Consider the following 48443-nt stretch of genomic DNA (forward strand, 5'->3'; position numbering starts at 1 on the left):
GAATTTCATTTCCGTCTTTATCCTTGTGACTAGTCTTCACTTTTTCGTAGACATGTTCTGTGTCGCCGTTTGGAAGTTTCTTAGTCTCTACGAAGCGGTATCCTGGAATGTCTTTCTTAGGATTTTCACCGTCTTCTGTTGGATATCCTGGAATTTCATTTCCGTCTTTATCCTTGTGACTAGTCTTCACTTTTTCGTAGACATGTTCTGTGTCGCCGTTTGGAAGTTTCTTAGTCTCTACGAAGCGGTATCCTGGAATGTCTTTCTTAGGATTTTCGCCGTCTTCTGTTGGATATCCTGGAATTGCTTTACCTTCTTTATCTACAAACGTAGTAACTGGTGTTACTGTTGGTGTGTATGTTGCAGAAGCTTTTGTTCCGTTCATATCTTCACGAACAACTGTAACAGATGGAGCTGTTCCTGTAAATTCAGGTTCTGGTTTGAAGGTTACTGTTCCGTCTGGTGCTACTGTGTAAGTACCAACACCTGGAATAGTCTTAGTTGTTGAACCATCTTCAAATGTTGCTGGAACATCATCATTCATTGGGACACGGCTATCGCCTTCCTTGAATGTTGGTTTACCAGACTGTTCTTTACCTTTTTGTCCAATAGTTGTAGCTGGTTCTGCTGTTGGTGTTACTGGTGTAACAGTTGGTGTGTACTTAGCTGTTACTGGTGTACCATTCTTATCTACACGTTTAACAGTCACGCCTGTTCCTGTTCCTGTGAATGATTTTTCTGGTACAAATGTAACTGTTCCGTCTGGTGCTACTGTGTATGTTCCTTCACCTGGGATAGTCTTAGTTGTTGAACCATCTTCAAATGTTGCTGGAACATCGTCATCCATTGGTACACTTGGATTACCTTCTGTAAACTTAGGTTTACCTGTTTGTGTCTTACCTTGGATATCTGTTGAAGTTGCTGGTTCTGCTGTTGGAACTACTGGAGTAATCTTAGGTGTGTAAGTTGTTTCTACTGCAGTACCGTTAGCATCTTTAGCTTGAACCTTAACTGGAACAACATCACCTGAGTATGACTTGTCAGTTGGTGTGAATGTTACAACACCTGTTGCTTTATCAACTGTGAAAGTACCGATTTCTTTACCTTCTGGTGATTTAGCAACTACTGATGTAGCTGGTTGACCATTTTCGTCAAGAAGAGTAATCGTATCCTTGTCGATTGGTGCAACTGGGTCACCTTCTGTGAATGTAACAGTACCAGTTTGAACCACACCTTGAGGTGCTACTGATTCAGCTGGAGTAGCTGTTGGTGTTACTGGTGTTACTGTTGGTGTGTACTTAGCTGTAACTGGTGTACCGTTCTTATCTACACGTTTAACAGTCACGCCTGTTCCTGTTCCTGTGAATGATTTTTCTGGTACGAATGTTACTGTTCCATCTGGTGCTACTGTGTATGTTCCTTCACCTGGGATTACCTTAGTTGTTGAACCGTCTTCAAATGTTGCTGGAACATCGTCATCCATTGGTACGTCTGAGTTACCTGGTGTGAATGTTGGTTTACCTGATTGTGTTTGACCTTGTTTATCAGTTGAAGTAGCATCTTCAGCTGTTGGTGTTACCGGAGTTACTGTTGGTGTGTACTTAGCTGTTACCGGTGTACCATTCTTATCTACACGTTTAACAGTTACGCCTGTTCCTGTTCCTGTGAATGATTTTTCTGGTACGAATGTAACTGTTCCGTCTGGTGCTACTGTGTATGTTCCTTCACCTGGGATAGTCTTAGTTGTTGAACCATCTTCAAATGTTGCTGGAACATCGTCATTCATTGGTACACTTGGATCACCTTCTGTAAAGGTTGGTTTTCCTGTTTGTGTCTTACCTTGGATATCTGTTGAAGTTGCTGGTTCTGCTGTTGGAACTACTGGAGTAATCTTAGGTGTGTATGTTGTTTCTACGGCAGTACCGTTAGCATCTTTAGCTTGAACCTTAACTGGAACAACATCACCTGAGTATGACTTGTCAGTTGGTGTGAATGTTACAACACCTGTTGCTTTATCAACTGTGAAAGTACCGATTTCTTTACCTTCTGGTGATTTAGCAACTACTGATGTAGCTGGTTGACCATTTTCGTCAAGAAGAGTAATCGTATCCTTGTCGATTGGTGCAACTGGGTCACCTTCTGTGAATGTAACAGTACCAGTTTGAACCACACCTTGAGGTGCTACTGATTCAGCTGGAGTAGCTGTTGGTGTTACTGGTGTTACTGTTGGTGTGTACTTAGCTGTTACTGGTGTACCGTTCTTATCTACACGTTTAACAGTTACGCCTGTTCCTGTTCCTGTGAATGATTTTTCTGGTACGAATGTAACTGTTCCGTCTGGTGCTACTGTGTATGTTCCTTCACCTGGGATAGTCTTAGTTGTTGAACCATCTTCGAAGGTTGCAGGTGTATCATCATCCATTGGCACGTCTGAGTTACCTGGTGTGAATGTTGGTTTACCTGATTGTGTTTGACCTTGTTTATCAGTTGAAGTAGCATCTTCAGCTGTTGGTGTTACCGGAGTTACTGTTGGTGTGTACTTAGCTGTTACCGGTGTACCATTCTTATCTACACGTTTAACAGTCACGCCTGTTCCTGTTCCTGTGAATGATTTTTCTGGTACAAATGTAACTGTTCCGTCTGGTGCTACTGTGTATGTTCCTTCACCTGGGATAGTCTTAGTTGTTGAACCATCTTCAAATGTTGCTGGAACATCGTCATCCATTGGTACACTTGGATCACCTTCTGTAAACTTAGGCTTACCTGTTTGTGTCTTACCTTGGATATCTGTTGTTTCTGCTGGTGTTGCAGTTGGTTTAACAGGAGTTACTGTTGGGGTGTATGTTGCAGAGGCTTTTGTTCCGTTCTTATCTTCGCGGACAACTGTTACAGCAGGAGCCTTACCAACGAATGATTTTTCTGGAACAAATGTTACTGTTCCATCTGGTGCTACTGTGTATGTACCAACACCTTCTACTGTCTTAGTTGTTGTTCCATCGTCAAATGTTGCTGGAACAGCTTCGTTGATTGGAACAGTTTTTTCTACTCCATCAACAGTCACAGTTCCACCCTTGAATTCAGGTTTACCTGTTTGTGTGGCACCTTGGATGTCTTTTGTTTCAGCTGGTGTTGCTGTTGGTGTTACTGGAACAATCTCAGGAGTGTAAGTTGTATCAACTTTGATTCCGTTTGAGCTTTCAGCTTGAACCTTAACAGGTGTTACTTTACCAGTGTAAGACTTATCAGTTGGTGTGAATGTTACAGTACCAGTTGCTGGGTCGATCGTGAATGTACCGATTGGTGTTGTTCCATCTTCAGCATAAGCTGTTGTAGTTGTAACTTCATTACCATCTTTATCCAAAAGTGTATAGCTGTTATCTTTAATAGTGATTTCTTTGTCTTCACCGTTAACAGAAACAGTTGTACCTGCAAATGTTGGTGTTCCTGTTTGTGTCGCACCTTGGATATCCTTAGATGTAGCTGGTTTCGCTGTTGGAGCAGCTGATTTCACAGTTGGTGTGTAGCTTGCTTCAGCAGTGATTGTTGAAGTTTCACCTTTAGCGTTTGTAATAGTTGCAGTTGCTTGAACCTTAACACCTCTAGCTGTTCCGACAAAGTCTGGTTCTGGAGTGAACGTTACTGCTCCTGTAGTAGGATCGATAGTGTAAGTTCCTTCTTCTGGAACAGTCACAGTAGTTTCATCAGTAGGTTGACCAGTTGCTGGGTCTACCAATTTCTTACTTGTGATTTTCGCAGTCTTGTCGTTGCTCAAGTCAAATGTAGGAGTTTGAGTTTGTGGAACGTTTTGGACGTCCTCAGAAACTTTATCAGTTGGTGTAATCGTAATTGGAGTTACAGTTGGAGTGTACTTAGCTGTAGCTGTCTTAATGTACTCCTCTTGAACCTTACCATCTTTGTTTCGACCAACTGGTGCTGACAATGTAACTTCAATGCCTTTAGCTGTTCCGACAAAACTTGGTTCTGGAGTGAAGGTTACTTCACCTGTTGAAGGGTTGATGGTGTAAGTTCCTTCTCCCGCTACTGTTACAGAAGTCGCATCAGTAACAAGACCGGTTGCTGGGTCAATCAACTTAGCAGGATATTCTGCGCTTGGAGTGACCGCAATCTTGTCACCGTTTGCGTTAGTAGCAGTTGTGTTAAAGGTTGGGGTTCCTTTTTGAGTTGCCCCTTGAACATCAGTCGATGTCTTGTCAACCCCTTCAATTTCAATTGGAGTGACTGTTGGAACGTATTGACCATCCATGGTATTCAACTGACCATTAATGTTTGGTTCTTTGTCTGAGAATTTTGTTGACCAGCCAGTATCATAGCCGTTGCTGTCTACACGACGGATAGAGATACCATCAGCAGTTCCAAGGAAGTTATCTTCTGGGATAAACTCCACATCTACGTCTTTACCATTAGCAGTAATCTTGTACTTCCCTTGACCTGGCACGACATAGTAACCGTCTGCGTCAAGAGTTGCACGATTGCCATCTTTGTCAACGATGTATGGTGCTACAGTTTCGTCGATGACAGCAACAGAGTTGCGTTCATACTTGCGCTCTCCACGTGCTGTAAAGGCTACTGTTGCTGTTTGTTTGGCACCTTGAGGACCACTTGTTTCCTTGAATTCCCCTTTAGGTGGGTGGGTGATTTGAGTCTTGAAGTCTTCTACTTCCCCTGAGAAGGCCATGCCAGTTGGGCTTTCGATCTCGTTCGCTTTCTTAGCGATACGAAGACGAGCACCTAGTTCGTTAACGCTAGGGTCGATATAAGTCTTGCTATTTGCGAAGGTCAACTCAACTGTACCATCTTGGGTCACTTTTGCAAGCTCAGAGCGCTCATCCTCATCAAAGGTACCGTTTTGGTTAAAGTCTACCCAACCGTAGATATAAGCTTCTGAAGCTCCATCTAAATGGGCTTGAACTGACATCTTGTAGTTACCTGGTTTGGTACGGTCCATCTTGATCATCTCATTGGTTGTCCCTTTGAGTTCATCTGGAAGCAATTGGTTAATGCCTTCATCAGCCGTAGTTGCCTTATCATCACCGAACCAGTCGAGAGTTGTATTCTCATCCATATCTGGGCTAACGTTACCAAGATACGGTTGATTTACTTTAGCTCCCGTAACACCATCTACAGTTGCAATAGTATGGACTGCCTTGCCATATGACTCAGGAGCATCTCCTTCATCAAGTGGGAAGAATCCTAGCATAGCAGACTGTTTACCGCTTGAAGCGATGTAAAGTCCCACTTCAGATGCCCCACGCGTCATCACGAGTGGAACTGTATTATTCCCTGCAGAAAGGTTTGGTCCAAACACACCAGTTCCTAGACCACCCGTAACTTGGTCAGGATTTCCAAAGTATTTCCATGCTACTGGTTTCTTTTCTGGTCCAACTTCAGTAGAATTACGAAGTTGATTTAGGTTTATATTATTGTATTTAGGTTTAGCTCCCAAAAGGTTCTCTGTATCTTGTGGAACATAAGGTACAGAGGTGGCTGGTCTATTAGTTTTTTTCCATTCTCCAATGTGCTGCCAACCCTCTCCGTTGGTAGTGAACATAACAAATTCACCAGGGTTAGCAGACTCACCATCCGCCATGACAATGGCAGGTTTTACTACTTTACCACGGAAGGTTGCAGAGATTTCAAACTGAACTCCAATATTTCCACCATTCAAAGCTGAACCCATTGTAGTCTGCTTAGATTTCGTATCAACGCCCTCATGTTTGATTTCAGTCCATTGATTTTGAGCACTAGCGACAACGTCGGCTTCCTCACCATCATTAAAAGCTTTTGCAGCGCCTTTTGAAGTAACACCCTTTACATAACCATTTTTTGCATTTGGATCATATGTTGCTTTTTCAGCTTCTGTAGCCCCTTGCTCTTCCATCCGTTTTTTATAGATTTCAGTCGCTTGGAAAGGCTTCATGGATTTGACTTTTACAGTGACTACATAGCCAGGCATGATTTCCTTGGTATAGGTAGCGCCAACTTGAAGAGCTAATTTTTCTTCTAAATCTTTCTCAGGAAATTGGTCATTTTTAGGAACAATGACTTTTTTTGCTCCTGTCCAGTTGGCTACATCACCAAAGTCCAACCATGTGATTTGGCTAGTCATAGATTTAGCATCAACATCTGTTGTAAAGCCAGGCTTTTCAACTTTTGGAGTTGAAGTTGCGTCTACAACATCTGCCCCTACTCCAGTAGTAGCTGCTGTATCTGCGCGGAAGGCCGTATTTTTGTCAATCTCTTTACCATTACGAGGGTCGTTTTTACCTGTATTCGCAATTGAGTTTGTACCTTCAGCTGGTTTTGTATTTTCTGCAGGTTTTCCAGTTGTTGCTTCTGTCTTATCAGTAGTAACTACTTTTTCTTCAGCTTCAACTTTTTCTTTATTCTTGAGTTTAGCATTGACAGTTGTTACAAGTGATTGATAAGCTGCATCTAGTTCAGCTTGACTTGTAGCAGAAGTAAGTGCATTTTTAGCATTAGCAAGAGCTACTTTAAGAATTTCAACGCTCTCGTCTGTCTTGTTGCTGTATTTATCATTTGCTAAGTTTGCTTCAATTTCAGCAACGTAAGCTGACAACGTTTCAGTCTTAAGCTCAGGTTTTACTTCAGTTGAAACTGCAGGGGCTGCTTCTGCTTGATAAGTTACTTCTTTAGCAGGGGCTGCTTCTGTAGTTACAGGAGCCTCTGCTTTGGCTGCTTCTGTTGTAGCTGAAACTCCATCAACTTGTTTTTCTTCTTTTACTTCATCAGCTCCAACACCTGTAGCCGTTCCGAGCATCACTAACGTTCCGAGTAAGACCGAGCAAACTCCTACATGAAGTTTACGAATCGAAAATCGACTAATTCGGTCGTTAAACAGATCATTTTTCATGATTTTACCTCCAATACCCTTTAGGGAGTGTATATATTGTTATATTTTATGCATTGTTTTTCAAAAACCCTAAACATGCAACGTCTTATTTTAGCACTATTATACTTAAAATCAAAGTATTATGCTCATCATTTTGAGAGATGAAATTAAGTTAACTTAATTTCAATTAATTATTATTTTTTCAGAAAAATTACATATAATTTTCAGGTCCTAAACATGCCAAAAGAGGGGTGAGTCCCTCTTTTAACTATATAAGATTATTCAACAGTTTCGCTAGTCCCTACTAGAGTATCAGCTTGTTCCTCTTCTTGCGAATCTACAAGGAGGGATTCTTCGTTTACTGCTTGTGGCTCAAGGTTACGGTAGCGAGCCATACCAGTACCAGCTGGGATGATCTTACCGATAATAACATTTTCCTTGAGACCAAGGAGATGGTCTTTCTTACCACGGATAGCCGCATCTGTAAGGACACGAGTTGTTTCCTGGAAGGAAGCAGCTGACAAGAAACTGTTTGTTTCAAGTGAGGCTTTAGTGATTCCCATAAGTACTGGACGACCAGTCGCTGGAACACCGCCTGCGATAAGAACATCTTTGTTGGCATCTGTAAAGTCGTTGATATCCATGAGAGTTCCCATGAGAAGGTCTGTATCCCCTGGATCCATGACACGGACTTTACGGATCATTTGACGAACCATTACCTCGATGTGTTTGTCTCCGATTTCTACCCCTTGGCTACGGTATACTTTTTGTACTTCACCAAGTAGGTAGGTTTCAACTGACAAGACATCACGTACAGCAAGGAGACGTTTTGGTTGGATTGAACCTTCTGTCAATGCTGCACCACGAGAGACTTGATCTCCAACTTCTACACGCATACGGGCTGTGAATGGTACCACGTATTCGCCTTCACCAGTTTCACCCTTAACGAAGACTTTCTTAGTACGAGTTGAAGCGTCTTCTTCGATAGCGGTAACTTCTCCTTTGACTTCTGTGATGACCGCTTCCCCTTTTGGATTGCGGGCTTCAAAGATTTCTTGGACACGAGGAAGACCTTGAGTGATATCGGTATTTGAGGCAACCCCACCCGTGTGGAAGGTACGCATTGTAAGCTGTGTACCAGGTTCCCCGATAGATTGGGCAGCAATTGTACCAACTGCTTCACCAACTTCAACCGCATCACCAGTCGCCAAGTTGATACCGTAACAGTGACGGCAGACACCATGACGAGTGTTACATGTAAATACTGAACGGATAGTTACTTCTTCGACACCAGCATTGACAATTTCACGTGCTTTGTCTTCTGTAATCAATTCATTTGGACCGATGATAACTGCACCAGTTTCTGGATGCTTAACAGTTTTCTTAGTGTAACGACCATTGAGACGTTCTTCAAGAGACTCAATCATCTCTTTACCTTCAGTGATAGAACGGATCAAGAGACCACGGTCAGTTCCACAGTCGTCCTCACGGATAATCACGTCTTGGGCAACGTCAACCAAACGACGAGTCAAGTAACCTGAGTCGGCTGTCTTAAGGGCCGTATCGGTCATACCTTTACGAGCACCGTGAGTTGAGAAGAACATTTCGAGTACTGACAAACCTTCGCGGAAGTTTGAAAGGATTGGCAATTCCATGATACGTCCGTTCGGAGCAGCCATCAGACCACGCATACCGGCAAGCTGTGAGAAGTTTGAGATGTTACCACGGGCTCCAGAGTCCATCATCATAACGATTGGGTTCTTAGGATCTTGGTTAGCAACCAAACGTTTCTCCAATTTTTCACGGGCAGCACGCCATTCAGCTGTAACAGCGTTATAGCGCTCGTCATCTGTGATCATACCACGACGGAATTGTTTCGTGATTTGTTCTACACGTTTATGTGATTCTTCGATGATTTCAGCCTTGTCTTCAACGACTGGAATATCGGCAATACCCACTGTCAAACCAGCAAGAGTTGAGTGGTGGTAACCAAGGTTCTTCATACGGTCAAGTAGGGCAGAAGTCTCTGTCGTACGGAAACGTTTGAAGATTTCAGCGATGATATTTCCAAGATTTTTCTTCTTAAATGGAGGGTTGAGTTCAAGTTTGCTAATAGCTTCCTTGATATTCCCACCTAGTGGCAAGAAGTACTTATCTGGAACACCTTCTGTCAAGTTCGCATTTGTTGGCTCTTGCAAGTATGGTAAACCTTCAGGCATGATATCGTTGAAGAGGATTTTACCAACAGTTGTAAGCAAGATTTTGTGTTTTTGCTCTTCTGTCCATGGCTTGTTGAGGCTGTCTGTTGCGATACCAACACGTGAGTGGAGGTGAACATAACCATTGCGGTAAGCCATGACAGCTTCGTCACGGTCTTTGAAGACCATGCCTTCACCTTCACGACCAGCTTCTTCCATGGTCAAGTAGTAGTTACCCAAAACCATGTCCTGAGATGGAGTAACAACTGGTTTACCATCTTTAGGGTTCAAGATGTGCTCAGCAGCAAGCATCAAGATACGAGCTTCTGCTTGGGCTTCTTCTGAAAGTGGTACGTGGATGGCCATTTGGTCACCGTCAAAGTCGGCATTGTAGGCTTCACAGACAAGTGGGTGCAAGCGAAGGGCTTTACCGTCAATCAAGACAGGTTCAAAGGCTTGGATACCCAAACGGTGAAGGGTAGGTGCGCGGTTCAAAAGTACTGGGTGTTCTTTGATAACTTCTTCGAGAATATCCCAGATACGTTCATCTCCACGTTCTACCAAGCGTTTAGCCGCTTTCACGTTTTGCACGATATCGCGCGCAACGATTTCACGCATCACGAATGGTTTAAAGAGCTCGATTGCCATTTCACGTGGCACACCACATTGGTACATCTTAAGAGTTGGACCAACGGCGATAACGGAACGGCCTGAGAAGTCAACACGTTTACCGAGCAAGTTTTGACGGAAGCGTCCTTGTTTACCTTTGAGCATGTGGCTCAATGATTTAAGCGGACGGCTACCTGGTCCTGTAATCGGACGACCACGACGACCATTGTCAATCAAAGCGTCAACCGCTTCTTGAAGCATACGCTTCTCATTTTGAACGATGATACCTGGTGCATTCAACTCAAGCAAACGAGCCAAACGGTTATTACGGTTGATAACACGGCGGTAAAGGTCGTTCAAGTCAGATGAGGCAAAACGGCCACCATCCAACTGCAACATTGGACGAAGATCTGGTGGAATAACTGGAAGGATGTTGAGAATCATCCATTCAGGCTTGTTGCCAGACTTGTGAAAAGCGTCTAAAACATCCAAACGACGGATAGCTTTGACACGTTTTTGTCCAGTAGCTGTTTTTAACTCTTCTTTGAGTTCAGCAATTTCTTTTTCAAGATCTACTTGTTTCAAGAGGTCTTGGATAGCTTCGGCACCCATTTTGGCAACGAATGAACCATGACCAAACTCACGCAAGCGTTCACGGTATTCACGCTCTGTCATGATAGACTTGTGCTCAAGTGGTGTATCTTTTGGATCAATCACCACGTAAGCAGCAAAGTAGATAACTTCCTCGAGGGCACGAGGACTCATATCAAGGGTCAAGCCCATACGGCTTGGAATCCCCTTGAAATACCAGATATGAGATACAGGAGCTTTCAACTCGATGTGTCCCATACGTTCACGACGAACTTTTGTACGCGTTACTTCAACACCACAACGGTCACAAACAATCCCTCTGTAACGAATGCGTTTGTATTTCCCACAAGCACATTCCCAATCTTTTGTAGGACCAAAGATCACTTCGTCAAAGAGTCCTTCACGTTCTGGTTTCAACGTACGGTAATTGATTGTTTCAGGTTTTTTGACTTCTCCATAAGACCATGAACGGACTTTACTTGGAGAAGCTAGTGTGATTTGCATACTTTTAAAACGATTTACATCAACCACTATTTCTTCCCTTTCTATTATAAGTGAACTGCTTATTCTTGTTCAGCAGCTTCTTCTGTTGCTTCCGCTTTTGCATTTTCTTCAGCTTCAAAGGCTGCTTTAGCCTCTTGAGCTGCTCTTTCGCGGGCTTTTTCAAGGTCATCTACGTGGATGACATCTTCGTCCATTCCTTCATCAAGGTCACGAAGTTCCACTTCTTGATCATCTTCGTCAAGGACACGCATGTCAAGACCAAGAGATTGCAATTCTTTTACAAGAACTCGGAATGATTCTGGAACACCTGGTTTTGGAATTGGTTTTCCTTTAGTAATAGCTTCATAAGCTTTCAAACGTCCGTTGATATCGTCAGACTTGTAAGTCAAGATTTCTTGAAGGACATTTGACGCACCATAGGCTTCAAGCGCCCAAACCTCCATCTCACCGAAACGTTGCCCACCAAACTGAGCTTTACCTCCGAGTGGTTGTTGGGTAACAGTTGAGTATGGTCCGACTGAACGAGCGTGCAATTTATCATCAACCATGTGGTGAAGTTTGATCATGTACATGACACCAACTGACACACGGTTATCAAATGGTTCTCCAGTACGTCCATCGTAAAGGATTGTCTTGGCATCGCTGTCCATACCTGCTTCTTTAACAGTGTCCCAAAGGTCTTCAGAACTTGCTCCGTCAAAGACTGGCGTTGCGATGTGGATGCCAAGAGTACGAGCCGCCATACCAAGGTGAAGTTCCATAACCTGACCGATATTCATACGTGATGGCACCCCAAGTGGGTTCAACATGATATCGACTGGAGTTCCGTCTGGAAGGTAAGGCATATCTTCTACAGGAACGATACGAGAGACAACCCCTTTGTTTCCGTGACGTCCGGCCATCTTATCTCCGACCTTGATCTTACGTTTTTGAGCAATGTAGACGCGAACTAGCATGTTAACACCCGATTGCAACTCATCACCATTTGCACGTGTAAAGATTTTAACATCACGAACGACACCATCGGCACCGTGTGGTACACGAAGGGAAGTATCACGAACTTCACGAGATTTGTCACCAAAGATAGCGTGCAAGAGACGTTCTTCAGCAGAAAGGTCTTTTTCACCCTTAGGTGTGACTTTACCTACAAGGATATCCCCTTCTTTAACCTCAGCACCGATACGGATGATACCCATTTCGTCAAGGTCTTTAAGGGCATCTTCACCAACGTTTGGAATTTCACGAGTGATTTCTTCAGGCCCAAGCTTTGTATCGCGAGTTTCTGATTCGTATTCTTCGAGGTGAACAGATGTGTAAACATCGTCTTTGACCAAGCGTTCGCTCATGATAACGGCATCCTCGAAGTTGTAACCTTCCCATGTCATGTAGGCAACGATTGGGTTTTGTCCAAGCGCCATTTCACCTTTCTCCATAGAAGGACCATCGGCGATAAAGTCTCCTTTTTCGATGACATCACCAACTCGAACAAGGGTACGTTGGTTATAAGCAGTACCTGAGTTTGAACGACGGAATTTTTGGATATGGTAAACATCAAGCGAACCATCTTCACGGCGAACTTCTACCTTGTCCGCATCCGCATAAGTAACCTTACCACCATGTTGCGCAATAACCGCAGCTCCTGAGTCATGGGCTGCTTGGTATTCCATACCAGTACCAACGAAAGGCGCTTTAGGATCGATCAAAGGCACAGCCTGACGTTGCATGTTGGCACCCATGAGGGCACGGTTGGAGTCATCGTTTTCCAAGAAAGGAATACATGCTGTCGCAACGGCAACTACCTGTTTCGGAGAAACGTCCATATAGTCAACGCTTGATGCTGGATATTCTTGGTTAACCCCTTGGTGACGTCCCATGACAACTTTTTCAGCAAAAGTGCCGTCTGCGTTCAATTTAGAGTTAGCCTGAGCTACTGTGTATTCATCTTCTTCATCGGCAGTCAACCAAACGATTTCATTGGTAACTTTACCAGTTGCACGGTCAACTTTACGGTATGGTGTTTGAATGAAACCATACTTGTTGAGGTGCCCGTATGAAGACAAGTTGTTGATCAAACCGATGTTTGGTCCTTCAGGTGTTTCGATTGGGCACATACGGCCATAGTGAGTGTAGTGCACGTCACGCACTTCATATCCAGCGCGGTCACGTGTCAAACCACCAGGTCCCAAGGCAGACAAACGACGTTTGTGTGACAACTCAGAAAGTGGGTTGTGTTGGTCCATGAACTGTGACAATTGTGAAGACCCAAAGAATTCTTTGATTGCCGCAGTCACTGGACGGATGTTAATGATTTGTTGAGGCGTTAATACTTCGTTATCTTGAACAGACATACGTTCACGAACGTTACGTTCCATACGTGAAAGTCCAAGACGTACTTGGTTAGCAAGCAATTCACCAACAGCACGGATACGACGGTTTCCGAGGTGGTCGATATCATCGACACGACCGATACCTTCAGCCAAGTTGAGGAAGTAGCTCATCTCAGCGAGGATATCTGCAGGAGTAATCGTGCGAACTTTATCCTCTGGATTTGCATTGCCGATGATTGTTACAACACGGTCTGAATCAGTTGGTGCCACAACCTTGAATTTTTGAAGAACAACTGGTTCTGTCAAAACAGCTGAGTCATTTGGAGTGTAGACAATCTTGTTCAAATCACCATCCAAGTGACTTTCGATACTTTCGATGACATCGCGAGTCATAACAGTACCTTTTTCAACCAAAATTTCACCAGTTTCAGGGTCCACCAATGGTTCAGCGATTGTTTGGTTGAGCAAACGAGTTTTAATATTTAATTTCTTGTTAATCTTGTAACGTCCAACGGCTGCCAAGTCATAACGACGTGGGTCAAAGAAACGAGCCACAAGTAAGGTACGTGAACTCTCAGCAGTTTTTGGTTCACCTGGACGAAGACGCTCATAAATTTCTTTCAAAGCTTCGTCTGTACGAGAGTCCATTGGGTTTTTATGGATATCTTTTTCAACAGTGTTACGAACCAATTCGCTGTCACCAAAGATATCAAAGATCTCATCATCACCTGAGAAACCAAGTGCACGAACCAAGGTAGTAAATGGAATTTTACGAGTACGGTCGATACGAGTGTAGGCGATGTCTTTTGAGTCACTTTCCAGTTCCAACCAAGCTCCACGGTTAGGGATAACAGTTGAACCGTAGCCCACTTTACCGTTTTTGTCTACCTTGTCATTAAAGTAAACACCTGGAGAACGCACCAACTGTGATACGATAATACGTTCACCACCGTTGATGATAAAAGTACCCATCTCAGTCATAATTGGGAAATCACCAAAGAAGACTTCTTGAGTTTTGATTTCGCCTGTTTCTTTGTTGATCAAGCGGAAAGTTACAAAGATTGGTGCTGAGTAACTTGCATCATGGATACGAGCTTCTTCAAGCGTGTATTTTGGTTCTTTGATTTCGTAGCCAACAAACTCTAACTCCATAGTGTCAGTAAAGTTTGAAATTGGCAATACATCTTCAAACACTTCCTTTAGACCATGGTCTAGGAAATCTTTGAATGAATCAGTTTGAATTTCAATCAAATTTGGTAAGTCAAGAACTTCTTTAATTCTTGAAAAACTACGACGGGTACGATGTTTCCCGTATTGAACGTCATGTCCTGCCAAGATGATTCTCCTTTGTAAATAAAGTTCCAAGCTTAGTCACCTAAGCTAATAATTATCGTTAAATGGTTCTAAAACCCCTATCAACTTATCCCCTTTGACTAATTTTCAGAATCTTTAAATCTCTGTTACAGATGCAGAAAATCCCGAAAAAAAGCACAAAAAGAGCAGTTAAATCCGACTTTTTTCAGGAGATTTAACTGCTGTGAGCCTTGTCCGGACAATATTTCAGACAAAACCTACGACAAATGATTACTCATATTATACCCGATTTTCTCTAATTTTTCAAGTCCTTTGAAGGATTTTTCTTGCTTTAGTATAGGTGGTCATCGTTTTCTGAAAAGGTAATTTTCTAGAAAACTAGTTGTTGAATAAATAGGACAGGTTCTATTCATTAACCTACCAACCAACTCTTTAGTTTGTAAGATAGCATCTTGTATACTGAAAAAGAAACAATACTAATCAATTTAACTTGCTTGACAAAAGATTGACTTCATGGTTTAATATACCCCATAAGGGTATATTTGGAGGTGCCTATGTTTCACTTATTTACAAAAATTGACAGTATTTCAACCAGCGAGTTAGAAGCTAAACTCAGAGAACCGATTCAGCTACTGGATGTTCGGACGCCTACGGAATTCCATAGAGGTCATATCAAAAATGCCAAGAATGTCCCTCTATCCGAAATCGGATCTTATGCACCAACGACAAAAGAAACACTCTATGTCATTTGTCATTCTGGTGTGCGCAGCAAACTAGCTGCGAAGAAGTTAAAGAAAAAAGGCTACCATGTCATCAATGTCCGAGGCGGTATGAGCGCTTGGACAGGTGAGGTCATCTAGAAGCATAAAGGAGAAAATCAATGAAAATTATCATTGTCGGGGGAGTCGCAGGCGGTATGTCAGCAGCAACCCGCCTCAGACGTCTCATGGAAGACGCTGAAATCACTATTTTTGAGAAAGGTCCCTTTGTTTCCTTTGCAAACTGCGGACTTCCTTACTATGTTTCAGGAGAAATTGCCAGTCGTGATAGTTTATTAGTTCAAACACCTGAAAGTCTCAAGGCACGGTTTAATCTTGATGTGCGACCATTTCACGAGGTTGTCCAAATTTCTCCAGAAAATCACACTGTCACTGTCCGACATGATGGACAGGAATTCACAGAAGGCTACGATAAGTTGATTCTCTCTCCAGGAGCTAAGCCATTTGTTCCTGCCATTGATGGCTTGGCAGAAGCTAAGAATGCCTACACGCTCCGCAATGTTCCTGATCTCAATGAAATTATGGCCGCCTTGGACAAGCATCCAAAGGAAGCTGTCGTCATCGGTGCAGGTTTTATAGGGCTTGAAATGGCTGAAAACCTGGCAAAACGTGGCTTGCATGTCACCATCGTCGAAAAATCTCCTCATGTCTTGCCACCATTAGATCCAGAAATGGCAGCCTTTGTCCAAGCAGAATTGGTTAAAAACAGCGTTAGTGTTATCACTTCCCTATCTGCGACTCGATTTGAAGAACAAGGAAAAATCATCGTTCTCGAAAATGGTCAAAAAATCACTTCTGACCTTACCATCCTTTCTGTCGGTGTTGAACCTGAAAATAGTCTGGCTAAAGCTGCGGGGATTGAACTGGGACTTCGTGGCGGGATCCTGGTCGATGAACATTACGAAACCAGTCAAAAAGATATTTTTGCAGTTGGAGATGCCATCGTCGTCAAGCAAGTGATTACGGGCCAAGACGCTCTCATCTCACTCGCTTCTCCTGCCAATCGTCAAGGACGCCAAGTGGCGGACGTCATCGCAGGACTTGGTCGTACAAACAAAGGCAGTATCGGCACTGCGATCGTTCGTGCCTTTAATATGACAGCTGCTTCGACTGGTCTTAGCGAGCGTATCCTTACCATGAATCAACTTCCTTACAAGGCACTTCATGTCAGCGGGAAAGATCATGCTGGTTATTATCCAGAAGCTACTGATATTACCTTGAAACTCCTCTTCGACCCAACCAGTGGAAAAATATACGGTGCCCAAGGAGTTGGGAAGAAAGGTGTTGACAAACGAATCGATATCCTAGCAACTGCTATCAAGGGAAATCTCACCGTCTTTGACTTACCAGAGTTAGAGTTTACCTATGCGCCACCATTTGGTTCTGCCAAGGATCCCGTCAATATGCTGGGTTACGCAGCCTTGAACCTTATCGAAGGTCTCAGCGACAACGTTCAATGGTACCAGCTCGAAGACGAACTGGCTAAGGGAAAGAAATTCCTTGATGTACGGACAAGTGGCGAATTCCAAAGTGGTCGACTTAAGGTTGACACCATCCACATCCCCCTAAACGAACTACGGGAACGCTTGGATGAACTAGACAAGAACCAAGCCTACATCGTTAGCTGCCACAGTGGTTTACGCAGCTATATCGCAGAGCGTATCCTCAAGCAAGCAGGATTTACCGTCCAAAACCTTGACGGCGCTTATTCACTATGCAAAATGGCGAATCCAGAAGGAGTAGAATATGCTAACTAATATCAGCATGGCTGACTTTTATGAAAAATATCAACATGAACATCTAGATCTTATCGATGTCCGTGAAGTACATGAATTCCAAGCAGGACATGCACCAGGTGCCAAAAATCTTCCGTTAAGTACCTTGGAGCAAGGCTACAAAGAACTCAAACCTGACCATGAATACCATGTCATCTGTCAAGGAGGTGTACGTTCTGCCTCTGCCTGTCAATTTCTCAGCGCCCAAGGCCTCACCGTTACCAATGTAGAAGGTGGCATGAATGCCTGGCCAGGTGATATTTAATAAATAAAATTCAAAAAGAGCAATTGGTCTAATTTCAAGAAAACCAACTGCTCTTTTAATCATTTGTTCACTATTTAAGAGAAACGTATGTTTTTTATTACTTGCGTTTAATCAAGTATTTAACCGCCTTTTCCAATCTTTCCTTCTGTGCTTGAGGATCCTCTAAAGGGTCGTTAATACAAGATGTTAAATTCTCCGTTATCATCAGTTCAATAATACGATCAACACTGGATCGCACTGCTGTTAATTGAGTAATGATATCGACACAATCACGCTCTTCCTCCATCATCTTTTGAATACCTCGCAATTGACCCTCTGAGCGTTTGAGGCGTGTAATGTATTTTGAATTTGTCATGTCTTTATCCTTAAACGATTTTTCTACATTATATCTCTAATACAGACCTTTGTCAAAAGGAGCACTTATCTTAAAGGTAAAGACTTCTAGTTCCCCACTCTAACTCGCGTAACGATACCGTCTTTGTCAGTCATGCTTAATTCTGAGGATGAAAACCACTGAGTTACCGCTTCGCTACTTTTAGATTGAGCAAATACTTTTAATAATTCCTCTTTGTTCTCAATTTCAGCCACATAGTAGGCTAGGGCTTTGAAGGATTTTTCTTTCGTTAGTATAGGTGTGGTTTGTTTTCAGAAAAGGTGGTTTTCATAATTTCATCTTTTCTTTACTTTTTATTTCAAAAATGCTAACTGATAATACGATGAGTAATTCTTCAAAAAATGTAAGAGATATTTTTTAAAGGCAACTCAAAACTATATAATAATCAGTCACAAGTTAAAGAAATTACTTTTTTATGATAGAATACTAGCTGGAGGACTTTATGAAATGAAACGAATTCTAACAAACTTGATAGAGCAACGAATGTATTACTTATCTTGTTTATTCGGGGCCTATCTTCTGATGATTTTGATCGAATTGTTAACTTCAACACCACACGATGTATTTCTCGCCTTAGCTCCCGTGTCAGCTTTAATAATAGGAACTTTTTTTATAGTTGGGTCCGCTTTGATTCTTTTTGCTAAAAAAATTCCTGCATTAAGTATTTCCAAAATCAATACTTTATTATTAAACATTGTATTATTTATTGCTATCTATAAGAGCATGTCCTTTTTCTTATCCCTAGGTTTGCTATTGCTGACATTAGTACTATATATTGGCAGTTTTCTCAGAAAAGAAAAATTTTCATTTCTGTACCTACTAGTTATTTTATTTACAACACCTCGTCTATTGACATTGCTTAATTCAAACTTCCAAGATACTGCACTTGAGTTTCATGCTTTCAATTTGGCAGACACTCGATTTAACATTATTATTTGGCCTGTAATCTTTGCTGGTTTGCTTTCAGGAACCACCCTTCTTTTAATTCACAACTCCCCGCTTAAGCAATACTTAGAGCGCTACAAAAAATTACTAACCTATGGTGTATTTTCTATCGTTACTCTCTATGTTGTCTATCTCTCGATTGTTTTTATCTATAAAGTAAAAACCTTTGATGGTTCTACCTTTGATATTGGTCTATTCTCACAGATGTTTCATCGCATGAGCACCGACTTGAGCGCTATCACAACACTAGAGCGCGATCGAGTATTATCGCACTTTGCAGTTCACATCTCACCCATTTTCTATCTGATGTTACCTTTCTACAAGCTTTTCCCTCATGTTGAAACATTAGAAGTACTACAAATTTGGGTTGTATTCTCTGCAGTTATTCCTTTAAGATTACTCCTATCAAAATTGAATTTATCGAAATTGGCAAACATTTTGACAGTCCTTTGGTTTGTGCTTTTACCCGTATTAACTACTGCAGGAGGTTATCACCTGCATGAAAATTGTTTCTTGGTTCCTTTGATATTTTGGGTATTCTATTTCATAGTAAATGAGAAGAAGTGGGGTATTCTAATATCCACTATCCTACTACTTTTGGTCAAAGAAGATGCCTTTATCTATGTCTTCAGCATTGGAATATTCTTCTTATCCCAGAAACGATTCAATCTGACGAGCAAAACCAAACAATGGCTGATCCTAACTGAATTTCTCCTACCACTTCTATACTTCACTCTAGCATTGTTAATCCTGAGCACATTCGGAGAAGGCGGAATGGTCTCACGATTCGATGCATTCTTACTAAAAGATGAAAATGGTATTTTAGCCGTATTTAAAAATTTAGTTCTTCACTCAAGTTTCGCCATCAGCCATTTATTCATGGCTAAAAAACTAGGTTATTTATTCCTGATGTTAGCTCCTATGTGTTTTCTACCACTATTGCAACGCAACTGGTCAACTTATTTTTTAGCTCTACCTTTAGTAGTTATTAATTTATTGCCGGATTGGCCTTATCAATACGACATCGGCTTTCAATATAGTTATGGTAGTGGAGCCTTACTCTTCATAATGGCCTTGCTAGCTTTAGAAGATTTAAAATTGCACAAACACATTAACGAAAAAATGGTGATTTCATTTATTTTTGTTGGCATAATTTTTTCTGGTACTATTCTTCATCGCCTTACTCAAAGTTGGTCTTTCAACATTGGCTATTATCAACAAAACAAAGAGAAATTTGAAGCAATCAAATACGGCCTAGAAATTCTACCAGAAAATGCCTCAATCGTTGCAGAAGGAGGCTATACACCTGCACTTAGAAAACATCAGGCCCTATACGATATTTTCTACCACAACCAACGAAAAGCTGACCCATCAATTGATTATGTCGTAATTCCACGTGAACAAAAAGGAAAGAACGATGTCTATGATCCTTTAATTACTAGTTATGAAACACTAGGATATAAAGAAAGTAAGTACGCAACAAAAGAACTTTTCATTCTCGAAAAACCTGAATAAAAAGAGAGCAGTTCAAACTACTTCTAAAGTAGACTGAACCGCTCTTTTCTAATTTCCCACTCTAACTCGCGTCACAATGCCATCGCTATCAGTTATACTAAATTCTGCAGAAGAAAGCCACTGAGTTATCGCCTTGCCAGTTTGAGATTGAGCAAATACTTTTAATAATTCCTCTTTGTTCTCAACTTCAACTACATAGTAGGCTAGGCCTGCCATTCCTTGCTCACGAGGAGCAAAGTTTTTACCTCCCCATTCATTAACTGCTAGATGATGATGGTAATCCCCCGATGCAATCCAACTGGCGTGTGGAATCGTGAATTTATCCTTAAGACCTAGAGAACCTTGGTAAAAGGCAGACGCTTCTCGACTGTTTTTAACGGATAGATGAACATGTCCCATTCTAGTACCACTTGCAATCACAAAGGGATCTAGTTCTTGTCCCAGTTCATAGATATCTTGGGCAGACAGTTCTTCTGTCACACCAATAATACGGCCATCCTCACGAATATCCCAGACTGTTACAGGTTTGTCTCTATAGAGTTCAATGCCATTGCCCTCTAAGTCTTCCAAATAGATAGCCTCACTATAACCATGATCCGCTCCGCCAACTAGCGGAATCTTTAAGTCTAACAAGTGTTTAAAAACATTAGCCAAATCTTCACGAGTCGGCAAAAGAAGGGCCATATGATAAAGACCATAACTTTGCTTAGGATTGCTAATGTCATCTGTCTTAATTAGCCGAACTAGCGGTTTTTCTCCCGCACCTAGAAGAACTTCTTTTTCCGATTGATGTAATATTTCCAAACCAAGTAATTGGTGATAAAAAGCAGTCTGACCTGCTAAATCTCTAACATTTAAAGCCACCTCTGCCAAATGAATGCGACTATTATATTCGTAAACCATAGAAAAACTCCTTTGTTGTAACTTTTTTAGTTACATCTATTATACTCCCTTATCAACTAATGTCAATTCAGATGCTTAGGGATGGAAAAACAAACAATCCTCCCATGTAGGAAGGATTGTTTCGATTTAATGAGCCAACATTTCTTGGGCGATTTCTTGACCAGATAAGCTATCTGGATAGTAGGTTGGCCAATTGTCCATCTCATCAAAGAGGGCTTCCTGGCTAGTGCCTCCAAAGAAAATATGGAAGTGCCCAGTCTTAACTGGTTCGATATTGTGGTCGCTGAATTGAACATACTTAAATTGTCCAGCGTCCGCATCAGTCGCTTCAAAGAGATAACGAACTCCTCGATTCCCTTTCTTATAGGTCAAGATTTTCTTGCCGACATACTTGTATGTATATTTTTTACTTTGGTCACCTTGAATGAATTCCATGGTGTTATCCGTGATATTAATCTTAGATACATCGGTTTGATAGCCTTTTTGATAGTAGGCTTTGTATTCATCCTTAGTCATTTTGCTAGTCAATTTAGCCTTGTAGTCAAAGACTTGATCTAGAGTACCATTTTCGAGGAAAGGAAAAACAGACTGCCAGTTGCCAGCATAGTCACTCAAGGTACGGTCTTTAACATCTGCATCCTCAAAGTAACCATTTTGAACGGTTTTAGTTTCCTCTGCTTTTTCTGGTTCAATTTCTGCCCCTGCCTGGTCAGTTGTTTGCTTGAGAGCTTTGAGATTTTTCTCCATAACAGAGATATAGTTCTCTCCCGCCTTCATATCCTCTTCGGTCAAGCTTTCAAGAGGATTCAGAACGTCTAACTTAACTCCTGTTTCTTTTGAAAGAGTATTGGCTAGAGCTTGAGAGGCATTTTCTTCAAAGTAGATATAAGAAATCTTGTTTTTCTTGATGTACTCGGTCAATTCTGCCAAGCGACTTGCTGACGGTTCAGCATCTGGTGACAGACCTGAGATAGAGACTTGATTAAGTCCGTAGTCCAAGGCTAGATAACGAAAGGCAGCGTGTTGAGTTACAAAACTCTTTTGTTTAGCATCAGAAAGTCCTTCAGTATAGGCCTTGTCTAGAGCTTGTAATTTCTCGATATAGGCAGCTGCATTTTGCTCAAAAGTCGCCTTCTTATCTGGATAGTCAGCTGATAAACTGTCACGGATATGTTCTACAAGCTTAATGGCACGCGCAGGAGACAACCATACATGAGGGTCATACTCGTGATGATGACCCTCTTCGCCGTGGTCATGGTCTTCCTCTTCTTCACTACCTGGAAGAAGCAACATATCTCCAGTAGCCTTAATTGTTTTTACTTTTTTCTCATCTAGTGAATCTAAAAGCTTTGGAACCCATGTTTCCATGTTCTCATTTTCATAAACAAAGGCATCAGCGTCTTGAATTTTAGCGACTGCCTTTGGTGATGGTTCATAATCATGTGGCTCTGTTCCAGCCCCGATTAAGAGTTCGACATTGGCTGTGTCCCCTGCTACTTGCTTGGTAAATTCGTAGACAGGGTAGAAAGTTGTGACAATATTTAATTTTCCGTCTGCCTGTTTTTGATTGGAACAAGCGACTAAGAATAGTGTTACAAGACTTGCCAAAAGTAGGCCTAGTTTTTTCATGTATTTCTCCTATTTGATAAAACGTTTGAGTAAGCTGACTAACAAGAAGACAACTACAAAGATCAGGGTAATGCTTGCACTAGGTGGTGTTTCTGCATAATAAGATATATAAAGCCCTGCCACCATACCTAGAAAACCAATAACACTGGCAAGAATCATCACAGAACTAAAGTTTTTGCCTAAACGCAAAGCGATACTAGCTGGCAAGACCATGATAGTTGATACCAAAAGTGCTCCTGCAGCTGGAATCATGAGCGCAATGGCCACACCCGTTACCATGTTAAAGAGAATGGACATAGTACGCACTGGAAGGCCATCTACAAAAGCTGTATCCTCGTCAAAAGTTAAGATGTACATGGGTCTTAAAAAGAGAAAGGTCAGGATTAAAACAACCGCTGCAATGACAAAGAGTCCAATTACCTGCTCTTGACTGATGGTCACAATAGAACCAAAGAGGTATTGGTCCAAACTCATCGAGCTAGAGCTCTTACCCTTACTCATAACAATGAGTGAAACCGCAAGACCTGTTGACATGAGAATGGCTGTCCCAATCTCCATAAAGCTTTTATAAACCGTACGTAGGTATTCAAGGAAGACCGCCGCAATCAAGACAATCACAATGGTTGAAATGGTCGGAGAAATTCCTAAAACCAAGCCAAAGGCAACCCCTGAAAGCGAGACGTGACTCAGAGTATCACTCATGAGACTTTGACGACGCAAGATAAGGAATGTCCCCAGAACTGGTGAAAAGAGACTCATGGCAATAACAGCCAAAAAGGCCCGCTGCATAAAATCATAAGACAATAGATTAAGCATGCTCCACCTCCTGGTCACTTTCATGGACATTGAAACAACGCCATGGCGAATCTTGGTCTCGGACCAGGTGGATATTGCGATCTGCGTAATCCTTAACTTCTTCCGGATCATGGGTAATCATCAAAACAGCCTTGCCATGATGGTGGGCACTATGGTGCATGAGCTCATAAAATTCATTCTTGGTTCCCGCATCCATCCCTGTCGTTGGCTCATCCAAGATAAAGATATCTGGATCCGAAGCAAACATACGTGCAATAACCGCTCTTTGTTTTTGCCCACCAGAGAGGGAACCAATGCGTTTATCCCTATGTTCCCACATGCCGACAGAGTTTAAACTCGCCTTAATATGTTCCTCATCATGGGCATTCAGACGACGGAACCAACCTTTTCTTGGATAGCGGCCTGATTTGACAAATTCATAAACAGTACTTGGAAAGCCTGCATTAAAACTTGCAATCTGTTGAGGAAGGTAGGCAATTCTTAGTTTTGTCCCACGAGTGTTGGTCTTTGAAATGGTAACTTTGCCAAATCTTGGTTGCAAAATACCCAGACTAGCCTTGATTAGCGTTGTCTTGGCTGCTCCATTTTCTCCAGTTAGGGTGACAAACTCCCCACTATCAACACTGTAATTGATATGTTCAAGCACAGGTTCCTTGTCATAATAGAAGGATAAATCCTCTACTGTGATGTATCTCATTACTTGATTTCTCCTACTAAAGCAGTTAAAAACCGCTGGATAATTTGTTGCTCGTTTGGCGTAAATTGAGTAGCAACCTGCTCATAAGTCGAGAGGGTGTGCTCATGATGATGATGGTGCTCTTCAGCAATTGGTCGAGCCAGGTCTGTCAATTGATAAAAAATCACTCGAGCATCCTTGGGATCCTTAGATGTTTCTAACATCTCCTCTTTAATCAAAGACTTAATAGCCTTGGTGACAGCAGCCTGACTGACATTCAGACGACGTGCTAACTCCGAATTGGTTAACGATTCCTCTGATAAGAGCATGAGAATATGCTCCTGGGTATTTGTCAAAGCAACCTCACTCGTGCAATGACCAATCAAAATTTCGTGTTGGTTTTCAGCTTTGAGGATAACTTCATTTAAAAAATGATCAATATCTTTTGCTAATTGTCTCATGAACTTCTCCTTCCCTAGTTATCTTTTTCGTAAAACAATATAGATCGCTTCAGATTCTTTACTGGTTAATTATATCACAAACCAAAAAAGAATCAAGAAAAAAGATGAAAACAATTTTTTATGTTTTCATTTTCTCGATACTTTTTTCTTACTATTACTCGACTACTATACTAGCCATCAACAAAAAACTCAGCGATTACAAAGAGCCCAAACCAAGGTTCAGACTCTTTTGCTATTTACTGAAAATCTTTAATATTCCCATCGTAATTTGCCCAATCCTGGCTGAAGAATCGATCATTCATTTGGTAATTAGGAGCTGTTGTTGGATTGCTCAAAAAAGGATTGACAACCTTATCAAACGCCAACCAACCTAACCAACCGATATGAATCGTATCCTTGACAAAGTATGGTTCATCACCATCTTTTGAAAAGTCAGCGATGTTGGTGAACCCTTGACTTTCCAATTGGTATCGAATTTTTTCGACAGTGTGTTGATACATTTCTTCACTCAAGCCTGTATAATCCATCCATTTTTTATTGACAGGTTGAAAAACAAAAATCACATTGACCTTAGACTTGGCAAATTGATCAAGTACTAACTGTAAATCATTGTACTCAGGCGATTTTAGAAAGTTAAAATTCTTTTGAGAGCCTTCCCACTTTTTCAAATCCTTCTTTAGCTGAGTATTGTAAAAATGGTTTTCCATACCCAAATCATTATTGGTCGTATTTTCTTCACCCTCTTTTCGAGCGATAGCTTCCAATTCTTCATAAGAGAATTGATCAGGGAGATTGCCCAAATATTTTTCAACGTGATCTTTGTACCTTAATCGCCCACGAATCGAGAATTGGCCAAAAAGAGCAGATTGTTTTTCGTTGAATTCTGCAGAAGCTGTAATTATTGAATGATCGAAGTCTGACAACTGTTCATTCTTAGCCAACTTTTCAACAATCCCTTTCAGAGAGATTCCTGGATTTTGTTTCAAAAGTCTGTTGGCAGCAAACTGAGAGGCCGCGTCTCCAGATTGATTTTCCAAAAAGGCAGTCAGCTGATCATTATTAAAGTAAGTTTGGAAAATAGTCGGGTCATGATCTTCTTTTGTAAACCATTGTGGAGAGATCACAAATACCGCTTGTTTATTTTCAAGTTCAGATGTGATTTGTTGCATTCCAAAATACTGACTAAGAGAAGCCGCTCCTGCCTGCCCCATAAAATAAGGACGATAGGGGCGATTATACTTTTCAGCTAGTACCGCTGGGTGCATATTATCAAAGCGCATCCACTCACTGGACCCAAAGAAAGGGATAAAACGCATATCAGGATCTGTGAGAGCTCTCACTTTTTGACTTCTCTCCTTAAAGCTTTCTGCACTTATTGAGGCCGCAGAGTATTTTTCCTCCATAAGATTGTGACTTTTGCTACTTGGATAGAAAAAGATGAGTAGTAGAACCAATACACCCGCTACAAGGAGTGGTCCAAAAATCAACCACAGTCGTTTAAGCATTCTTTAACTCCGTAATCCCTGCTACGATTTTATTGGCTGTATTCCAGTCATCACGACCAAATTCTGTAACCGGGACACGAATATCAAAGCGATTTTCAATTTCTACAATCAATTCAACGGTTCCCATACTGTCCAAGACACCTGCATCAAAAAGATCTTCATCCATCATGTCAGAAACATTTTCCATGAACAATTCATCGATAATTTCAATAACTTCTGATTTGATATCCATTTTTTAATTCCTTCTATTTTTTAAACCATAAATCATTCAAAAATCCGGAAAAGATTAAGAATGAAACCATTACGACATGGAAGGTTATCACCATGCCAAGTAACTGAACCCAACGGTTCTCAGGCAAGGGAGCTCGCCCTGCTTTCTTACGTTCTTTATTGAGCGTTTTTTTCTTCCGAACCCAGGCATCATTCATCACTAAGCCTATCCCATGAAAGAGTCCGTAAGCGATATAAAACCATGTTATCCCATGCCAGAAGCCCATAAGGAGCATATTCAGGATATAGGCGACACTTGAAGTCACATTTCGATTCTTAAAAAGCTTCTTTCTCGTCATTAACATGACCATGCGCATAAAGACAAAATCACGGAACCAGAAAGATAAACTCATATGCCAACGATTCCAAAACTCCTTCAAATCCCTTGATAAAAAAGGTTTGTTGAAGTTGATCGGACTACGAATTCCCATCAGATTTGAAATCGCCAAAGCAAACATAGAATAGCCCGCAAAATCAAAGAAAAGATCCAAACCAAATGTATACATGACTGCTACTACATAATAGTTAAAGAATCCACCTACCTGAAGAGCTAGATTTTTTAGGGGCGTTAACATAATTTCGCCTAAAATATGAGCCAGGATAAATTTATACAGAAACCCCATCATGATATATCGAACTGACTCAGCTAGCATGTCCATCAACTCATCACGTTCTGGAATCGTCTTATAATTTTCATTAAAACGCTTGAAACGATCAATAGGACCACTTGAAAATGTCGGCATAAAGAGAAGAAAACGTAAATACTCCCACATTTTCAAATCCTTAATAACTCCATCTCTCAGTTCGATAATGATTCCCACCGAACGAAAAGTCAAATAGGAAATACCAATAAATCCTAATAAAGACTGTGTGCCGTTAATAGCCGGTTGAACTTTCACAAAAATGATGGGAAGTAACGATAATAGACTCACCAAGTAGAAAATCCATTTGCCATCTCGGACTTTTCGATACTGCTTGTAAAAAAGTACCAGTAATATTTGCCATATCAGATAAATACCTAAGGCAGCTATCTGATTAGTCTTGCCCCCCGTCAACATAGTTACGATAAAGAACAAACTAACCAATATTTCATACCAGGCAAAACGTTTTTTGAAAAAAAGTCCGATAAAGATTGGCAAGGTAGCAGTAATCACGTACAAAAAGTACTGCGGATTCCCATACGGCTCAATATGAGGCAGCTGTTTCAGGAAATCCATCATCTATTATTCACCTCGTTAATCAATCCTTTGATATCAATCTTGCCATTTGGAGTCAGTGGCAATTCCTCTCTGTAAAGAAACTTAGATGGCATCATGTAAGACATCATAATATCTTCCAAGTCTTCCTTGATAGCTTTCGTGATATCAATTTCGCGCTCAAATTGTTCTTCGACGCCCTCTTTTAAGATAACATAGGCCAAGAGATTTTGGACCTTGTGATCCTTGTTGTAACGAGGAACTGCAACAGCAGATTCAACGTACTTGGATTTGTTCAAGTTTTGAGAGACATCCTCTAGTTCAATACGATAGCCATTAAACTTGATTTGGAAGTCCATCCGACCACCATAGAGAAGAAGGCCTTCATCCGTCATGGTTCCGACATCTCCCGTATGGTAAGCTGGAAGACCTTCAAATTCGAAGAAGGCTTCTGCTGTTTTCTCTGGATTATTCATATAACCTTTTGAAACGGCTGGGCCAGACACGATGATTTCCCCTTGCTCACCATTTGGCAATTTGTTACCTGCCTCATCAATGATGAAGGTTGGAGAATCTTCTTTGGTGTAACCAATTGGCAGACGTTTCAAAGTCGCTAACATCTCATCTGTGATTGCTACAGCCGAAAGAGCTACAGTTGCTTCCGTTGGCCCATAAGCATTGATGATGCGTGCATTTGGGAAACGCTCGCGCAATTTCTGAGCTGTTTTCACGGTCAACTCTTCCCCATCAAAGTAGAAATGGGTGATTCCTGGCATCTTTTCAGCATTGAAATCTTCAGACAACATGGCCATATCTGCAAAAGATGGTGTCGAAGTCCAGATCGCAATCGGAAGAGAAAAGATGGTCGCAAAGAGTTGTTTGAAGTCTTGAGTGATGGCTGATGGAAGAGCAAAAAGCGTTCCTCCAAGAGACAAGGTCGGTGCCCAGTACATGACAGACAAGTCAAAGGAATAGGGCGGTTGTGCCAACATTTGCGGACGCTCTGGCGTTGCAAATTCCTTGTCCGTAATCATCCAGTTGGTAAAGCTGAGCAAGTTATCGTGCGAAATTTGCACCCCTTTTGGTTTCCCAGTTGTTCCTGAGGTAAAGATGATATAGTAGTTATCATCTCCCTTGACCGGATGTTGCAAGTCATAGACATTCTGAGCCGCATAAGCTTCACGTACTTGCTCCAAGGACATGATTGGAGCAGCTGGGTTTCCCAATGGAAATTCATTGATGGCTATGATTAAGCTTGGTTCTGCTACTTCAAGAATGGCAGACACACGCTCCAAGGCAGAATGGCTATCAATTGGGATATAGGCATGGCCAGATTTTGTCAAGGCCACAAAAGTAGCCAACATCTCATACTCTTGACCACCAAAAACCACTACAGGAGATTTCTCAGGTAGGTCTAGTCGATCAATAGCTGCAGCCAAGCTATCTGAATCAGCCTTCAATTGACCATAGGTATGCTCTTCTCCAAGGACATTATATACTGGAAAAGCAGGCTGAGTTTGAGCAAAATACTCAATTCTTTCAATCATATCTCTAATTGGCTTATTAGACACGATTCGTTCTCTCCTTAAACTAAAATTCATTGTAAATAAAGCTTCCCTGACTTTGCCCTAAATAACTAAAGAAATAAAGTAAACCCAGTAAAACAATAAAATACAGGACAGTTTGCCCTAAAAAAACATAGTATGGTTTCTTTTTATTCATGATTGATTTCTTTTCTGTAAATTTTCATCAATTTTTTGCAAACATACAATTACTATTTAATCTCGTTCCCATTTTACCATTTTACCACTTTATTCCCTTTGTTTTCAACTGTTTACCATTTTTTAGAAGTTGATTTTAGCTTATTTTAAGACAAGGCAAAATCTTGATAAAAACATCCTTTGAAAATCTAAATCTTATGACATCCTAATAGCAGCAAATTATAAATCAAACAATTTGAAAGACTAGCAAACACACGGCTCCCGCTTTGGGCATTTTTATGCTAAAATAGTAGCTATGGATAAAATTATTAAAACAATATCAGAAAGTGGATCTTTTCGTGCTTATGTACTAGACAGCACTGAAACCGTCCGCACTGCTCAAGAAAAACATCAAACTCAAGCTAGCTCAACTGTAGCACTTGGTCGTACTTTGATTGCCAGTCAAATCCTCGCCGCAAATGAAAAGGGAGATACTAAAATTACGGTCAAAGTCCTCGGAACTAGCTCACTCGGAGCCATCATCACCGTTGCAGATACTAAGGGAAATGTCAAAGGTTATGTACAAAACCCTGGTGTGGATATTAAAAAAACTGCAACTAGTGAAGTACTAGTGGGACCTTTTGTCGGCAATGGCCAATTCCTAGTTATCACAGACTATGGCACTGGAAATCCATATCATTCCATGACGTCTCTTATTTCTGGAGAAATTGGCGAAGACCTAGCTTTTTACCTAACAGAAAGCCAACAAACTCCGTCAGCAGTTGGACTTAATGTCCTTTTAGATGAAGATGACAAGGTCAAGGTTGCTGGTGGCTTCTTGCTACAAGTATTGCCAAATGCCAAGGAAGAAGAAATCGCCCGTTTTGAAAAACGTATCCAAGAAATGCCGGCCATTTCAACACTGCTAGAGAGTGACGACCATATCGAAGCCCTTCTCCAATCTATCTACGGTGACGAGCCATACAAACGCTTGTCTGAAGAAGAAATTCGTTTCCAATGCGACTGTAGCAAAGAACGCTTTATGGATGCTCTTGCTAGCCTTCCAAGCTCAGACTTACAAGAAATGAAAGACCAAGATCACGGGGCAGAAATTACTTGTCAATTCTGCCAAACAACTTATAACTTTGATGAAAACGACCTGGAGGAACTCATTCGTGGAAAATCTTAATACACCTTTTATGATTGGTAATGTTGAGATTCCCAATCGTACCGTTTTAGCACCTATGGCAGGCGTAACTAACTCTGCCTTTCGTACCATTGCAAAAGAGCTCGGAGCTGGCCTTGTGGTCATGGAAATGGTCTCTGACAAAGGTATCCAATACAACAATGAAAAGACTCTTCACATGCTTCATATCGATGAAGGAGAAAACCCAGTTTCGATCCAACTTTTCGGAAGCGACGAAGATAGCCTAGCACGCGCAGCAGAATTCATCCAAGAAAACACCAAGACCGATATCGTCGATATCAACATGGGCTGCCCAGTTAATAAAATCGTAAAAAACGAGGCTGGTGCTATGTGGCTCAAGGATCCAGACAAGATCTATTCTATCATTAACAAGGTTCAATCAGTCCTTGATATCCCTCTCACTGTCAAAATGCGTACAGGCTGGTCTGACCCATCCTTAGCAGTAGAAAACGCCCTCGCTGCTGAAGCTGCAGGTGTTTCTGCCCTTGCCATGCACGGTCGTACCCGTGAACAAATGTATACTGGCCATGCGGACCTTGAAACCCTTCACAAGGTTGCCCAAGCTCTTACAAAAATTCCATTTATCGCCAATGGTGACATCCGCACTGTCCAAGATGCAAAACAACGTATTGAAGAAGTCGGTGCTGATGCCGTTATGATTGGACGCGCAGCTATGGGAAATCCTTACCTCTTCAATCAAATCAATCACTACTTTGAAACTGAAGAAATCCTCCCCGATTTGACCTTCGAAGACAAGATGAAAATCGCCTACGAGCACTTGAAACGCTTGATTGATCTCAAAGGAGAAAAGGTTGCCGTCCGTGAATTCCGTGGACTAGCTCCTCACTATCTCCGTGGAACATCTGGAGCTGCTAAACTCCGTGGAGCTATTTCACAAGCTAGCACTCTGGCTGAGATTGAAGCACTATTGCAGTTAGATAAAGCATAATCTTCTATCCACCTCACAAAAAAGGCAAAGCTCAAAAACGAGCCTTGCCTTTTTATATATTTTCATCTTGCAAATCTAGTTGCTTCACTCTAGCTATATAGTAGGCCATGATCAAAAACAGATTGAAGCTGACAATCCAAATAGACCATTCATGGAAAAAATGCATCGATACAGCCAAACTAATTGCCCCCAAAACAAAACTCCCTACAACAATTCCATAGTTCAAGGCTTGGCGACGATATTCTTGAACATCTCCCTCTCCTCTAACGATGCGATACAAAGCAGTCAACATCTTTCGGTAATTTCCAGAGGTCATAAAAATGACATAGGGATGATCTTCAATCAAACTACCCGTAAATGTTAGCATCATCATACCTGTTCCAAAAGCAATAAAAGGAACTTCTAGTAAGGGAAATCTCGAAAAGAAGGGCAGAAGAAGAGTTCCAATAAATAAGGGAAGCAGCATCTTAACCCGCCAATAGGCTGTTTTACGATATTCCTTCATGTGCAAGGCAAAAACAAATCCTAGGGAAAAGAAAATAATGGAGCAGAATCGCAACATGGTATTGATGACATTCGAGTCATGCCAATCTGATATCAGTAGGAGAATATTTCCTGTCTGTGTAGCCACCAAACTATGGTACTGAATGTGACAGAATACATCCAAAGAACCACCTATAAAGCCAAGAAACACTCCCATGAGTCGTGTATTTTGAGGTAAAATTAATTTATCCGCCATTGCTTTGTCACTCATTCCCTTTCGATTCATTTATTATACCACTTCTATTAGAGAAATTAAGTGAAAAACAGTTGAACTACTCTTTTATAAATCTAAGTCTAGACAAGATTTGAGGCGAGGCGGCTTTCTATGGTTGAATCAAAACAACACTAGATACCGTACCATCTGCACCTGTTGTAATTTGGATGACTTTTCCACCACCTACTTCAGCATTGTATTTCCCATCATCAAGAGTATAAGAATAGCTTTGGATAGAATAGTTTTCTTTCTTACCATCAGCAGATTCTACTGTAAACTTGCCACCTGATGAAACAGTGATAGTTTCACCATTAGCGCCCTTCCAATTTCCAGCTGCAGCCGAAAAATCTTTGTCCACCATAGTCAAGACTCCTTTATAACGTTTGTTATGTTCTGCCTGCTTGTCTTGAAGTTTGCGATCAGTTGTTGGATCATAAGTTGACTGATTCGATTTTGCTTGTGTTCCTTCTTGATTTGATGGGACTTGAGAAGGCGTCTGCTTAGCAGAAGATTTTTGATTCCGCTTTGTTTCTGGCGCTGTTGTTGCTTGCGATTGATTTGCAGTAGCCGCTGACTGATCAGAAGAGGACTTAGCTTTTTCTGAAGTAGTGGTGCTTGTTGAAGTTTGAGATTTACTATCTTTGTTAGAAGAGCTTGTCTTTGAACTTGATGTCGTTTGCGTTGTCTTATTAGCATTGTCATTTTTAGCTTCTTCTTTTTTATTGCCGCATGCTCCCAAGAGCAATGTTGAAGCCAATACGGCAACTGCTAGCAATCGAATTGAGTTTTTTGTTTTCATAATATTTTTCTCCTGTAATCTTTTTGAAATGTTGTGCAATACTTCTGTAATATTATTGTAATATTTGCTTGCTTGTTTGTCAACTATTTATATATGTTTTTTATTTATACTTGTTCCTTTTTAATCCTCCTATCTCTACTATTCGTAAAGTATTTAAAAAAGAAGATTCTTTCTACTGAAATGCTATATTTTAAAAGTGTAATCGCTTGCATTTTTTCTTGAAGGGCTATAATAAAATTGAAATAGGATATTGGAGGTGTAGACTTATGTCAAGCAAATATTACAAATATCTTCCTTGGATAATTTTAGGTGCTTTCTGCTCTTATCAGTCTGCAAGTCGCTATGCCCAGACTACATTTGATTTATTTTATTTAACCACAATCTTCATGATTGTCTATATGTCTCTACTATACTTACACGAACATTATTTGAAATACAAATACAAAGATTTATTCATTCGTTTTATGAGTAATCCTAAAAAAGATAAACATCCTTAAACATAAAATAACAACAAAAAGAGGCCGGAAATTTTTCCGACCTCACTTTTTATTTTAATCGATAAATAGTGATAACTTCCTTCTGAGGAATCCGTTTAAAGCCAACTTCCTCTATGCTATGACCATATTTCTCTAAGAAACTATCACTTGTACAGGATTTCTCTGGGCATAGAGTCTCAATGAGAGCTAGGCCGTCATCCACTGTGAACTCATCCTCTAGTAGATAAAGGAAACGAGGGTCATAGTCGATAGCTTTTTTAATTTTCTTGATGGATGTTTGAATAATGGATAAGTGGTCAAATGCAAAGTCCTTCTCTTCCAGTTCTTTTCCATCCAAATAACACTTACCTGTGTGAAAATCAACATCTACAAGAACGACTTCTTTTGCATCGTCTCCAGCCTTAGCTAGATCAATTGCTTGTCTCGGTAGGTAAACCAAGTGGGCAATGGTAACCGTCCAACCTCTGGGATCACGAGCAGGAGTCGATACTGTTACTAACTGTTCAATCTTTTCTAAGGGAAGTTCAAGATTGATTTCTTCTTTCACTTCACGCTGACAAGCATGGGCAGCATCTTCCCCCTTATCCATAAATCCGCCAACTAGCGCTAAACCATTTTGAAAAGGATGTGCCTTCCGACGAATCAGAAAGAGTTTCATTTTACCTTCTACAAAGCAATAGGCTACCATATCCACAGTCACGCTTGGTTTTTCATACTGAGGGAGTTCTTGCTGGTGATACCACTCAAGAAACTCCTCCTGGCTTGCATGAACTTCAAAATACTCTTTTTCTGTCATCCCGGTTGGAATAGTTTGATTCATCATCTTCTACTTCCTTTCTGCATTGATGGCAATGAAGGGTTTCTCTCTACTGTAACTGGAGTATCCTAGTTCTTGTTTTTATACAATGTCAAATTTCAATTGACCAGCTTTGACGCCAATCTTAAGTGTCTTACCTTCTTTCAGTTCACCTGTAAGAAGGAGTTCTGCTAGTTTGTCTTCTACTTCTGTTTGCAGAGTTCTGCGCAGTGGCCGTGCTCCCATCTCTGGATCATACCCTTTCTGAGCTAAAAGCTTCAGGGCAGATGCTTGGAGTTTCAAGTCAATTCCTTTTTCTGCTAGGCTTGCAATCAGTGGTTTGACCATAATCTTAACCACTTCCTGCATATCTTGACTTGACAAGCTATGGAAGACCACTTTTTCATCAATACGGTTGATGAACTCTGGACGATAAGTTTTTTTCAACTCTTCAAACATTCGTTTTTCCATATTTTCCTGATCAAAACGAATATCCTTAGCTCCAAAACCGACTGTCTTGTCATCACGAAGAGCTGTCGCACCAAGGTTCGACGTCATGATAATGATGGTATTTGAAAAATCAACCTTACGGCCTTTACTGTCCGTCAAGACACCATCATCCAAGACCTGCAAGAGAACATTAAAGATATCTGGGTGCGCCTTTTCTACTTCGTCAAAGAGAAGTACTGAGTACGGTTTATTACGAACCTTCTCGGTCAACTCTCCGCCCTCTTCGTAGCCTACATAACCTGGAGGAGCTCCGTTGAGACGGCTGGCTGCAAATTTCTCCATGTATTCACTCATATCAAAGCGGATAAGGGCAGATTCGTCATCAAAGAGAACTTCTGCCAAAGCCTTAGCCAATTCAGTTTTACCAACACCAGTTGGTCCTAAGAACATAAAGGATCCAATTGGACGTTTGTTATTGCGAATACCTGATTGATTTCGGCGAATGGCACGACTGATACTAGAGACAGCTTGTTCTTGTCCAATAACACGTTTATGCAGCTCAGCTTCAAGGTTGAGATACTTCTTGGCATCCGTTTGTGTCAATTTTTGAACTGGAATACCTGACAAGCGACTCAAGGTTGTCAAAATATCAGATTCTTTTACGACATCTTTGTAAACAGGTGCTTCCTGCTCTTTTGAAATGAGTTGCGCTGCTTGCTTCCATTTGCCATCCATCAAGGCCTTGTCAGCAGCTGTTAGGCCTGACTCGTCTGCTTTCACATGCTTCGATTTATTTTGGACTGTCGCTGCTGCTTCATCCAAAAGATCAATCGCTGAGTCTGGCAAGTGACGACTTGTCAAATAGCGATGCGCCATTTTAACAGCTGTTTCTACAGCATCGTCTGTAATTTGGACATGATGGTGCTTCTCATAAGTTCCCTTCAAACCCTGTAAGATAGCCATACTGTCAGCCACGCTCGGCTCTTCAATCATCACTTTTGCAAAGCGACGAGAAAGGGCTGCATCTTTTTCGACATGTTTTTGATACTCTTCCTGAGTAGTCGCTCCGACAGTTCTCAGAGTTCCACGTGCCAAGGCAGGTTTCAGGATATTTGCCGCATCCAAGGTCGAATCAATCCCACTTCCTGAACCCATAATGGTATGAAGCTCATCGATAAAGAGGATGACCTTGCCATCTTCCTCGATATCTTTGATGATATTGTTCATACGTTCTTCAAAATCACCACGGAAACGAGTTCCTGCAACCACATTCATCAAATCGAGTTCAAGGACACGCATCTTAGCCATTTCAGCTGGCACATCTCCATTGGCAATTCGTTGTGCAAGGCCAAGTGCCAAAGCTGTTTTACCAACACCCGCATCTCCAACTAGAACGGGATTATTTTTGGTCTTACGACTCAAGATTTGAATCATACGTGAGATTTCTTGGTCACGACCAATAACTGGTTCCAACTTGCCAGAACGAGCTTGCTCTGTGAGGTCATGAGTATAATCTTCCAAACCGCCACTTGGAGTTTGAGGCATGCCCATCATATTGGCCATCGAATTTTGCTTGTCTGCTACTGAGCGGTGCCGCTGGCGTAGAGCCTTCAAATCTTCCTTTGTCCAACCAGCACGCGCTTCAAGGCTACGACGAAGTCCAGCAATTTTGACTTGGTCCTTCTGGTCTTCATAAGAAAAACCTGCTTTTTCCAAAATGCGAGTAGCTAAAGCATTACCGTCATGCAAGATTGCGTAGAGAAGGTGCTCAGTTCCCAATGCTTTTGCATGTACAACGGAGGCAACATGTTCCGCCTCCAACATCAAGACGTTTAAACGATAAGAAAAAGGGAGTTCCTGATAATCTTCCTTGTGGCTATAGTTAGATTCTGTCAATTCTACAGCCACTTCCTCTAAACGATCAATTTCATACGGGAACTCGTTCAAAGTTGCTCCAGCAACACTGTAGCTATGATTAGCCATAGCAATCAGTAGGTGCCAAGACTCCAGGTAGTCTGCTCCAAAGCGACTCGCCACTAGAAAGGCACTGTCTATACATTCTCTCAATGCTTTTGAATATTCCATTAAATTTTATTTTCCTTTTCTATCTACTTCATGCAATATCTGACGAAGCATATTCGCACGAATATAATCAGCTTCCTCGCCCAAAACACGATCTGAGGCCGTTGCTACTAACAGACTCATTTCTTGGCGGGTCAAGAGTTCTTGTTCGACTAAGAGTCTTAAGACGTCTTCAAAGATGACTTGGTTTACCTCATCACCCACTGAATACAACAAATCACGGAGCATATCATGGTGGTTGGAGAATTCAATTCGACCTATACGAATATAGCCCCCACCTCCTCGCTTACTCTCAACTAGATACCCTCTACTCTCTGTAAAACGAGTTTTAATCACATAATTAATCTGGCTAGGTACGACTTGAAAGGTATCCGCTAGCTGGCTACGTTGCAATTCTACGATACCAGATTGTTCTAAAATCGCCTTGATATAGGCTTCAATATGATCCGATGTATTTTTAAATTTCATAGCTTGCTACCTCCTTCTTAAACTTTGACTATCTTTGACTATACTATCATTTACAACTCTATAAGTCAAACTTTTAGGGCTCAATCCTTGAAAATACTGAGTTTTAAAAATAGCTACCGATAGCAAGCAATTCCCATTTCATTTTCTATCCTACAATTATGTTATAATAAAGAAGTTACAGCTAGCTTTCAAATCCTTTGAAAGTATGTTATTTATCATCAAATCTAAGAAATATTTCGTAAAGTCTAGAAAAATAAAACTTCGGTATCATTAATGGTATACCGAAGCTTTTTTGTAGTGTGAATTTCTCACAGTTTTTTCTACTATAGTTCATATTCTTTCACTGAGAGAAAAAATCTCTCCAGAAAGGATTTTCGCTATCAAAAATTTTAACTTCTTCTTCAGTCATATTGTGAGGATAGTCAAGAAAAAGATTATAAATTTTTTTCTTATCAAAGCTGAACAGAAACTCTCCTATAACACCTATTTTATAAATCCACCAAACTTTTGAATCTTCACTATCTTTGTAAAAATCACTGTACCCTTCAAGATTAGACTCCGAAAAAATGGGTTCATCTATTTCATCGGATGAGTTTGTTTTGTGATAGTCATTTAGTTCATTATTTAACATTATTTAGGGCCTTTCCATCATCTATTGAAATAAAATGTGACCATATTTTGATTTTATGATACTTGTGGAAAAATATCCTCCCATATATCCACTAAACTTTTTCCATCAAAAACTTTAGCTTCCATAGCTTCATCAATTGTATCAAACTGCTGGCCTTCATAATCATAACACCATAGGTCAATTATATCACTTTTTATCTATCAGAATTTCCATTTATAGACAAAAGAGAGCTGGCAAAGTATAAACTTCACCAACTCCCTATATTTCTAATTATTTAAGCCCAACTCTTCTAATATCTGACGTTTATAGGCAATTTTTTGAACTTCCTTATCTTCAGTTTCAGACCAATCAAGTTTGATTTCAGCAACAATCTGTCCCGGTCGATTTTTCAAGATATAAATCCGATCACTAAGGTTAAGGGCCTCCTCGATACTATGGGTGATGATAAGTGTCGTCAGGCCTAGCTGTTTATGAATATCAAGATACCAGGCATGAAGTTCCATTTTGGTCATCTCATCCAAGGCACTAAATGCCTCGTCTAGAAGAAAAAGCTTATGTCCGAAAAGATAGGTACGAAGTAAAGCCACACGCTGGCGCATCCCACCACTGAGTTCATGAGGGTACTTATCCCTTACAGCCGTCAACTGAAAGGTAGCAAGAATTTCATCTGCTTTGGCAATAGCTTCTGCCTTATCCACCTTTTGAATTAAGAGGGGCAAGATGATATTTCCTAGCACCGTCTTATGTTCCAAAAGCAGATCCTTTTGTAGCATATAGCTCACGCGCCCCTTAGGATTTTCCTCTCCATCAAGAATGATTCGTCCTGACTGGACTTCTAAAATGCCTGCAATCAGGTTAAAGAGGGTTGTCTTTCCTACACCACTGGGGCCTAGGATAGAGACAACTTCACCTGAAGTCACCTGTAGGTTAATATCCTCTAAGATCTTTTCATCATCGTAGGCGTAGCTTACGTGTTCTAGTCTAATTTCTGTCATTATTTTACAAATTCGTTAGTGAAACCTTTGTCAGTCAAGTCTTCCTTGAGGATTCCATTTTCCTTATCCCATTTGTAGAAGGCATTCCAGCGGTCAGCATCAAATTGTCCCCATTTGTCCTTGTCGCTTGCGTATTCTTTTGACAAGTATTTCTGAGATTCGATGACAAAGTCACGTTTATCCTTGAGTTCAGGTGCATTCTTGATGAGGATATCGGCTGCTTCTTCTGGGTGCTCCATGGCATATTGGTAGCCTTTTTTGATGGCTTGGATGACTTTGCGAGCTTCTTCTTTGTTGTCTTTCAGATAATCGTTGTTAGCGATGATAACTGGTGAGTAGTAGTCAAACTCTTTGACATAGTCCTTCAAGTACATAAAGTTGGCATCCACACCTTGCGATTTAGCAAGAATTCCATCCCAACCGTAGTAAATCCAAGCAGCATCAAAAACGCCATTGGCAATCGGTGTGATAGAGTTTGAGTCGTTGTTTGGTACTTTTTCGACCTTCTCAAAGTCTCCACCTTGAGATTCTACCAAGGTTTTCAACATCGCAAGTTCAGTTGGGTCATTCCAAGTTCCGTATTTCTTGCCAACCAAGTCTTTTGGACTATTGATATTGTCAGACTTACGAGAGATAATCCCTGATGTGTTGTGTTCAACGATAGCGGCAACGGCAGTAATTCCTGCACCTTTTTCCAATTTTTTAGCCATGTAGTCTTGGAAATAGATAGCAAATGGTGCCTTGCCATTAATCACCAAGTCAGACGAGCTTTCTTCAGGCGGCAATTTCAAATCAACATCCACTCCAGCTTCTTTGAAATAACCTTTTTCCTTAGCAACATAAAGCCCTGTGTGGTTAGTATTTGGCGTCCAGTCTAGGATAAAGTCAATCTTCTTGAGTTCTGCTTCTTTGTTGTCCTTAGAAGCAGTTCCTTGGCCACAAGCCACAAGCACGACAGCTAGAAGAGCTGTTACAATCGTTAAAAACACTTTCCATGTTTTCTTCATTTTTATTTCCTCTTTTCTTTTTCCAAAACGCTCTATTTTAAGCACGTTTCCATTTAATCACATATTTCTCACTAATATCGACTAATTTCATACCCAGAAGGCTGATAAGCGATACCAGAATAATAATCGCAAACATGGTATCATACTGAAACAGTTTCTTGGACTGAATCATGTAGACACCAAGTCCTTCAAAGCCTCCCAACCACTCAGATACAACTGTTGTGATAAAGGCGTAGGAGACACTGACCCTCAATCCTGCATAAAAGTAGGGCAGGCTGACAGGGATTTTAAAATGCCAAAGGATTTGCCAAGGATTTGCTCGCATCAAACTAAACAAGGTCAGCATGTCCTTGTCACAATGCCTAAATCCATCCAAAATACTGACGATGATAGGAAAAGTTGTCGTCAAGATAATCAAGACAATCTTGGGCAAGATTCCATAACCAAGCCACAAAACCAGAATAGGCGCTATGGCAATGGTCGGTATGGTCTGGACAACCACCATCATTGGGTAAATCAGGTCATTTAACCAGCCCAGACTATCCATAAGGACGGCCATGATACAGGCTATCAAGACACCCAAGACCAAACCTAACAAGGCTACTCTCAAGGTTGCCCAGCTGTGGTACCAGAGAAATTCTCTGTCACGAACAAAAGACTGAAGGATTTCAAGTGGTGTCGGCAAGATAAACTTTGGTAAGAGTTTTAACAAACCCGCTACCTGCCAAAGAGATAAGACACCCAAAAATCCTAGCAGACTAATGTGCCGTCTCATTATATTTTTCAAGTTTCTCATCGATGCTTAAAATCTCTCCTACATTTATTTTCACATTGGCAAAAACATTGTCTGCCCCTTGACCTGCCACTTCTAATGCTTCTTTGAGAATGCGCATGAGTTGATCAAAGTCTCCCTCTAAGACCGTTTCAAAGGGTGTCACTACCATAGTCACTCCTTGAGCTTGCAGATAAGCAATGACTTGATCAATAACAGCTATGCGGTCAATCCCTTGTGACAGGGGTAGGACTTGTAAAGCAATGCTTGCTTTCATTAAAACCTCCTTCTAAGTTACAGTTTTTCTTTGAAAAAAAGAAAAACCTCTTTCATATATGAAAAAGGTGCAAAATTAGGCCAAGTATCGTTCCCTACGCTGGCATTACCCAGATCAGGTGCGGTCGAAGTTTAACACTTCCTCTCAGACTGTACACAGACTCCCATATATTATATGGACATATGATAACGAAAAATAAATAAGATGTCAAGGAAACTGCTTACAGAAAAAGAGACGAAAAACCGTCTCTTTCAATTAAAGCATAGGTGCAAATAACTGTGTTACTTCTTTAATCATCATTTGATACCATGTAGGATTTATGGTATCCGAGAAGATTTCTTGAGATTGTTCAAAAATTTCTTCAAAATCTTTGCGAATATCCGCGATTGACTCTGTTTTGTAGAGTAGTACTGCATTTTCATAGTGATGGACCAAGCTACGATAATCCAAGTTAATCGTACCCACAGCCGCAAATCGATCATCAACAATCATTTGCTTACTATGGATAAAACCAGGTGTGTATTCAAAAATGCGAACACCCGCAGATAAAAGATCTGGATAAGCTCCCCGTGTTACAAGTTGAATGAGTTTCTTATCCGGTATATGGGGTGTGACTATTCTCACATCTACACCTCGCATCGCCGCATTCTTTATATCCTCTGTTAAATCATAATCGATAATGAGATAAGGCGTTGTGATATAAACAAAATCCTCTGCTTGATTAATCAGTTTTTGATAGACAATTTTACCCACCTTCATCTGGTAGATTGGTTTCGGTCCACTACCGTATGGGATACAAAGACCACTACCAGACCGTGTCTGATTTTCCAAATGATACTGATCAAAGTCACTGATTTCCCCACGGTTGATGTACCAGTTCATGAGAAATAGTCTGGTAAAGGCTTGAGTCGCCGGACCATCTATCCGAATTCCACTATCTTTCCAGTGTCCAAAACGTTCAATATGATTGATATATTCGTCTGCGAGGTTGATCCCACCAGTGTAGGAAATCTGCCCATCAATGACCAAGATTTTACGGTGGTCACGGTTGTTATAGGCCACTGTCATACGAGGAATCACCTTATTAAACTTATGAGCATCAATTCCTTTAGACCGCAAATAAACAGTATAATCCCCAGGCAAAGTCACCATACAACCAATATCGTCATAGAGCATCTTGACTTCAACACCCTGAGCAGCTTTTTCTTCGAGAATTTCGAGCATGCTATCCCACATCAAGCCCTCTTCGACAATATAGTATTCAAGAAAAATAAACTTTTCAGCTCTTTTAAGATCCTTCAGCATCTGTTGCCACATTTCCTCGCCACTTGCGAAAAATTGTGAATCTGTCTGGTCATAGACTTCTGCATTACTATCCATATGTAGCAAGGCATTGATAATTCCATAAGCTGATTTATCTGTCTCCTGTAGCTGCAGATGGAGTTGGCGCCCATTATTCTCATGAAATGCAATAGAATTCAATTCCTGGAGTTGTTTCAGTTCTTTTTTTGATAGCCTTCTTTCACCGAACATGAGATAAAGCAGTGGACCAAACACCGGCACAAAGGTCACAATCAACCAAGTCACCTTGCTCTCAGGAGACATGGAGCGATTGACAATCGCTATAACAGTTGCCACGCTAACCAGAAATACAAGGGAAACCCAAACAAGCGGAGCAATCTGACTCATGTAAAGAATAATGCCAAAAATAACAAATAATTCTATCAGGATAATCGCAATACTAAAGCCATACTTGGACATCAATAATCGAAATTTTCTTGTCCCCATATCTCCCTCTTAATTTCTAAGTATACTCCTTCATATACTATCCGAAAACGCTTATTACCTTCTAGTATACTTAGTTTCATAAAACTTAGCAAGCTTTTTCTGTATAGGCTGATAGTTCTACCTATAAAATCATTTAAAAAGCAGGCAACTTACACGTGCCTGCTCTCGTTTTACAATTTCAACGCCAACATATTAACCGTCATACCAGCTGCAGTTCCCATCAAGAAGATAGTATCTCCTTCCTTCACATGGCCATGTTCAAGTGCATAGGCCAAGCCAAAAGGTACCGCAACGGAAACCATATTCCCATACTCACTGACAATATTGAGATACTTGTCTTTGCTAACTCCTAGTTTATCCATAACAAGTGGTAATGCTCGGCTAGCTTGGTGTGGAATAATATAGTTTACAGCATCTTTAGAAATACCAGATTTCTCTTGGAATTCTTGGAACATTTCTGGAATGACACGAGCAGAAAGCAAGAGGATTTTCTTCCCTTTCATATCAAACATGAAATTGGTCTTCGTTTCTTCAGAGTACTCTTTTGGTTGATAAGAAGTCAGGCCTCCACGGATTTCAGTATCGTGAGCTCCTTCTGACCAAGTACGTTGAAGGCTTGCTATCACTCCCTTATCCTTGTCACTTGCTTGGAAAATAAAGGCTGCCGCCCCATCACCAAAGAGTTCATAACTTTCTTTTTGCTTTGGATTGAGACCCAAGCTACCGACTTCACTGGAAACAATCAAAACACGGTGGTATTCTCCAGCTTCAATCAAATATGACATCGTTGATAGAGCAGAGATAAAACTTGTACAAGTCGTATTGATATCCATGGCTGGGATAGAGAGCCCTTTTGCCACGCGCTCATGAATCAAAGCAGCTGTACACGGAATAGGTTGAACACCAACCGCACTAGCTGATACAAGGCAATCAATGTCTTTAACACTTAAGTTTGCATTGTCAAGCGCAGCTTGGATAGCTGCTTCTGCCAAATCTAGCTGTGTTTCTTCATTTTCTACGACACGATAACGCGTTTGGTCTTTAAATTGCACTGTGTTTTTTGGGAGGCAAACTCCATAGCCTGCAATTTCTACATGTCTTTTTACTTCTGTCATAATCTTTTGTCCTTTCATAAACGTTGGATACGCTTGAGCTTACGACTTGTATCCCAGTGATAATCTGAAAATCGGATTTCAGGTGCTTTAAACTCTTTTTGTTGAGCCAAGACTTGGAACTGCTCTGTAATTGCTGTTTCCAACTGCTCGTCCCTTCGACTCAGACAAACCTCCACTAACTCATCAGAATGTTGTTTGACTTGGTAATCTCCGACATTCTCCACAAAGAGAATGCAACGTCTGATAAAGTCAGGATAAATCGTTACCTGACCTCCATCCAGTCCTTCAAAGTAGAAGATATCATCAGAACGCCCTTCAACCTTGTCAATCCTTGTATAATGAGATCCACAAGGACAAGGTTCAGGATTTTCAACCAAGATATCGTTGAGCTGATAGCGATAAACAGGCTGACTGCTCCGCTTAAAATCAGTAATGACTGGATAAAAACGTCGGTCATCCAAGTAGTGCTTTTCCACAAAGATGATGTCTTCATTAAGATGCAGATTCCCAGCCGAACAAGTACAAGCTAGAAAACCTTCTGTTGCTTGATAGACCTGGTCAATAACTGGTAATGCAAAAGCCTCAGAAATCCGTTCTCTGTCACTATCTTCCAAGATTTCAGCTACCGAAACGATTTTTTGTGGATGAATCTTTAGCTCTCCAGCTTTTAGACGCTTACTCAATTCAATCAACATAGAAGCAGGCGCCACCAAGAAGGTCGGTTGATAATTGTTGAGACGCTCGATATGCTCATCTGTATTCTTGAAAATATCAAAGTACTCTAAACGAATGAGCGCCGTATTGATGGTCTGATACAATTCATTATCAGCTCTCAAAAAAAAGGCTATACGATGTCCAAAAAGGTGACCTTTGGGCAACATCTTTGCCAAGATAGCCGCCGCCCACATACTTCGTTCTTTTTCAGTTGTGATAAAAAGTCCCCGATGTCCAGATGTTCCAGAAGACAGCCCAACAGCTATTTCTCCCTTTAGCTCTGTAAAATTCCTGGTCTTTTCACTTTCAATAGCCAAAGCCAAGGCCTCATCTCTATCCACACCTTGAGTATTAAGCTCATTGAAATGCGTCATCATAAATGCTTTATCCATATGATCAAAATCACTGGGTACACCATTTTTAAAATAAGGTGACTCATGTTTTAGAAATTCCATATAGACATCTAGTTGCTTTTTCTGATAGTTTTCTAAGGCTTCTCGAGATTTAAAATTATGAAGCCAACGAGTTTGAATAAATGTTTTAAGAAAGGTTATTTTTTTCATACAAAATTCGCTCAATCCTTTCTATAGGGTCATGGCTGACAAGCGCTTCTATACCATCATTTAACACCTCTTCCAGCAACTCTGTTCCTTTGACATAGTCAGTCTTACTATCTTGAATCAAGGAAGGAATCAGATGCATCTGTTTCGTATAGGGTAAGAGGTCAATTCCCCAACAAAGATCCGCTGCGATAAAGAGATGATAATCTGGAATAAAGAGACAGGCTTGGCCCTTGGCATGCCCATCAATAGAAGCTACCAGGATACTTCCGTCTCCAAAAAGATCATTGGTGAAACGATAATTGAAGTTGGAGTTTTGCCGATCTGCCTTGATGACTGTCAATCTTTCCTCGAAGTCACTCGGCAAAAATTCTTTAAAAATTAAATCTTTTAGTTTTGGTTTCTTGTAAACATCATACACTTCCTGGGTTAGGATAAAGCTTGCGTTCGGAAAGAAGCTAGCCCCTCCTAAATGATCTGGATGTAGATGAGACAGCAGGACAAAATTAATTTCTTCTGGTTTAATTCCTTTAGCCTTCAGCAAATGCGAAATCTGATCCTGCTCCGTCATTTGAACGGGCGTCCCCAAGCGATATAAAGCATATCGTAACTTGGTCTTAATATCGTAGTGATAGCCAGTATCATAAAGTACATAGCCCTTATCCCTATGTTTGATCAAAAAGACGCCTGCTGGGAAAGTCATCTTTCTATTTTTGACACCCTTAAAAAGCAAACCAGCATAACTAGTACAGTATCCCGCTGAGAAATACTCAATGCTTTCGATAATCTTGGACATATTGTTCAATCCCTTCTGAAATACTAATTTTCGGATGATACCCCAATTCCCTCATAGCCTTGCTAATATCCAGCGTTTGACTATAGCGGAGCAGATAATAGGTATATCGAGTTAGAGGTGGCTCCCCTTTAAGGTTCAAGGTCTTGTATAGAAATTCTAAACTACTTGCAATTCCTGATAAGAGAGATGCTGGAATTTTTCTATATTTGATTGGATAACCCAGACCTGTCAAACTTTCCTCTAACAAATCTCTAAAAGCCCTCGGTTCACCATTAGTAATGTTATAAACCTCACCTTTGGCTTCTGGAGCTTCTATGGCCAAACGGATTGCCAGAGCAACATTTTCCACGCAAGTCATGTCCATGAGCTGACGCCCATCTCCAATTAAAGGAATACCAATTTTTTGACTAAGATTGATCACCCGTGGCAAGATGCTAGTATCTCCAATCCCAAACAGTCCCCGAGGTCTCAAGATAATACTCGGAACATCTGGATAATCCTTAAAGAGTCTCTCCGAAGCCAATTTGCTACGGATATAATTATTGAGATTATTTTCCTCCGGAGCATCACTTTCTTTGATAGCCAACTGATCCTTAGGAGCAGCATAGACGCTTGGTGAGGATACATAGACTATACGTTGAATACCTGTTTGGCGACATGCCTCGAGAACATATTTGGTTCCTAAAACATTAACCTGATAAAAATCTTCCCAAGGCCCCCAAACTGTTGACAGTGCTCCCGCATGAACGACCAGATCCATCCCCTTGCAAGCCTCTAGCACATCATCAGCTTTGGTCAAATCACCCTGAAAATAGCTAACCGAAGAATTCTCTAAAGAGCGACCAACCTTACTGTTTCTACCAAAAGCTCGAACCTGATAGCCATGCTCGACTAATTCTTTTACGACATATTTACCCAAGAAACCTGTCGCTCCAGTTACTAAAACTGTTTTCATTTTTCTTTCTCCTTATCCGCTAGCAGACGATGGATTTCACTCTCTAAAATTTCCGTCGGATGGTAAGAATGTGCAGCTTGGCGTAAAATCTCTAATTCGGACCAATCCTCTTTAGCTAATAAACTATCAAAGGCTTGTCCAATTACCTTGCTATTATCTCTTTTAGCTGTAAAAGCAACACCCGCTTCCACCCCACGAACGGCATAATCAAATTGGTCATAATCATGAGGCAAAATCAAAGCTGGTTTGCCATAAATGATACATTGATAAAAAATCCCAGCCCCCCCGTGATGAATCACGTAATCCATCTGGGGAATGTACTCCTTATAGGGGAGATAAGAAACTACGGAAAGGTTCTCCATGAGACTTTCACATTGGAAGGACTCTCCACCTACACCACGAGTTACAAAAAAGTGACAATCAGGATGAGCTTTTGCAAGTTGCGTAGCTTGATAAATAAGATTTTCTTTGGCCCAAGCTAGTTGTGTCCCACAAGTCATCAAAACTTTCTTTCGCTCCATAAAAGGAGACAAATCTAAAGGATAATCCTCTCCTGCCTCAACTGAAGCACCAGAGGGCCCTACCCACTTGTAGTGTTCTGGGAATCCCTTTTTTAACTCTACCTCTTTCATTCCAATACCTAGAATAGAATAGGGAGAATAAATGGTCTCATGACCTAGTTGATTATACAATTTAAAATTATATCTTTTTAAGCTATCACGAAACGAAAAAGATACAATCCGTTTCACTAACCGAGTTGCTTTTCTACCTAAAAATTGTACTGAAACTTTCCAACGATTCTTGGGACTTCCCAGTCCACCAAAGAAACAAGGAGGACCATCTGTCGTTTCAATCGCAAACTGGGTCGCCATAGTTGATATCCACGGAATGCCAAGTTGATTAGCTACTAAACCTCCAGACAAGGTTATAAAATCAGCAATGACGATATCAGGGCGATTTTTTTGCCACTCTTCCAATAATTGATCTGAAACTAGATTAATTAAATCAATACTTGCTGAAAGTTGATGATAGGCTGATATAATTCCTAATTGCTGATCATTATTTGCGGCACGTTCAAAATCCTCTATGTGATTTTCTAATATTGGAACTACATTAAAACCTGCAGCATCAGCAACGGCTTTTTTTTGAAGACCAGTGAATAAACGAATCTCATATCGAGGGTTATTAAGTAAAGGTATTAATAAATTCATTGTTGGATACAAATGTCCACTTAAAGGGACAACTACAACATCAATTTTAATTCTTTTCATATATCTAGGATATCAAATTTTAAAAAAAAGAACTATCGATAAGATAATTCTTTACTTATTTATTAGTTTTGACATAAAAAGGTAACGAAACATTTAAGAAAGTGCAATATGAATTTACAGATAATAATGATAAAAATCAAATATAAAAATAAAAAAAAAGGCAACTGCCTCAATTTAAGTATTGACTAATCGGGAAGACAGGATTCGAACCTGCGACACCTTGGTCCCAAACCAAGTACTCTACCAAGCTGAGCTACTTCCCGAGTTAAATGTTTAATGCACCCTAGAGGAGTCGAACCTCTAACCGCCTGATT

Annotated in this window: 37 protein-coding genes, 1 tRNA gene and 1 riboswitch; of the genes, 7 read left to right on the forward strand and 31 right to left on the reverse strand. The window is 40.8% G+C overall.

All coding sequences use genetic code 11. The features are described 5' to 3' along the window. The 3 genes from QM419_RS08665 to QM419_RS08675 form a co-directional block, all read right to left on the reverse strand. Positions 1 to 6892, reverse strand: a 6892-nt coding sequence (locus QM419_RS08665; RefSeq protein WP_414278507.1) for a CshA/CshB family fibrillar adhesin-related protein, incomplete at its 3' end; no start/stop codon positions are given. Between the two features lie 257 nt (positions 6893 to 7149). Next, the gene (rpoC, locus tag QM419_RS08670) at positions 7150 to 10800 is read right to left on the reverse strand and encodes a DNA-directed RNA polymerase subunit beta' (protein ID WP_414278508.1); all 3651 of its coding nucleotides are present in this window, start codon (positions 10798 to 10800) and stop codon (positions 7150 to 7152) included. 32 nt (positions 10801 to 10832) lie between these two features. Next, complete coding sequence (locus QM419_RS08675) at positions 10833 to 14435, reverse strand: DNA-directed RNA polymerase subunit beta (protein WP_414278509.1); 3603 nt, start codon at positions 14433 to 14435, stop codon at positions 10833 to 10835. A 533-nt stretch (positions 14436 to 14968) separates the two neighbouring features. Between QM419_RS08675 and QM419_RS08680 the strand changes: the two genes are divergently transcribed. The 3 genes from QM419_RS08680 to QM419_RS08690 are packed head-to-tail and all read left to right on the forward strand — an operon-like array spanning position 14969 to position 17233. Beyond that, positions 14969 to 15274, forward strand: coding sequence for a rhodanese-like domain-containing protein (locus QM419_RS08680; protein WP_414278510.1), 306 nt, complete (start codon positions 14969 to 14971; stop codon positions 15272 to 15274). Positions 15275 to 15294: 20 nt separating this feature from the next. Further along, complete coding sequence (locus QM419_RS08685; protein ID WP_414278511.1) at positions 15295 to 16950, forward strand: FAD-dependent oxidoreductase; 1656 nt, start codon at positions 15295 to 15297, stop codon at positions 16948 to 16950. Next, a complete protein-coding gene (locus tag QM419_RS08690) occupies positions 16940 to 17233 on the forward strand; it encodes a rhodanese-like domain-containing protein (protein WP_178895529.1) in 294 nt (97 codons plus the stop codon). The genes QM419_RS08685 and QM419_RS08690 overlap by 11 nt, the downstream gene beginning before the upstream one ends. Positions 17234 to 17330: 97 nt before the next feature. On the opposite strand, the gene QM419_RS08695 is transcribed toward QM419_RS08690, so the two are convergent. Beyond that, positions 17331 to 17588: a metal-sensitive transcriptional regulator gene (locus QM419_RS08695; RefSeq protein ID WP_006150993.1), complete on the reverse strand. Its 258-nt coding sequence runs from the start codon at positions 17586 to 17588 to the stop codon at positions 17331 to 17333. Positions 17589 to 18074: 486 nt separating this feature from the next. Between QM419_RS08695 and QM419_RS08700 the strand changes: the two genes are divergently transcribed. Then, positions 18075 to 20087, forward strand: a complete 2013-nt coding sequence (locus QM419_RS08700) for a DUF2079 domain-containing protein (RefSeq protein ID WP_414278512.1) — start codon at positions 18075 to 18077, stop codon at positions 20085 to 20087. Positions 20088 to 20135: 48 nt separating this feature from the next. On the opposite strand, the gene QM419_RS08705 is transcribed toward QM419_RS08700, so the two are convergent. The 10 genes from QM419_RS08705 to QM419_RS08750 form a co-directional block, all read right to left on the reverse strand. Continuing rightward, on the reverse strand, positions 20136 to 20990 hold the full coding sequence (locus QM419_RS08705; protein WP_414278513.1) for a VOC family protein: 855 nt from the start codon (positions 20988 to 20990) through the stop codon (positions 20136 to 20138). Between the two features lie 126 nt (positions 20991 to 21116). Further along, positions 21117 to 22619 carry a zinc ABC transporter substrate-binding protein AdcA gene (locus QM419_RS08710; protein WP_414278514.1) on the reverse strand — a complete coding sequence of 501 codons (1503 nt, stop codon included), beginning with the start codon at positions 22617 to 22619 and terminating at the stop codon, positions 21117 to 21119. Between the two features lie 9 nt (positions 22620 to 22628). Continuing rightward, entirely contained in the window at positions 22629 to 23435 is an 807-nt protein-coding gene (locus tag QM419_RS08715; RefSeq protein WP_414278515.1) for a metal ABC transporter permease, read from the reverse strand. After that, the gene (locus QM419_RS08720) at positions 23428 to 24132 is read right to left on the reverse strand and encodes a metal ABC transporter ATP-binding protein (RefSeq protein WP_214262902.1); all 705 of its coding nucleotides are present in this window, start codon (positions 24130 to 24132) and stop codon (positions 23428 to 23430) included. Before QM419_RS08720 ends, QM419_RS08715 begins: the two co-directional genes overlap by 8 nt. Further along, positions 24132 to 24572: a zinc-dependent transcriptional regulator AdcR gene (gene adcR / locus QM419_RS08725; protein WP_414278516.1), complete on the reverse strand. Its 441-nt coding sequence runs from the start codon at positions 24570 to 24572 to the stop codon at positions 24132 to 24134. The genes QM419_RS08720 and adcR overlap by 1 nt, the downstream gene beginning before the upstream one ends. 236 nt (positions 24573 to 24808) lie before the next feature. Continuing rightward, on the reverse strand, positions 24809 to 26077 hold the full coding sequence (dltD, locus tag QM419_RS08730; RefSeq protein ID WP_414278517.1) for a D-alanyl-lipoteichoic acid biosynthesis protein DltD: 1269 nt from the start codon (positions 26075 to 26077) through the stop codon (positions 24809 to 24811). After that, positions 26070 to 26309, reverse strand: a complete 240-nt coding sequence (dltC, locus tag QM419_RS08735; RefSeq protein WP_414278518.1) for a D-alanine--poly(phosphoribitol) ligase subunit DltC — start codon at positions 26307 to 26309, stop codon at positions 26070 to 26072. Before dltC ends, dltD begins: the two co-directional genes overlap by 8 nt. 13 nt (positions 26310 to 26322) lie before the next feature. Continuing rightward, positions 26323 to 27567, reverse strand: a complete 1245-nt coding sequence (gene dltB, locus QM419_RS08740; protein WP_414278519.1) for a D-alanyl-lipoteichoic acid biosynthesis protein DltB — start codon at positions 27565 to 27567, stop codon at positions 26323 to 26325. Further along, entirely contained in the window at positions 27564 to 29114 is a 1551-nt protein-coding gene (gene dltA / locus QM419_RS08745; RefSeq protein ID WP_414278520.1) for a D-alanine--poly(phosphoribitol) ligase subunit DltA, read from the reverse strand. The genes dltB and dltA overlap by 4 nt, the downstream gene beginning before the upstream one ends. Before the next feature lie 19 nt (positions 29115 to 29133). Next, entirely contained in the window at positions 29134 to 29265 is a 132-nt protein-coding gene (locus tag QM419_RS08750; protein ID WP_006154052.1) for a teichoic acid D-Ala incorporation-associated protein DltX, read from the reverse strand. Positions 29266 to 29559: 294 nt separating this feature from the next. Between QM419_RS08750 and hslO the strand changes: the two genes are divergently transcribed. Together hslO and dusB are read left to right on the forward strand one after the other, a co-directional pair. Further along, the gene (hslO, locus tag QM419_RS08755) at positions 29560 to 30432 is read left to right on the forward strand and encodes an Hsp33 family molecular chaperone HslO (RefSeq protein ID WP_414278521.1); all 873 of its coding nucleotides are present in this window, start codon (positions 29560 to 29562) and stop codon (positions 30430 to 30432) included. Further along, positions 30419 to 31399 carry a tRNA dihydrouridine synthase DusB gene (dusB, locus tag QM419_RS08760; RefSeq protein ID WP_414278522.1) on the forward strand — a complete coding sequence of 327 codons (981 nt, stop codon included), beginning with the start codon at positions 30419 to 30421 and terminating at the stop codon, positions 31397 to 31399. Before hslO ends, dusB begins: the two co-directional genes overlap by 14 nt. A gap of 52 nt (positions 31400 to 31451) precedes the next feature. Here dusB and QM419_RS08765 read toward each other — a convergent pair whose 3' ends face one another. Next, positions 31452 to 32138, reverse strand: coding sequence for a YoaK family protein (locus QM419_RS08765; RefSeq protein ID WP_414278532.1), 687 nt, complete (start codon positions 32136 to 32138; stop codon positions 31452 to 31454). A gap of 127 nt (positions 32139 to 32265) precedes the next feature. Then, on the reverse strand, positions 32266 to 32955 hold the full coding sequence (locus QM419_RS08770; RefSeq protein WP_006151021.1) for a hypothetical protein: 690 nt from the start codon (positions 32953 to 32955) through the stop codon (positions 32266 to 32268). A gap of 266 nt (positions 32956 to 33221) precedes the next feature. Between QM419_RS08770 and QM419_RS08775 the strand changes: the two genes are divergently transcribed. Further along, complete coding sequence (locus QM419_RS08775; protein ID WP_006144770.1) at positions 33222 to 33452, forward strand: hypothetical protein; 231 nt, start codon at positions 33222 to 33224, stop codon at positions 33450 to 33452. Positions 33453 to 33501: 49 nt separating this feature from the next. Here QM419_RS08775 and QM419_RS08780 read toward each other — a convergent pair whose 3' ends face one another. The 15 genes from QM419_RS08780 to QM419_RS08850 form a co-directional block, all read right to left on the reverse strand. Beyond that, positions 33502 to 34275, reverse strand: coding sequence for an NUDIX domain-containing protein (locus tag QM419_RS08780; RefSeq protein WP_373114036.1), 774 nt, complete (start codon positions 34273 to 34275; stop codon positions 33502 to 33504). Positions 34276 to 34350: 75 nt separating this feature from the next. After that, complete coding sequence (locus QM419_RS08785) at positions 34351 to 36783, reverse strand: ATP-dependent Clp protease ATP-binding subunit (RefSeq protein WP_414278523.1); 2433 nt, start codon at positions 36781 to 36783, stop codon at positions 34351 to 34353. Between the two features lie 6 nt (positions 36784 to 36789). Then, positions 36790 to 37248, reverse strand: a complete 459-nt coding sequence (locus QM419_RS08790) for a CtsR family transcriptional regulator (protein WP_414278524.1) — start codon at positions 37246 to 37248, stop codon at positions 36790 to 36792. Between the two features lie 340 nt (positions 37249 to 37588). Further along, positions 37589 to 37882 (reverse strand): hypothetical protein, encoded by a 294-nt coding sequence (locus QM419_RS08795; RefSeq protein WP_414278533.1) that lies wholly within the window; start codon positions 37880 to 37882, stop codon positions 37589 to 37591. 263 nt (positions 37883 to 38145) lie between these two features. Next, complete coding sequence (locus QM419_RS08800; protein WP_414254637.1) at positions 38146 to 38874, reverse strand: ABC transporter ATP-binding protein; 729 nt, start codon at positions 38872 to 38874, stop codon at positions 38146 to 38148. Then, positions 38874 to 39881: an ABC transporter substrate-binding protein gene (locus QM419_RS08805; protein ID WP_414278525.1), complete on the reverse strand. Its 1008-nt coding sequence runs from the start codon at positions 39879 to 39881 to the stop codon at positions 38874 to 38876. Before QM419_RS08805 ends, QM419_RS08800 begins: the two co-directional genes overlap by 1 nt. A 37-nt stretch (positions 39882 to 39918) precedes the next feature. Then, positions 39919 to 40677 carry an ABC transporter permease gene (locus QM419_RS08810; RefSeq protein ID WP_414278526.1) on the reverse strand — a complete coding sequence of 253 codons (759 nt, stop codon included), beginning with the start codon at positions 40675 to 40677 and terminating at the stop codon, positions 39919 to 39921. Beyond that, complete coding sequence (locus QM419_RS08815; RefSeq protein WP_178895554.1) at positions 40640 to 40930, reverse strand: MTH1187 family thiamine-binding protein; 291 nt, start codon at positions 40928 to 40930, stop codon at positions 40640 to 40642. Before QM419_RS08815 ends, QM419_RS08810 begins: the two co-directional genes overlap by 38 nt. A gap of 74 nt (positions 40931 to 41004) precedes the next feature. Further along, positions 41005 to 41107: riboswitch (TPP riboswitch) on the reverse strand. 78 nt (positions 41108 to 41185) lie between these two features. Then, on the reverse strand, positions 41186 to 42718 hold the full coding sequence (cls, locus tag QM419_RS08820; protein WP_254727426.1) for a cardiolipin synthase: 1533 nt from the start codon (positions 42716 to 42718) through the stop codon (positions 41186 to 41188). 170 nt (positions 42719 to 42888) lie between these two features. Then, positions 42889 to 43833 carry a 3-oxoacyl-[acyl-carrier-protein] synthase III C-terminal domain-containing protein gene (locus tag QM419_RS08825; protein ID WP_414278527.1) on the reverse strand — a complete coding sequence of 315 codons (945 nt, stop codon included), beginning with the start codon at positions 43831 to 43833 and terminating at the stop codon, positions 42889 to 42891. Between the two features lie 14 nt (positions 43834 to 43847). After that, on the reverse strand, positions 43848 to 45110 hold the full coding sequence (locus tag QM419_RS08830; protein WP_414278528.1) for a F390 synthetase-related protein: 1263 nt from the start codon (positions 45108 to 45110) through the stop codon (positions 43848 to 43850). Continuing rightward, positions 45088 to 45903, reverse strand: coding sequence for an MBL fold metallo-hydrolase (locus QM419_RS08835; protein WP_414278529.1), 816 nt, complete (start codon positions 45901 to 45903; stop codon positions 45088 to 45090). The genes QM419_RS08830 and QM419_RS08835 overlap by 23 nt, the downstream gene beginning before the upstream one ends. Beyond that, entirely contained in the window at positions 45878 to 46858 is a 981-nt protein-coding gene (locus QM419_RS08840; protein ID WP_414278530.1) for an NAD-dependent epimerase/dehydratase family protein, read from the reverse strand. The genes QM419_RS08835 and QM419_RS08840 overlap by 26 nt, the downstream gene beginning before the upstream one ends. After that, positions 46855 to 48129: a glycosyltransferase gene (locus QM419_RS08845; RefSeq protein ID WP_414278531.1), complete on the reverse strand. Its 1275-nt coding sequence runs from the start codon at positions 48127 to 48129 to the stop codon at positions 46855 to 46857. Before QM419_RS08845 ends, QM419_RS08840 begins: the two co-directional genes overlap by 4 nt. Before the next feature lie 189 nt (positions 48130 to 48318). After that, positions 48319 to 48392 (reverse strand) — tRNA-Pro (locus tag QM419_RS08850). Positions 48393 to 48443: the final 51 nt, after the last annotated feature.

The organism is Streptococcus infantis (assembly GCF_047464715.1).
Lineage (GTDB): Bacteria > Bacillota > Bacilli > Lactobacillales > Streptococcaceae > Streptococcus > Streptococcus infantis_S.

Bases quoted from the DNA above. Each gene is read 5' to 3' on its own strand.
- QM419_RS08705 (WP_414278513.1), bottom strand. From the start codon at position 20,990: ATGGTTTACGAATATAATAGTCGCATTCATTTGGCAGAGGTGGCTTTA.
- QM419_RS08680 (WP_414278510.1), top strand. From the start codon at position 14,969: ATGTTTCACTTATTTACAAAAATTGACAGTATTTCAACCAGCGAGTTA.
- QM419_RS08765 (WP_414278532.1), bottom strand. From the start codon at position 32,138: ATGGCGGATAAATTAATTTTACCTCAAAATACACGACTCATGGGAGTG.
- QM419_RS08800 (WP_414254637.1), bottom strand. From the start codon at position 38,874: ATGACAGAAATTAGACTAGAACACGTAAGCTACGCCTACGATGATGAA.
- QM419_RS08805 (WP_414278525.1), bottom strand. From the start codon at position 39,881: ATGAAGAAAACATGGAAAGTGTTTTTAACGATTGTAACAGCTCTTCTA.
- QM419_RS08690 (WP_178895529.1), top strand. From the start codon at position 16,940: ATGCTAACTAATATCAGCATGGCTGACTTTTATGAAAAATATCAACAT.
- QM419_RS08775 (WP_006144770.1), top strand. From the start codon at position 33,222: ATGTCAAGCAAATATTACAAATATCTTCCTTGGATAATTTTAGGTGCT.
- QM419_RS08785 (WP_414278523.1), bottom strand. From the start codon at position 36,783: ATGGAATATTCAAAAGCATTGAGAGAATGTATAGACAGTGCCTTTCTA.
- cls (WP_254727426.1), bottom strand. From the start codon at position 42,718: ATGGGGACAAGAAAATTTCGATTATTGATGTCCAAGTATGGCTTTAGT.
- QM419_RS08685 (WP_414278511.1), top strand. From the start codon at position 15,295: ATGAAAATTATCATTGTCGGGGGAGTCGCAGGCGGTATGTCAGCAGCA.
- QM419_RS08750 (WP_006154052.1), bottom strand. From the start codon at position 29,265: ATGAATAAAAAGAAACCATACTATGTTTTTTTAGGGCAAACTGTCCTG.
- QM419_RS08810 (WP_414278526.1), bottom strand. From the start codon at position 40,677: ATGAGAAACTTGAAAAATATAATGAGACGGCACATTAGTCTGCTAGGA.
- dltD (WP_414278517.1), bottom strand. From the start codon at position 26,077: ATGCTTAAACGACTGTGGTTGATTTTTGGACCACTCCTTGTAGCGGGT.
- dltB (WP_414278519.1), bottom strand. From the start codon at position 27,567: ATGATGGATTTCCTGAAACAGCTGCCTCATATTGAGCCGTATGGGAAT.
- QM419_RS08790 (WP_414278524.1), bottom strand. From the start codon at position 37,248: ATGAAATTTAAAAATACATCGGATCATATTGAAGCCTATATCAAGGCG.
- QM419_RS08780 (WP_373114036.1), bottom strand. From the start codon at position 34,275: ATGATGAATCAAACTATTCCAACCGGGATGACAGAAAAAGAGTATTTT.
- QM419_RS08715 (WP_414278515.1), bottom strand. From the start codon at position 23,435: ATGCTTAATCTATTGTCTTATGATTTTATGCAGCGGGCCTTTTTGGCT.
- dltC (WP_414278518.1), bottom strand. From the start codon at position 26,309: ATGGATATCAAATCAGAAGTTATTGAAATTATCGATGAATTGTTCATG.
- QM419_RS08720 (WP_214262902.1), bottom strand. From the start codon at position 24,132: ATGAGATACATCACAGTAGAGGATTTATCCTTCTATTATGACAAGGAA.
- QM419_RS08770 (WP_006151021.1), bottom strand. From the start codon at position 32,955: ATGAAAACAAAAAACTCAATTCGATTGCTAGCAGTTGCCGTATTGGCT.
- adcR (WP_414278516.1), bottom strand. From the start codon at position 24,572: ATGAGACAATTAGCAAAAGATATTGATCATTTTTTAAATGAAGTTATC.
- QM419_RS08835 (WP_414278529.1), bottom strand. From the start codon at position 45,903: ATGTCCAAGATTATCGAAAGCATTGAGTATTTCTCAGCGGGATACTGT.
- QM419_RS08825 (WP_414278527.1), bottom strand. From the start codon at position 43,833: ATGACAGAAGTAAAAAGACATGTAGAAATTGCAGGCTATGGAGTTTGC.
- hslO (WP_414278521.1), top strand. From the start codon at position 29,560: ATGGATAAAATTATTAAAACAATATCAGAAAGTGGATCTTTTCGTGCT.
- QM419_RS08845 (WP_414278531.1), bottom strand. From the start codon at position 48,129: ATGAAAAGAATTAAAATTGATGTTGTAGTTGTCCCTTTAAGTGGACAT.
- QM419_RS08840 (WP_414278530.1), bottom strand. From the start codon at position 46,858: ATGAAAACAGTTTTAGTAACTGGAGCGACAGGTTTCTTGGGTAAATAT.
- QM419_RS08700 (WP_414278512.1), top strand. From the start codon at position 18,075: ATGAAACGAATTCTAACAAACTTGATAGAGCAACGAATGTATTACTTA.
- QM419_RS08695 (WP_006150993.1), bottom strand. From the start codon at position 17,588: ATGACAAATTCAAAATACATTACACGCCTCAAACGCTCAGAGGGTCAA.
- QM419_RS08815 (WP_178895554.1), bottom strand. From the start codon at position 40,930: ATGAAAGCAAGCATTGCTTTACAAGTCCTACCCCTGTCACAAGGGATT.
- QM419_RS08830 (WP_414278528.1), bottom strand. From the start codon at position 45,110: ATGAAAAAAATAACCTTTCTTAAAACATTTATTCAAACTCGTTGGCTT.
- QM419_RS08710 (WP_414278514.1), bottom strand. From the start codon at position 22,619: ATGAAAAAACTAGGCCTACTTTTGGCAAGTCTTGTAACACTATTCTTA.